This is a genomic window from Vibrio crassostreae (genome assembly GCF_041439375.1).
Classification (GTDB): Bacteria; Pseudomonadota; Gammaproteobacteria; order Enterobacterales; family Vibrionaceae; genus Vibrio; species Vibrio crassostreae_D.
Window position 1 is genome coordinate 1 of sequence record NZ_JBGONY010000046.1, and the last position, 40,916, is coordinate 40,916.

Consider the following 40,916-nt stretch of genomic DNA (forward strand, 5'->3'; position numbering starts at 1 on the left):
GAAATACGCGAAACGGGGTAGTTCTATCTTTAAATTTAATTACGCAACAAAGCCATATTCCTACATTGAGAATATATGCTTCTAACGTCATTACTGTTCCTTCTAGGCTCAACACATACAGCACCTAGATGTTTTATAGATGTGCAAAAATTGCTGATAATATTAACATAATAATGATTTATAAAACGCCCGGAATGCTTGTTTTTGCAATCAGGAATATTAATAACACTAGATATGTATTGCCCACATCGAGCCTGTCCAGCATCTTGGAAGCACCCTACCTGCCACAAGTGACCATTAGCACTTAAAGATAACGCTTTATTCTCATTTCACTTTGCTATCGGAAGCACGGCTTAGTCGTACCGCCGCCTTAATTGCACCAATTTTTTGCAACCTACCCAAGTTCGTCAATACTTAAACCAGTTCACAAGTTGGAGTGTTAGATGAGAAGAAGACGATATCCGCTGAGTATCCACATCACTAGCCTTTTCTTAATTTTGACCACTCTTGTCGGTACCGTACTGATTTCGATAAGTTATCGGCACTCTCAAGAACTGCTTTTAGGCACCGTGCGCGAAGTCAGTAATGAACATCGCGATAAGCTGGAATCGGTATTTAAACAAGCTATTGCCCCAGTCATCACAACCTTAAACGTGATGGCAGTAAGCCCGTTTGTTACTCATCAAACCTCCTCCGTCGAAAAAGAATCTTGGCTTGCTTCGGTCGATATCATCTTCAAACAAAATACCAATTTAGTCGCTCTGTTCTATGGCTCTGAAGATGGTAATTTTAGAATCTTTCGGCCTCTGAGTTCCATTAAACAGAGAGCCGACAACAACGCTCCCGCCAAAGCGACAATGATGGTCAGCAGCACCAACCTAGATGGTGAAAACTTTATTAGCTTTCTCGATGGCGCACACCAAGTGATCAGTACCCGACAAGACGAGAGTAAGTTCAACCCTACGACTCGACCTTGGTTTCGTAATGCAAAGCCTGACGGCTCAATACAACTTTCTGAGCCCTACCTGTTCTATTTCCTGCAAACCAATGGCATTACGCTTTCTAGACGTTCTTTGGATGGCAAGCATGTCGTTGGTGCCGACTTCACGTTGAAATCTCTCTCTTCCCAGATCAGTGAATTGGCCTACTCTCCGCAAACTCGACTCGCCTTGTTCGACCAACATTTTAATCTTCTCGGTCAGCATCAACTTGATCTATCAATTCCCAAGCTTACCTCCCAGCCTAATGACACAAGTGAAATTGAGAAAACGAATAACCAAGCGACGGGAAAACTCTCTGGTAGTGAGCAAGACCTAAGCTTCTTTAATGTGCCCAAACGTGAACAGATGGAAGCATTGAAAGCTTCCGTCATAGCGCCGCTTATCTCTGATGAAGAGAAGTTTAACCTCAACCTAAAAAACGTTGAATATAACTTAAACACTTGGGCATTAACGCTAACGCCGGTTCAACTCACTCAAAACGTCACCTTATACTTGGCAGAAGCGACGCCACACAATGAGCTGCTCGCTGATCTTATCTCAATGCGAGACAAGCAAGTTGCGGTCGCGATTGGGATGTTGTTCATCTGCTTCGCTATCGTATGGTTTGTTGCTAATCGACTGTCTCAGCCGCTTAATACGCTGATGCAACTCACCGACAACATCGCTCGATTTGACTTCAGGCGTACTCATTATCCCAAAAGCATGATTCAAGAAGTGGCTAACCTCGCCCATTCGATTGAGCTGATGGAACACACGCTTCATGATCTGATAACACTACTTCGAGACACTGCAGGTAATCAGGAATTTTCGATCTTAGCCAAGAATATTGCTCACCAAAGCTATTTAATTACCAAAGCAGAAACCATCGTCCTTTTCACCCAATCAAAAGAGAAAGACGTGTTTGATACTGCGGCTAACCTCGCCATTATTCCCTTTAAAGCCGACATTAATGACTTCATCAAACATACCCCTTGGTTGTTGTGCCAACTTAAATCTGGGGAAACCATCCACTTAAACCGAGAAGACAATGTTCTCAACTATTACCAAGACTCAATCTTCAATTCAGATCTGTACCTGTTTCCACTATTAAACCGTGAGAAGTTGTTGGTGGGTATCGTCGCAATTGGCTATGAAAGACCGATTACCAAGATGCAGGCAGACAAGCACGCCTTCTTACGAGAACTGCTCAGCTTTGCGGAAATAGCCAAAGATAACATTGACCAAATGCAGCAACAGAAAGACATGCTGAATGCCTTTATCGAGTTGATTGCATCAGCGATTGATACCAAATCACCTTACACGGGCGGGCACTGCCAACGAGTGCCTGAACTGACCAAATGGCTGACTCAAGCAACCATTGATGATGACCGTTATTACCCGAAATTCTCATTGGATAGTAAACAGTGGGAAGAGTTAATGCTCGCCGCTTGGCTTCATGACTGCGGCAAGGTAACCACACCTGAGTATGTCGTAGACAAAGCTACAAAACTTGAAACCATTTACGACCGAATCCACGAAGTGCGAATGCGTTTCGAACTGTTAAAACAACAGGCTGAAACCGACTATTGGAAAGCCATAGCGAACGGAGCGCTTCAAGAGGATCAGCTTAAGACCCTCGAACAAAGCTTGTCAGAATTGGATGAAGAATTTGCCTTCGTTGCTGAGTGCAACCTTGGTGGAGAGTCGATGGCGGACGAACAACTAGAACGCTTAGACCGAATAGCCAAGCGCCAATGGAAACGAACACTCGACGATCAGCTAGGGTTATCTTGGTCTGAAAAAGAGAGATTCAATGAACAACAAGACACGACAGAGGAGAGTGAAGCTGAGCCAGCAAGAAAAGACCAAATACTACCGGTGATGGAACCGCTACTTGCCGATAAGCCTGAGCATAAAATACCGTGGGACAATGGCTTTAGCCCTGCTGATGTATGGCAAGAAGCGTTTGTGCTTAAGCCAGGAGAGGTCAAATACAACCAAGGTGAACTGCACAACTTGAAAGTTCGTCGTGGCACGTTAAACGATGAAGAACGTTTCATGATCAACGATCATATTATTCAAACCTTCACCATGCTTAACAAGCTGCCTTATCCGCCTTACCTCCAGAATATTCCGGATATTGCTAGCGGACACCACGAACGTATCGATGGTAAGGGTTACCCGAGAGGCTTAAACGAAGACCAGTTACCTCTGCCGTCCAGAACGATGGCCATTGCCGATGTATTCGAAGCGCTCACCTCTAGTGATCGCCCGTATAAGAAAGGAAAACTCCTAAGCGAATCACTCAACATCATGACCGACATGGCCACCAGCGGTCATATCGATCCCAAGCTGTATTTGCTGTTCTTAGAAAACAAAATCTACGACAAATACGCTGAGCGATTCCTAGAGACTAAGCAGCGTTGTGAGATTGAACCAAACCAACACATCGACCGAGTCAAAGAGCACATACGCTCATTATTTTAATCTTAAGATCTCGCTTTTAGCTACGATTCACTCACTTGGGGTATTAATCAGCCCCCACTTGTTTGTGAAAGATGACATCAGCCATGGCATGTTGGTCGAAATTAGTGAGCCAGTGGCTAATCCCCATCAAGATTTCTATTTCGTTTGTCCAAAAAACAAGTTAAAACAAGAAAGTGTGCTAAAACTGAGAACATGGTTGAGGCATGAATTCACACGCTCAGAGACATCACTGAGCGATGTTATTCAAGAGTAAGACCAAACTATCAATCCATACAGCGAGTAACAGCTCATCAAGCTTACAAGAGGCCATTATGATTATTACCACCACTCAATCTGTTGAAGGCAAACGTATTGTCGATTACAAAGGGGTTATTGCCGGAGAAGCCATTCTAGGGGTGAATGTTTTCAAAGATATGTTTTCAGGAATTCGTGACTTTGTGGGTGGACGTTCTGGCACCTACGAGAAAGAATTAGAAAAAGCACGCAACTACGCATTCAAAGAGTTGGAGCAAAAAGCGATTGAAGCGGGTGCCAACGCGGTGGTAGGTGTCGATATAGATTATGAAGTATTAGGGACGGGTAATGGCATGTTGATGGTATCAGCGAGCGGCACGGCGGTTGTCGTCGCTTAATCGCCTAGTCGCTCAATCGCTTGGTCACTTAGTCACTTAGTCACTTAGTCACTTAAGATCTCAACACATGAGCACATAAACACTTGGGCACATAAACACTTGGGCACATAAGATGTTGAGCACTTAATCTATTATGCTATTGAGCAATCAGGCAGCCTAATGAAAACTCGTTCCAACCCTTTGATGACTAGCCACCAAAGGGTTAGAACAGTTATGAGCTGATACTTAGCTTGATGTTACTCGTGCAACCTTTTGCCCGGAGAGCATGTCATCAAACGAGGCAACTCTCGCCAAGAATGCACCTTTATTTTCAGGTAAGATAGAACTTGCTAAAGGTAAGTTCGCTTTCATCGAATCCACCGCTCTTCCACGCACCAGCACTTCAAAATGCAAATGCGGCCCGGTTACGCGACCAGTCGTGCCAGACAACGCAATTTTCTGCCCACGCTTAACCTGTTGCCCCTTCTTAACCAAGAATCGGCTCAAGTGCAGATAGCGAGTTTTGTAAACGCTGTTATGCTCAATCACTATGTATTTCCCCGCATACGGGTGGTTACGAATAGCAATAACTCGACCATCACCGGTTGAATAAACTGGCGACCCTACGGGTGTTGCGAAGTCAGTACCATTATGCGGAGATATACGTCCGGTCACTGGGTGCTTACGGTATGGGTTAAATGGCGAAGTAATTCTTCGGAATTGTTTGTCTATTGGGTAGCGATTGAACGCTTGCTCAAGGCTGTTACCCTCTCTGTCGTAGAAGCGTCCATCTGAAGCAAGAAACGCGGCCACTTCCTTACCTCGTAACCTAATCGATATGCCCTGGATCTCTGTTTTTCCTGTTAGATGGTCGCCTGTGTATTGCTCATTGACCAACACATTAAACTCATCGCCCGCTCTTAACTGCTTTGAGAAGTTAATCTTGTCTCTTAACGTTCGAGTAATATTGGCGATCTGGGCGGTTGTTAATCCCGCTTTGTATGCTGACGTTGAAAAACTGCCATGAACGGTGCCCGTATAGAGCTTTTCTTTCCATTCGCCAGGCATTTCATGGAATTGGTAATTAAAGCTTCCATCATCATTTTTAGTGAAGACAGCTTGTTCTACGAGGCTTTCATGGAAAATCAGCTCAACGAGTTGTTTAGAGTCACTATCCAACAGCAACTCTAGATGATCACCAGGCTTTATTGTGTCGAGTTTCAAAGACTCCAGATCCGCCTCCATTACCTTTTGAACCGTTCCATAAGGCAGTTTCCATGACAAAAATATATTGCTTAGCGTGTCACCAACTTTCACAAAATAATGAACTTTGACCAAAGAGTTGGGAGTCGGTTGCAAATCGACACCTCCCTCATCATTCGGTTGAGAACCTTGATAAGATGTGATTTTGATAGAGATTTCTGGTTCTGGTTCGGAGTGAAAAGAGAGCAAAGAAGCAAGGAAAAATGCACTGATAGCAATAACGATCAGGCCAATACGGAGGAACTTCATAAAATACTTAGCGGTTATAACGAGGAACTTAAAAAGTGTTATAACATAACAATTCAATCAAAAAAATAAATGGAATGTAAGAAACCATAGCGCGATAGGTGTGAAAGTATGGTGAGCGTGCAAAGCCCACCACCTTAGTTAACACGGATCTTTACCTCACATTACTCTTCACGAAGTGCTTCGAAGCGTTCTAAGCCGCGCAGCATTTCAAAGTCAGGTTCATCAGCCAATAGCTCTCTCATTGAGCCACTTGCTTCAACTGAGCGCTCTAAGTCATCGATCGCTTGACCTTCAGCACCTAACCTTGCGTAAGCACAAGCACGTTGATACAAGGCGTGAGCGTTTTGATCGTCCACTTCCAACACGCGATTACATAAGCTCATCGCCCAGTGGTATTCCTGCATGTCCATTGCGGCATCGGCTTTGTAAGTTAGTGCTTCCAAATCACCCGGGCGAACTTTTAAGATCTCATCGTAGATTTCAATTTTTTGCTCGGCAGTTTGAGCATTCTGAGCCCTCAACCATAAATTATGAATTTCATTGATGATTTCGATTTCTCGGTTGTTCTCAGAGATGATTCGAGTCTTACGCTTCAGATCCCTTTCAAGAAGGTTAAACTTCTTCTCATAATCTTGGGCAATGTCGTTGAGTCGTCGGTCAGCCATCTCTTTGGTGGTGTGTTTCAATTCTTTGAGTGATTGCCAACCCACCAATGCAATAAGAGAAGCTACACCAGCAATAATGTAGAAGAAATACGTCACGGTCACATTGGCATAGTTCAACGATTTATCCGCTACTGCCAATTCACGATCTGTCATCTGAATGGTGAGACGCCTTTCAAGATCCTGCTGTTCCATTCGTAGTTGCTTCAACTCATCCAAGATATAGCGTTCCATCAGCGGTCTATCCAAATATTCCTGTTCAGAGTATTTATCCTCTTCGCTTGCAAAACTCATCGAGCTGAACACCGAGATAACCACAATCAATAAGATTCGAAGCATTATACATTCCTTATATGTTTCATCTTTAAGCTAACTGTATCTTGTAATAGGTATACAAGCCAGGAAGTCGACAAACTTGGCTTGTCCGCATTGGAATTAACACTCTAAAACATCATTGATAATTATAAAACACCTGAAGCAACATCATTAATTTCTAAATTATAAAAATACCGCGTAATACTGTTCTATATAATTAATTCGCGATGCGAATATACCAAGAGTTGATTTATTGCATCGAGATGAATTTTATATTAATAACGATCAGAACGAGGTTAATTTGAATAATCCACGATACGATTTAGTAAGCCGTGTACTGCACTGGGTAATGGCTTCTGTAATCATCTATGCAACAATTGCAGGGTATGTGATGCACTATGTTACCAGTCATCCAGAGCTGTTTTCTTTTCTGTCGGTACTCAATATGTCATTGGCGACAGTGGCAACACCATTGTTCGTGGTTCGTTATGTCTGGAGTCACTTCCGGTCATCGCCAACCATGCCAACTTCTGTGCCTGAAGGGCAAAAATGTGTAGCGAAGCTTGCACACTCTTTGATGTACCTTACGATGTTTATGGTCTTCAGTACTGGTTACTTAATGCTAAAAGAACCGTACTCTTTATTTTGGCTAGTGAGTGTAAATAATCTAATTACTGACTCTGCAATCAATGGCTTCTTTTTTTATTTACATCGTGCCAGTTGTATTGCCCTAGCCTGTTTAATTGTGCTGCATGTCAGCGCTGCACTTAAACACCACTTTGTCTCTAAGAACTATGTTTTGAAGATGATGCTTTAGGTATTAGGGGCGAGCTTTAAGCACTAAAAGTGTTGTCCAAAGTATTCGAGGCGACCATATAACATTAAGAAACTTAATGTTGTTTGCACAAACAAAAAAGCCATAACATGTTCGCTATGGCTTTCTTATTTCAATTCGCTTACTTGGCTTGGGTATCAAGCATCACTTGCCAGTATTCACATTTTGCCAAGAACTCTTTTAAATAAAGTTCTGGGTTAGCAAGCTTCTCGCCGCCTTTAACATCGGCGCCAGTCACGCGCCAAAAGCCACGAGTTACCAAGTTTCGATGATAAATAAAATCGTTGAGTTCATTTTTCGTCAAAGGAAGCTGCTCACCAAACGTCTGTTCGTATAGGCTCAACGTAGAGGCTTGTTCACTTGGCTTCTCCCTTAAAAAGGTATCCAGATCCAAACCTAATGACTGTTGCTGCTCTTTTGATAAGGCTTTAGCTAATTTAGAGATCACAGTAAACAGCGCCAGTTCTACTTTTTGTGATGCTAATAACGACGCACCCAAAAGTGCATGTTCATTGGATACGTGTTGCTCTGTTGATGAAACGGTTGCTGTTGTCACTGTGTTAACCTCAAATAATCATAACGGGTGTTACTGAACTGGATAGAGTCTTTTCACTAAGCTGAATCTTATTCTTGTCATTAAGAAGAATCTTACAGTTAAGCTGAGTCTTGTAGCTAAGCAAAGTCTTGCAGCTAAGCAGAGTCTTTCAGCAGAACACGGTCAGCATTAATAATGGTGAAGCCCGATGCATCTTCATTCTTTTCGACTTGCACTAAACCTTTAAAACCAATCTGCGACAACTTCTTCGCAAGGTGATCCGGTGCTGTTTCAAAAACAACATTCATAAAAGGTAAAGACTCAGCATCAACAAAGCCATGCTCGTTAAACAGTTCCATTGCTTGAGATAAATGGTCTGAATCGGTTAATTCAATAATTTTTACAACTTCTTCCAACAACATTTTCGATTCCATATTCGCCAGAAAGTGACTGACACAAGCACGCCTGTTTGCTCGCATACACCCCGATGCCCGAAGACACCCCTTTAGTAGTAGAGAGATCATAACATATTAATGATCGTAAATTATGTTTTATTTTCCCTAAGCTACTGGGAATACTAGAAAAGAATAGAAATTGGTGAAACATAAGCAACACCAATTCATAGTATCGATAACGGTAAACCTGATTTGAGGTGATCAGGCAACCGTTACTTGAGAATCGCCCGTTTCTACAATCGATTCTTGTAACAAGCCAGCATAAATACCATTGTGTGCCACCAGCTGTTGATGATTACCTTGCTCAACAATTTCACCCTTTTCCAACACCAAAATCGTATCTGAGTGACGAACGGTACTCAAACGGTGTGCAATCGCAATCACAGTTTTTTCCTTGAAAAGGCGCTGCATTGCTTTTTGAATCAGGTCTTCGGTGATTGAATCTACCGAACTGGTCGCCTCGTCAAGCATCATCAATTGACCACCCTGTGCAACCGCTCTAGCGAACGAGATAAGCTGCGTTTGCCCTACAGACAAGTTGGAGCCGTTCTTTTCCAAGTGGAAGTCATAACCTTGTGGCAATTGTTCAATAAACTTATCGGCATAAACATAGCGCGCCGCCTGTTCAACCTCAGTTCTAGATAGATGCGTTTTGCCCAGCGCGATATTGAATTGAATGGTCTCTTCAAATAAGTGCACGTCTTGCATCATCATTGAGAACAAATGAGCAGAGTCTTCACTTGAGATCTGTGACAGCTCTATTCCATTCAACAAAATGCTGCCTTCATAATCTTGGTAGGTTTTAGAGATCAGACGCAGAATCGTCGACTTGCCCGAACCCGTCGAACCCACAAGGGCGATTTGATGCCCTTTCTCCAATACAAACGAGACATTCTTTAGAACGTAGGGAGAGTCGTCTTTGTAGCGGAAGCTTACGTTCTTAAACTCTAGGCTCACAAACTGTTCAAGCTGTTTCTCAACCTTGTTAGATGGCAGCAGGTTACGCCCTTCCTCTTCAGTCGGCTCAACAAACAGTTCTTCAATATGGTCAAACGCTGCAAATGAACTCTGAATCGAAGCGATCTGCGAAGTAAAGTCTCGGATCGGAACAAACACTTTCTCTAAAGTATTGATGAACGCAATCAGCACACCCAAGGTGAGCGCTCCTTCTATCACTTGCTCAGAGCCATACCAGATCATAATCGCGATAGTGATTGAAGTGATGCCGGAGATAAACGAGAACAAAATCGCATCGTATTTATTGATCTTCTTCTGCGCTCTTAAAAACTCATCAGTATAGCCTTGGTAGCGTTGCTCGACTTGCTCTTCCGCTCGGTACATCTGAACGGTTTTCATGCCAAATAAGACTTCTTGTAAAAAGCCAATACCGCGAGCCAACGAAGAACGAGTCACCTTATAGAGTGCACGAAGTCGGTTTCGTACATAAACCGTCAAATACATCACTGGTGGCATAATGATCAATACAATCATCGTTAACTGCCAATCAATAAAGAACATCATCACTAACAGAGCAATGGTATTGATGCTGTCTTTAACTAGCCCGACAACCGACTGAACAAACGTCTCGCCGATGGTTTCCAAATCACTGGTTAATCGTGAAAGCGTTACGCCAATCGGTGTGTTATCAAAATAGCTGCGTGGCAGTTTGAGCACGCGAGCAAACAACACTGAGCGCATGTCAGTTATCGTGTATTGCCCGGTTTTACGTAGGTTGTACGAATAGGTGGTATCCACCACATAGCTCGCCACCAGCACGGCAACGAGATAGAATACGTACTCGAGCAGTCCATCCATATCCCCGTGACTCAGGTGAACATCGATCACTTGAATGATCAGCCAAGGGAACAACAAGCTCGTGATGACAGAAAGAGGAAGCATAGCGATGCCCAGAATCGCAGAGCCTTTGTATTTCTTAGCAAACTTAAAAAAGTGCTTGAGGTACTTGAGATCAACACGTTTTAACATGCTGCTGCCTCCGTTTCATTCTGCTGTAGTTGCCATGTATCGTAATAGTAATCACAGGTTTTCAATAACGTGGCGTGGTCGCCCTTCGCGATCACTTTACCTTCGTTCAACACGATGACTTCATCCATATATTCAAGGGCATTAACGCGGTGTGAAACCACAAGAACCGATTGATTTTCCAAACGTTTAAACAAACCTTCCAAGATCTTACGTTCTGTTTCATAGTCGACAGCCGATAGAACGTTATCCATGATGATCAGGTCGGTGGGTTGCAATAAAGCACGCGCAATACTTAAGCGCTGCTTCTGACCACCTGACAACATGATCCCTTTCTCACCGACTAAGGTTTGATCGCCGTGTTCAAAACGTGTCACATCACTAGCCAACTGGCTGAGCTCTAGCACTTCATCAACCTGACTCTTTGCCAAATCGGTATCTAGGCTACCAAAGCGGATATTGTCTTCGACGGTTGCTGAAAACAGGTAAGGGTCTTGAGTCACGGTTTTCACGTAACGGCGTAAGTCACTGCGTGAGAAGCTAGTGACATCTCTTTCACCAAGGAAAACAGAACCTTGTGGTACATCCAAGTGGTGGTTTAAGCAGTTCACTAATGTCGTTTTACCCGCTCCGATCCCGCCTAACACACCCACTTTCTTACCTGCTGGAATATCAAAGCTGATGTCATCGAGAATCACGCGTTCTTCACCTGAATAGCTGAAGCTGAGGTTGCGAACAGAAAACGTTTTTCCCTTCAGTGATTCAACATCTAGTTCAGTCAGCTTATCTTCATCAAGCTCCGGGACTTTGGCATTAAGAATGGTTTGTGCACTTTGAATACCTACCATGCCACGCTGATAAATGGTCGCGATTCTGCCAAGTTGCATCAATGGCATAGCGAGCAAAACCGAGTAAGTCAGAAAGGCGGTAATCTCACCAAGTGTGAGTTCCTGTCTCATTAACATGTAGCCACCAAGCCCAAGAATGATGATTTTCATCAGGTCATTGGCGTAGTCGAGTACCGGCATAAAGAAGACTTGAATGCGTGTAATTTTAAGGCGGCATTCAAGCAATAACTGGTTCAGCTTTTCAGTTTCGGCTTTCACCCAAGGTGACATCTGCTGGCTCTTAATCAAGTCAATCCCAGACAGGTAACTCATTAGTTGAGCAGACAGGTTTTGTAGACGCTTCATGTGCTCTAAATGCAGCGTTTTCATACGCTTGAAGCCCACACGGAAAATCACAAAAGCGATTGAGATAGGAATGATCGAATACAGTGTGAGTTCTAGCGATATGCGCCACATGTAAAGAGGCGTCAACGACAACGCAAGTAAGGCATTGAAGAACTGCAAGAAGCCGACACCAAACAGCAGTCGAATGCCACTAAGGTCATTGTTGATAATCGAGATCAGTCGACCCGAAGCAAAGCGTTCATGGAAACTGCTTGGTAAGCGATTCAGCTTTTGTAGAAGTGTACTTTTGAGCGCTGCTTCTGTAATTCGCCCCGGATTAAGCGCATAGATACGAGACAGAATTCTCACCACCACCATGGCGACAGACATGCCGACTACAATCCAAACATAGCTTTGCAGCTGCTGATGGCCAGTTGAAGAAGCGTCATCAATCAAATCTATCGCCAATTGGATATAACGAGGGATCTCTACTTGTAACCAGTTGACGAGAAAAATGAACACAATCGCCAGTAAGTACGAGGTGCGATTCATGCGCAGATAATGGGCAATAAACTGTCTTTTATTCATAGTATTCTTTGTTTAGGGCAGGCTCACAGGGAGAACTAGCGATATGACCGGGCAGCTAGCTAGATAGGGTCATCACTGAGCTAAAGATACATTAAAGTTACTTAGTTGACAATATCAACCATATTCAATAATTGATTACCGCTATTACATTTTAGCATTGCTAGAAACAACTTTGCCGCCAAAAGTGGCGGCAAATAAATAGCTTAACAGGCTTGTACTGATAAAGGCTAAAGCATCTCTTTGGCAATTAAATGCAGCAAAAAGGTTTCACGTTCAATGCTCATACCCTTCTTAGAGCTCTCAGCCATGGTCTTTTCGTTGTGAGCGATCGCTTCATGGATATTCATCCACACCGGTTTCATCCCGTTTTTCACTTCATAATCTTCGTAAGCCGTTTCACCAAGCTCACGATCGATCTTGCATGAGTAGCAGTAAGAAATCATGTGCATCATGTCTGCATCATCTTTGTACCAAGGACGAAACTCTTCAAAAATGCCGAACGGCTTGATGCTATGGATATTCTTCGCGCCAGTCTCTTCTTCGAGTTCACGAACCATACCTGCGATCACATCTTCCCCTTCATCCAAACCACCACCAGGAATGGTGTAGTCGTGATAACGCTCTGTATACAGCATCAGAATGTCTTCACCATCTAACACAATGGCACGGGCAGCGTTGCGCTTATAGACCGTTTTATTGTCTAGATGGTCGATATCAGGATGGATGGTTGTTTTTAGGTGTCTCATGATTCTGACTGCTCTACTGAATTTGGCGGCATCATATCATAATCATCAATAGATTCGAGGTTCACAACCGTCAACCAGAACGGATCGGACGGAGATATTCCTACGGTAACTTGAATCCACTTAGCTTGATCTAACACTCAAAAAGTAGTTAAAGATGGAGAAATATCAACCTATTTCAATATCTTGACCAAATTAGGACAACCTTTTCTGAAATCTAAAATATACTCATTTCATAGAGCTTCTCATTGGGTTCTGTAGAACTTAACGCATTCGATTATAGAGTTATCACGTAGGAGATAGACATGAAGAAAATTGGTTTGATGGCTGTATGTGCCGTTGTATTAGGCGGTTGTGCAAACGACTATGCAGAATATAGCGAGGGCCAACGTGTTTCAGTCGCTAACCCAGCAGCGGTTTATTGTGTTCAACAAGACGGTGAATTAGACACGGTTACTGAAAACAATCAGCGTACAACTTACTGTGTATTCGATGACGGCGAGCGCATTGAACAGTGGGAGTACTACCGCAATAACCATGAGCAAGATTCAGAAAACCAAAGTTAATCACTGTAAAAAAACACATGAGCCTTCTGGCACAATGTTATGGGCGATGATTACGTTCGAGCGGTTAAAAACATCGCTGAAGAAGGCACTGAACTTCTAGCTTTTGGCATCACGAGAAAGAAATAAACATCTATCGCCACCAGCGATGTGTGTGATCCGATTCCGGGTCTAAATAACGATTCAATAAAGTCAGGTTAGTATCAAGTAATGCTAGGTACTCCCTGACTTTTTTTATGTTGGTACCCACTGAAGTCTGCTGGATACAGCGCTCCAATACTGGGAGTAAGCTGTCGACGATGTCAAAATGAGGTGCCCCCTCTACTAACGCCTTTACAGCTATCAGTGCCTCCAACGACAGTCTTTCAGGCTCCCTCCTAACTAACTTCAAATCTCGCTTAAATACGCCCGCACAGACACCTTCAAGATAGACTCGATAGGTCGTCAGTACATCCATCAACAGAAACAATTGCCCTTGAGCACTTTGATGTGGGTATGGCACCGCAACATGAGCCTCCAACCTGCGATCTACTTGCAGCTCCACCCCAAGTGCGGAACACTTCTCGATGAGAACTTTAAGCAAACCTTGCTCGTCCATGAGCGATTGAATCTCGAATATACGTTGTAAGTGGTAGTCATTAGAAACGAATGTCACCTGCACACTCTGCCCGCGAGTAAACAGCCCGCTTGCAACCATCTCTGAGGCCAAGTTCTGAATGTTCTCGACAGTGTTGGTCGAATGCTGCTCAAGCAAAATCGCCCCTAACGGGAACGGATGTGCACGCTGATTTTCAAGCTTTCTAAAATACTGGTGCATCGCATCGGCTTCTGAGAGGGTTTGCCCTTTTGTGATCCCACCACAGAATGCAACGGCAGTTTGCTGATTCGACTCTTCGACCAAAGGCTCCACCAGATACTTAACTAAAGCATCAACTCGACTGATTCCTTCATCAGTCAATTTATTCTCATTAAGTCGCTTACCCAGCACAATAAGGAGGTGATTAATGCTCATTTTATGTTCAAGTCTCGTTTTGGGGATTAGATGAAGTGAATTATGTATACAATACTTGTTAACAAAAGTATTTTGAAATTCTTATATGTTGCTCGCAATAACGCTCACTATTGATAGCAACACTTTAGGTCATACAAGAATAGACGTGTCGCTTTAAAGCAAACATAGCACGCTCTTGTATTTCATCGCTCTATGCTTGTTAGCATGAGTCGATAAAAGAGCCGTTTCAATCAATGATTAGGCTCAATCACGAATAGGTTCACTCAAAGAAGTGGAACTAACTAAATATAAATTTTACACAGAGTTCGTTCATCGAACCGTCTTCACAGGAAGTTACTATGCTGTCTATTTTTGATATCTACAAAATTGGAGTTGGGCCGTCCAGCTCCCACACAAATGGACCAATGATCGCTGGGTTTAATTTTACCAAAAAAATTGATGCTCAACTTAAGCAAGTGAAGCGTATTCAAATCGACTTATACGGCTCGTTATCATTGACGGGGATTGGTCACCACACAGACAGAGCGACCTTATTAGGTTTGCTAGGTAACCGCCCTGACACCATTAAAATTACCAGTGCTAACCAAGCAATGCGTAAAGCGATTGAAGACAAATCTCTATTGGTTAGCGGTAACCATGAAATTCATTTCGATGTAGAAAGCGACCTACTCTTCCACAAAACCAACCTTCCATTGCATGAAAATGGCATGACTATCTCTGCCTTTGACGCAAGCGGCAGCCTTCTGGATATGGAAACGTACTACTCAATTGGTGGTGGCTTTATCGCAACCGCTGATGAGCTACAAAACGGCAAGCAAGAAGCAGAAACACAAGTTGAGTTCCCTTTCTCTTCAGCTGATCAGTTACTTGAACTATCAGAGCAACAAGGACTTAGCCTTGGTGGCTTAATCCTGCGCAATGAAGTTTCATTCCAAGATATGGATATGATTGACCAGAAAGCCGACCAAATTTGGAAGGTGATGTCTCTGTGTATGCAGCGTGGCTTTGACACCGAAGGCATTCTTGATGGCGGCCTAGAAGTAACGCGTCGAGCACCTGCTCTTTTGAAAAAGCTTGAAGCGAATGCCTCGATTGAAAACGATCCAATGGAGATCATGGATTGGATTAACCTATTTGCCTTTGCCGTGAGTGAAGAGAATGCAGCAGGTGGTCAGGTTGTTACATCACCAACTAACGGTGCTGCTGGCGTTATTCCTGCAGTATTAATGTACTACCATCGTTTCATCAAAGAGCTAGACACTAAGCAGCTTAAAGACTTCTTGGCAGTCTCTGGTGCTATCGGCATCTTATACAAAACCAATGCTTCGATTTCTGGCGCAGAGGTAGGTTGTCAGGGTGAAGTCGGCGTATCTTCATCAATGGCCGCTGCAGGCCTAACTGCCCTGCGTGGCGGTAGCAACGAGCAAATTTGTATTGCAGCTGAGATCGCGATGGAACACTCACTGGGCATGACATGTGACCCTATCGGCGGTCTTGTACAAGTACCATGCATCGAACGTAACGCAATGGGTGCAATGAAAGCGATCAATGCATCACGCATGGCACTGAAACGTACCAGCAAGTGTCTTATCTCGTTAGACAAGGTTATCGAAACCATGTATCAAACAGGTAAAGACATGAACAAGAAGTACCGTGAAACTTCTCTAGGAGGCCTAGCCGTGATTCACATGGCACCACCGTGTGAGTAACAGACAGGAACACGAGTAGAGAAAGCCTCTATAGAGGCGGCATTCGTGTAAACTTAGTTTTCAATATCTCAACAAAGCCAGCCACCAAGCTGGCTTTTTTATTGGCTAAATCCCAGCAGCCAATTGAAAGTGATACTCACTCAAAACCTTTACAGAATGACAACTTCTAATTTTCCCTTTATTAGTTCATTACTTAGCCGCAAGTGATGATGGCTTCATTTCACACCGCTATGCATCCACTAGCAAAATCTAACATTACAAATTTCATTCATAAGAAATATGAATGCACTCATAAGAAAAGATATATCGAGCAAAGTCCTGTTTGAGACAGATGTTTCAGTTTATGTATTACTAGTAATGGTATTATAATCGGGTAATTACACTACATATTAATACAAATGTGAGAATAAAATAATGTGGAATAGATTAAACAAATCAATGATGTTCTGCCAGATGATGTTTGGACTTTCGTTCTATGGCGTCATGGTGATCTTGACTCGTTTCTTCCTTGAAGATCTGAACTACAATGAAGCCGACACCATGATGGTTGTTGGTGCTTTCTCTGCAATCGGACCGCTATTTGCTATCGCAGGTGGCTTTATCGCCGACAAGTTTTTAGGCGCTTACCGATCTTTAACCATTGCCTTCCTAGGGTTCGCAAGTGGTTACGTTCTACTGGTACTTGGTGCAGCAGCAACCAATGTTCCGATGGCATTATGTGGTATTGCGTTAGCAAGTTATGCACGTGGTTTGATGTCTCCTTCTTACCCAAGTCTTTACAAACGCACGTTCAAAACTCAAGAAGATTTTGAGAACTGCTACCCAATCAACTACTCAGTAAACAACATTGGCGCTCTACTAGGTCAATACCTGTTCCCAATGCTAGTGCTTGTTGTTGGTTTCCACGGTGGTTTCCTTCTTTCTGCTGTTCTAGCAGGCGCTGCGCTTCTAATGATGATCTTTGTTCGCAAGGGCCTTGTTGAAGCAAGTGCTGAAATCGATCAACAACCAGTAAGCACTAAAAACTGGGCAGCCTTCCTTGGCCTTTCTGCAGCAATGATTGGCTTGGTATTCTTCATGTTCTCTAACATGGATATTGGCCAAAACATCGTATACGCAATTGGCGGTGCAGCGATCATCTACTTTGTCTCTTTGATGATGAAATCGAAGAAGTCAGACATGCTGAAAATGGGCACTATCTTAATCATCACATTCCTGACGACCTGTTTCTTCGTGTACTACGGCCAGATGATGACGTCGATGACTATGGTAGCAATCAACACCATGCGTGGTGACCTATTTGGCTTCATTCCTGTTGCACCAGAAGCGTCAATGGCGATGAACCCACTATGGTGTATGGTCGCGGGCCCTATCATCGCGGGTATCTTCTCTAACCTAGAAAAGAAAAACATTAACTTCTCTACGGCAACGAAAGTCGGTTTCTCATTCATTCTAACGGCTATCGCTTTCGGTATCCTAACAATGGCAGTGACCACAGTTGGTGATGACGTTCTGATTCGCCCTGAAGTATTCCTAGCGATTCACTTCTTCCTAGCATTTGGTGAAGTAATTGTTGGCTCTATGGTTGTAGCCTTCATCCTGTCAGTTGCACCTAAGCACATCGAGAACTTCTCAGTAAGCTTGTTCTCTGTTGCTATCGCACTATCGGGCATTGTTGGTGCCGTATTCTCAACGTCTATTGCACTAGAGAAAGGCCAAGAGATCACTCAAGAGATCGTGCAAACGGTTTACGGTGATTACTTCCAAATGCTGACTGTTCTTGCAGTCGTGATGGTAGGTATCGCAATGGCAGCATCGTTCATTATTCGTAAGATGCTAGAAGCTGCGAAAGCCGCTGATGAAACAATTGAACTAGAGCAAGCTAACAGCTGATTACTCTCACGTTCAACCGCTCTAACACATCAAGCCCTTTAGTTTTCTAAAGGGCTTTTTTGTCGATGAGTTTGACACACACAGATCGAGGAGTTCTGGTTAGATTGCACTTATGTAAATTATAGTAAATGATAATTATTAGTATTGAGAGTTTTCTGGTTCAGGATTATGATGTCGAAATCAAAATCCCAGAGAGCCTTATATGAGCAAGCCTAGCCCTATCACATTAACCGTTACTCAAACCTTAACCATTACTCCAAACATGCAGCGTATAACGCTTAGCGGTGAGGGATTAAGTAAATACCCGACAGAATGTGCCGGCGGCTACATCAAGCTTTTATTCTCGCCACTCGGCACCACAGATTTGAGCCAATTGAATGAAGGTGAGCGTCCTACCATGCGCACTTACACTATTCGTCAGTACAACCCAGTAGAGCAATTTATCGAAGTCGATTTCGTTCGCCACATCACTAAAGATTTGCAATGTGGTTTTGCTGCAAGATGGGCAATGAACGCACAAGTGGGTGATACTATTTCCGTGGCTGGTCCGGGTTTAATCCAAGGGCTAAATATTGAGTCGGATTGGTTCTTCTTAGTCGCAGACATGACTTCACTCCCTGCGCTTTCCGCAAAAGTAAAATCACTTCCAGAGCACGCGAAAGGTCACGCTGTGGTTCAAATCAACTCCGCAGCAGACAAGCAAACTCTTGAAGCGCCTAAAGGCATCAAAATCACTTGGTTGATTGAAGATGAAACTGAAGAAACACTATCACAAACCGTTCGCAGCATTGAATGGTTAGACGGTCAGGTTTCAGTATGGACAGCGTGTGAATTTGAAAGCATGCGCGAGCTAAGACAGTACTTCCGTAACGAAAAAGAAGTCGCAAAAGAGAACATCTACATCAGCAGTTACTGGAAACGTGGCGTCACCGAAGATGGCCATAAAGTGCTGAAACAACAAGATGCTCAAGCTTTAGCGTACTAAAGATCATTGCTACAAAAGCACTTAAGCTAAAAGCACGAAAACAAATTGAAAACGCCCTTAACACATCATATCGTTAAGGGCGTTTTAGTTTGAATCCGATAAAGAGCAAAACCGGACTAAAAATTAAATACTCTCGCCTACTTCAATCTCATAGCCAAGATCCAACTTCGAAATCCACTCTTTATTACCTTTTAAACGCGCCACTACTTGTTCTGCCGCGACTTTACCGATCTGCTCCCTCGGTGTTACTACAGTCGCTAAACGAGGTGTCATCGCCACTGTGATGTCGTGTCCGTGGAAACCGGCAATCGCCATCTGCTCTGGTACTTGAATACCGCGTCTCACACATTCGTAGAAAGCACCAATCGCTAAGTCATCGTTAGTACAGAAAATGCCATTCACTTCAGGGTGCTTCTCTAGTAACTCGCCAATCAGTTTTGCACCAAGAGTAAACGAGGAAGCGTCTTCCGTTTGCAGTGTCACGGGCGACTTGTCGGCTTCTTGCATCGCATGTTCGTAGCCCGCCATTTTTAAGCGAGTTCGCTCGTCCATACGTGCTGCTAAATAAGCAATATTGGTACGCCCTCGTTCGAGCATGGTTTTAGTCATAGCCCTAGCCGCTTCGAAGTTATCAAAGCCAACAGCTTGTTCAATTCTTGGCGATACCGAGTCCATAATCTCAATCACAGGAATCGACGCGGTCTGTAGCATCTTACGCGCTCTATCGGTATGCACATTTTCAGACAGAATAATCGCATCCACATTGTATGAGAGCAGCGAAGCAATACTCTGTTCTTCCAGTTCTGCGCTATAGCCGTAGTGGGCAATCATGGTTTGATAGCCTGCTGGTGCGGTGACTTGCTCGATACCACGAATAACTTCAGAAAAAACTTGGTTAGTTAGCGAGGGAACCAACACACCTATTGCATTACTCTTTGCATTGGAAAGAATGTCTGGTGCACGGTTAGGGATATAGCCCAGTTCATCGACTGCGGCGTTGATCTTGTCTCGTAGCACTTCTGAGACTTGAGAAGAATCTCTCAGACAGCGACTCACGGTCATCTTGGTGACACCAACTAAGTTGGCAACATCTTGTAATGTTGGACGTTTTTTCTTATTCGACATAATTAATAATTGTTATTTTTGAGTTATGTTACTGGTAACAGTGTATCCAACTGACTTGGAATTTGAAGCCTAATTTACTAAAAGGTTGATATAGCATCACAATTACAAACGCCCTCATAGCGAGGGCGTTATACATTGTTTAAGCGTTAACTTCCGTTCTTGGAGACTGACTCCAAGTCACGTGAAACTTTTCAGCCTCATCTCTATCGACTCGCGAATAAGTGTGGGAACCAAAGTAATCCCGTTGCGCTTGCAGTAAGTTCGCTGGCAATACTTCACAGCGCAACGAATCAAAGTAACTTAATGCTGAACTGATCCCCGGCATCGGCACACCATATAAGGCCGAATTAGCCACAGCAATACGCCAAGCCAACTCACGCTCTTCCACTTGTTTGATGAAAGTCTCATCAAACAACAAGTTCGCCAACTCACTATTTTGTTGGTAAGCCGACGTGATACTTTGCAAGAAAGCAGCACGGATAATACAACCCGCTCGCCAGATCTTAGCTATTTGAGTGAAGTCTAGGTTCCAGCCTTCTTTGTCTGACGCTGTTTTCAACAAGTCAAAGCCTTGAGCATAAACAGATAGCTTGGCGCAGTAGAGAGCGTCATGAAGCTCAGAGACTACCTCCGCTTTGTCCAACTGGCTGGCATCCGCAATATTGCCTTTTAGAAGCTGACTCCCTTGAATACGTTGTGATTTTTGACCGCTCATTGCACGAGCATAGACCGCCTGTGCAATGGTTGGCGTTGGACAACCCTCTTGTAGACTATTCACCGCAGTCCACAATCCAGTGCCTTTCTGCCCAGCCTTATCCAGCACAACATCAACAAAAGGCTTCCCAGTAACAATATCGTCTTGCTGAAGAATATCGGCGCTGATTTCCATCAGGTAACTGTTTAGAACACCGTTATTCCACTGTTCGAAAACTTGGCCAATCTCTTGAGCTGGCATGTCCAGAACATCACGCATGAAATGATACACTTCGCAGATGAGCTGCATATCGGCGTATTCAATGCCGTTGTGCACCATCTTAACGTAATGACCGGTACCAGAAGGGCCAACATACGCCGCGCACGCCTCACCCGCTTCAAATTGAGCAACAGGTAAACCGTTTACATCCACTTTAGCAGCAATCGCTTCCCACATTGGTTTTACATATTGCCAAGCAGACTGGTCACCACTCGCCATTAGCGCAGGGCCAACACGAGCCCCCTCTTCACCACCAGAAACCGCGGTACTGAAGAAACGTAGCTTGCCCTTATAGTTCAACTCACGAGTCTCGGTATCTGTCCATAAACTGTTACCTGTGTCGATAACAATGTCGTCACTCTCCAAACCTGCATCAAGCAGATTATTTACGACGATATCGACAGGTTTTCCTGCAGGAACCGATAACGCAATAACACGCGGTTTTGCTAAGCCCTGGAGCATATGTTCAAGGCTAGTGCCTTTAGTGAACTGACCTTTGCCGTCAGAGGATTCATTAAGCTGCTTCGCTTCTGAATTTGCACGTTCAATGTTGTCAGCGTTTAAATCGAAACCCGAAACATTGAATCCATTGTCGAGTAGGTTCAGCGCTAAGCTTTTGCCCATCACACCTAAACCAATCATCGCGATGTCATTTTTTATCTGAGTCATGGTTAACCTATCTGCTTAATTTGTTTAAGTGCACTTTCTACGACTTGCTCAACATCTTGCGAGATATCGACAAATAACGCTTCATCTAGCTCCGGTTCAACCAAGGTTTCAAACTGGCTTTTCAACATCTCTTGACCATTAAAATAATGATTTTCACGCGCTTTGTGACGATTCCAAATCGTATCGAAACTGCCCTGTAGATAAACAATCACCAAATTTTCATTGTTGTTGCGCAGAATATCGCGGTATTGCGGCTTTAGTGCCGAGCAAGCGATCACAGCGCTTGGTTGTTCGATATATTGTTTATTCAGTGTTTCCAGCCATCCTTGACGATCTTCGTCTGTCAGCGGAATACCTTGACGCATCTTTTCTACATTGCTTTGCGGATGGAAGTCATCTCCATCAAAAAACTGGAGCGTTAATGCTTCTGCGATACGGCTACCAATCAGGCTTTTTCCGCATCCAGATACGCCCATCACGAGTATTTTTTTGCTTTTCATAAGGCAAGCCTTCCCTAAGCCCCAACCAAAACTGGGGCTGACAATCGAATCTAATAGTTAAACTTGTGTTGTTGCGGTTCGGTTCCTGACGCTAAGTCTGGTCAGGAACCTTTGCTGTTATTGCCACCAAAGCGCGAGTTGTGGGAAGACGATAACCAAGCCTAAAACCAACACTTGAAGTGCAATGAACGGCAGTAGTGACGTGAATATCTCACCCAAGCTGATGTCTTTTGGCGCTACCGATTTCAGATAGAACGCCGCAGGGCCAAATGGTGGTGATAAGAAGGACACCTGCATGTTTAGACAGAACACAACACCAAACCAAACTGGGTCGAAGCCAAGGCCAGTAATGATTGGAACGAAGATTGGCATTGTCAAAAGTGCTACACCGACCCAGTCAAGGAACATACCGAGTACCAGCAAGATAGCCATCATGATTAACAACGTTACTGTCGCGTTGCCGCCACTTAGCGCAAGGATGGTTTCTTCAACAAAATCAATACCGCCCATCAGGTTGTAGATACCAACCAGAGCACTTGCACCGATACCAATCCACATGATCATGCCGCAAGTACGCATTGTTGCCATGGCACTCTCTTTCAGCATGTTGTAGTTCAGCTCACCACGGATTAGTGCACTGATCATAATACCAACCACACCCAAAGCAGAAGCTTCGGTTACTGAAGCGATACCTGTGTAGATACTACCTAGAACGGTTGCTACTGAAAGCAGCGGGAAGAACAGAGCCTTGAAGTAGCTAGGTTGATTAGCGATGTCTTCTTCTGTCTCATCATCACTTGGAATCGGTGCAAGAGAAGGGTTTAGCTTACAACGAATCAATACGTAGCCGATGTAACAACCCGCTAGGATAAAGGCTGGTAAGAAAGACGCTTTGAACAAATCACCGATTGATACGCTGGCTGTCATGCCATAGATGATCAGTACGATACTTGGCGGAAGCATGGTGCCTAGCGCGCCACCCGCACAGGTTGTACCGATAGCAAGCTTACGGTCATAACCCAAGCGAAGCATTTGAGGCAGAGCAAGAATACCAAGTAGTACGGTTTCACCACCGATAACACCTGACATTGACGCCAATAACACGGCTACCAATAAAGTTTGTACCGCAACACCGCCGCGAACCTTACGGCCAACCGATTTCATGGCATCGAACAGGTCTCGTGCGATACCAGAACGGTCTAAGAGCGCTGCCATCAATACGAACATTGGGACGGCGAGGAATACATAACCAGAAGCAAAGCTGTAGGTGCGGCTCGCAATCAAAGGCAAGGCATCAGGGCCAAACCAACACAGGGTGAAGAAAATCGCGACAAAGCCTGTTACGAAGGCCAGCTGCATACCAGTGAGTAGCAAACCAATCATCATAACCAGCATGAGTAAACTGCCCCATGCGATACCAATAGAAGATAAATCAAACATCGTCATTCTTCCTTAGACCCATCAACTCTTGGATTAGGTGCAATACAAACTGGACAACAAGAACACACAAAACGACAAAGATCAGACCTTTAAGCAGCGCAGGATAAGGCGCGTTTAACACTGAGCCTGATGTCTCAAGACGAAATTCACCCCAAGGTGCAAACCACGCTTCTTCTGCAGTGAAGTAAGCCGCGTAAGCAAGCATGCCCGCAAAGGCTAAACCAACAATGTGGTGAACAAGATTAAGATACTTACGTGTTTGGTTAGACACTGAATCGTAGATAAGAACAACACGTACATGTTTATCAGCCGCGAAAGCGTAGATGCCGCCGATAATGAATAATGAACCACCGATAAATGAAGCCGTCTCGTGAACCCAAGTGGTTGGGGCGTCAAATGCATAGCGCATCACAACTTCGTAAAATGAAATCAATACAGTGAAGATAAACAACCAGCTAACTAAGTTGCTGAATTTTATGATAAGACGATCAAGCCCGTTTCTTGGCTTTTCATCGTTTTCAGCTGGTGCGTGAGGGATTTTGTCTGTCATGGCCAAATTTCCTGGGAGAAAACGGGAGAGCAATGCCCTCCCCCATCAGTAAGCTAAGTTTGAATTACAGTAAGCCGTTTTCTTCTAGGAACACGGTAACTGAGGTGTAAACTTTCTGTGCGTTATCAGAGCGCTCTGCAAATACTTTCCATTGACCTTTTGCGATCTCACGGAACTTCTTACGCTCTTCTTGAGACCAGTCATGAATAGTGATTTCTGGGTTCGCTTGCGCTTCTTTAACTGCTGCTTGGTCAGCCATTTTTAGCTGAGTCGTCATGTCGTAAGAAAAGTCACGCACAGATGTTTGTAAGATTGTTTGTAGGTCAGCAGGCATCTTGTCCCATTTCTTCTGAGAAACAGAGATATCGATAAGTGGCAACGAGTGGAAACCCGGTTGAACTGGGTGTGTCGCAATATCGTTCATGCCCGCTTTTTGGTTTGTCGAGAATACTGTGTAGTCCGCAGCATCAATTACGCCCTTGCTTAGACCGGTAAATACTTCAGAGCCCGGAAGGTTTACTGGAGTCGCACCCGCTGCTGCGAACACTTGTTGTACTAGACCTTCAGGTGCACGTAATTTAAGACCTTTAAGATCCGCGACACCGTCAATTGGCTTTTTAGAAATGAAAGACTCAACACCTGTTGTTGAAGCACCAACGAACTGAACACCGTAAGGCTTGTAAAGCTCAGTCATTAGCTCGTTACCGCCACCGTAGTTCATGTACTGAAGCAGTTGTGTTGTGTCTGACCATGCACCAACCATGTTACCGATAAGACCAAATGCTGGATCTTTACCAGAGAAGTAACCTGTTGCTGTGATATGACCATCAAGGATGCCCATCTTGATCGCGCCTAGCGTTTCAGTGTGTTTAACCACAGCACCTACAGGCAGAAGGTCGATGTCGATACGTCCGTTAGACATCGTCTCTACACGCTCAGCCCACTTCTGCTGAACCTTGAAGTTCAAATCACCAGATGGATCTGAAGATTGAATCTTAAGTTTAAAGTCTGCAGCCATTGCTGAAGTAGCAAATAGGCCAGTGAGGGAAGCAGCAATCAGCGTTTTAGTCAGAGCTTTCATTTGGGTATCCTTATGAGTTTCACAGAGTCCGGTTTGTTGTTATATGTTACCGGTAACGTTGGGGTAGATGTTACCGGTAACTTTACTACCTTGTCTATGAGAAGGATCACATCTTTAACATTAGTAAAACGTTTGCTATCAATAAGGATAATGTGCCTAAAAAGTCACATTATAGGTTGGAGGTGTAAATTAATTTCTTTTTAAGTCAGTGAGATAACTAAACCAGCAATAATAAAAACGACGCCTACACCGCGAGTCATGTGCCACTTTTCCTTTAAAAAGTAGATCCCCATCACTACGCCGAAGATGATACTGACTTGCCTAAGTGCCACAACCAGGCTGACGTTCTCTGTCATGGTCATCGCAAATAACACTAAACCATAAGTCGATGCCATCATAATGCCTGCAACCGTGGCTTTCTTACGTAGTATCCATGCGTTGGTAAATTCGATTCTTTGATTGGACACCAACAACCAAATACTCAGCGGAATCACGATCGCCCAAAATTGAATGCCTAGGTAGAAAATCGCCGTGTGTTTATTAGTAATGGTAGGCGTGCTTAACGGCTCCAATAACAGGAGCGCTTCTTTATCTATAATGGAGTAGCCCGTGGTACCAATGGCGGCGATTAATGCCCACAGCACACCGAGGTTCAGGTAGGCCTTGAACCTCAGCTCAGAGAATTGTTTCAGTGGAACGAACAAACAGCCTAATGTGATCAGTGCAAAACCCATCCACTGATTCGCCGACAATTCATAGCCGATCAACACCGTGCCTAACCCCACCATCAACACCGGAAGTGCTCGTGCCATCGGATAGATCACACCAATATCAGCTTGTTTATAGGCAGCGCCTAACCCAATCAAATAGACGATTTGACAGATCCCACTCAAGAAAACCAACTGCCAGAATGGAAGTGATATATTTGACAGGCCAACACTGTAGGCATACCAAACCAGATAGGGAGTCAATATCGCTGCGGCGGCAAAGCCAGAGGCTAGGAAGAAAGACGAACCCGATCCTTGATTAGATTTACCTAGAACGTTCCAACCCGCATGCAGCAGAGCCGAGATAATCACGATGATGATGGCAGAGAATTCCATTTAATTCCTAACTTATTGACTGATAAGAGCAACCGCTTAAAACAGGGGATAAAAAAGGCCTCCAGATAAGAGACCTTTGATCGTTTCAATTGAGCAAGCTCAGAGAATTTAAGGTGTGCCAGCGTTCTAACGTATGACTAGCGTTCTAACTGTGCGATCGACTCTATACTGATCGCGTCATGACGCCAATACTCAATATCACAGTCAATCAAATCGCCATTTTGATTGTAGTTAACACGCTCTACCACCATTGCAGGAGAGCCAGAAGTCGCACGCAATGCTTGCGCGGTTTCACCCAGCAAAGACGTTGTACTCACACGGTAACGAATCTTCTGATACACCACGCCAAAGTGCTCACGGTAGATATCGGTCAGTGATTTAGACAGGTCATAATCGAGTAAGTTAGGAAACAACTCTGGTCGAATGTAGTTCGTCACATACACAACCGGTCTGTCTTCAAGGTAGCGAACTCTATCGACTCGATAAACATCGGAGAACGGTTGTAACTCAAGAAGCTTAGTCGCCTCCTTGGTTGCCAACATCCCTTTTGCTGCCACTAACTCAGTTTTCGGTTGACGATTTTGCGCCAGAGCCATATTAGTGAAGTTCAGTGTTTGGGTTGGATCGTAACGAAGCGGCTCGGGAGAGATAAACCAACCGCGGCGATCTTCTCGGTAAATACGCCCTTCAGCTTCAAGCGAAGACAAAGCTTCACGTAAGGTAACTCGTGTTGTATCAAACGATTCAGCCAGCTTACGTTCTGCAGGCAACTTCTGTCGTGGCGTTAACATCCCCGACTCTATCTGCTCTACAATGACATCTTTGATTTTTACGTACTGCACTTAATTTCCTTTCATTCTTGTTCTTGTCGTCAGCCACTCCTTGGCCAACTGCAATATAAAATGGTTCGCTAGCGTTTGCGCCAAGCTTGGGTGCGCTTCTCGAAAAACTTGTTGATTAGCATATGAATCAACTTCGCACTCGCTGCAGATATCATGATCATTACCGCCATGGCTGCTGCTGCACCGGTTTGCCCCGCATCGTCCATATTCAACACTGAAACTGACGCAGGTATCGTATCGGTAGAATACAAGAATACTACCGCAGATGTCGTGGTAAGTGCATTAATAAACAGGTATGTCGCAATATCTAAAATCGCAGGCAAACAAACGGGCACCGTCACCTTAAAAAACAGCTTGTATTGCGGTAGGTTAACCGAGGCCGCCGTGGCTTCAATTTCCGAAGGTAGCTGTTTCAATGCCGTTAACGCCGTCATGTGCCCTACTGTGTAGTAGTGAACCACCGTATTAATCACCAAGAACGCCATCGTGCCATACAGGAAGTTAAGTGGGTTACTCAAGTCATTGAAGTAGAAGATATACCCCAAACCCAGAACCATACCCGGAACGGCCATCGGCACAACACTGAGCATCTGCATCGCCTGACGAACGGGACCAAATGCTCTGCCCTTCTCAATACAATACGCACCTAAGAAAATCAATACGGTACCGATAATGGCAGTCCATGCACCAAGCGTCAGAGAGTTGAAGAACGGTGTCCAACCATAGGTACTCATCTCAGCAAAGTTGTAGTTATTCAGGGTGAGCGCTTTGTTCCAAGGCCAGAAGGTGACCATAGAACCGTATATCGCCATGCCCAACACGATAACGACAGCAGCCGAAATGACCGTGCAGTAAAGGAAACACAATCCATCACGCATGGTATTTGGCTCTGGTTGGTACGCGACAGAACGAGTATCAAACAAGCTCTTCTGTTTCTTTTGAACCCAGCGGTCAACGGTAAACGCAAGCAACGCAGGCAATAGCAGCAAGATACTGGTTACCGCACCCATAGAGAAGTTCTGTTGACCAACCACCTGCTTAAAGATGTCAGTCGATAGCACGTTGTAGCTACCACCTATCACCTTTGGCACACCAAAGTCACAAACCACCAGCGTAAACACAACGATCAGAGTGCTGATCAAGCCGTATTTTGCCGCAGGTAACGTCACCATAAAGAAAGTTTTTAACGATGAAGTATTGAGTGCTCGTGCTGCCTCATAAAGGCGAGCGTCAGAGGTTCTTAATGAGGTGGTCAGAATCATCAAAGCGTGTGGAAACGTCCAGAATATCAAACCCAGTGAGATACCAATCAAGCCATAAACCGAGTTGCCACCCAAGACTTCTTTAGCGATACCTTGGTTACCAAATAAGAAGATAAGACTGATTGCTGGAAGCAGCGACGGAGCAAGAATAGGCGCAGAACCCAGTACTTGAAAAAGCCCCTTAAAAGGCATGCATGAACGAGTTAGCGCATAGGCATAACCAAACGCCAAGACACCCACGACAACGGTCACTAACAACCCGAGCGTGAAGGTATTGCCCACCGACTGCCACAGGCTTTGAGACGCAAAATACGTAGCGAAATTCTGTAAGCCTACAAATTCACCATCTGCGTTCTGAACACTCTTTTTCAACATTGCCCACAGTGGCATCAGGATAAACAACGTCATGACCACAGACAAAAAGGCCAACAGCCCAAACAGAATTACGTTGTCTTTGCTTAACCGAGCCAGAAAAGGTTGTACTCGTCGTTGAATTAGCAGCTTAGATTGCATCATTTGAGTCGATTCCATGATTGTTTACGCCGCCTCGTCTTTCATCACTTGCAAGCTTTTCGATGGGTAAGCTCTCAGGCCTTCTTGATCGAATGCAACGTAACGAATATCACTGCGACGCAGCTTCAATCGGTTGAACTCTTTGACGGGTACATCCACGATGATCTCTTTCGCCGTTGAGTCATGTTGCAACTCGCACTCCACGCGATAAAACGCCCCTAAGAATTCGCTTGATACGATTCTCACTGGCAAGGATTCACTAAAACGATCAACAAACTGGATTTGCTCAGGACGAACCGCGATATCAAACATATCACCCTGCTTTGGTGTCAGGTTGTCTAACCCAGGCAATGGCAACATAGACTCAGCAATACGCATCTTGCCTTGAGCTGCTACAGAAGCTTGAATAAAGTTCATACTGCCGACAAACTCAGCCACGAAACGACTGACGGGTTTTTGGTAGATCTCTTGTGGAGCGCCCACTTGCTCGATAATACCGTGATTCATTACCACAATGCGGTCAGCCATGCTCAAAGCTTCATCTTGATCGTGCGTCACCATAATCGTGGTGATGCCCAATTTACGCTGCAATTGACAGATCTCGTCGCGCAGGTGTGTTCTTACTTTTGCATCCAATGCAGAAAGCGGTTCATCAAGGAGTAGCAAACCTGGAGACAAAGCCAAAGCACGAGCCAAAGCCACACGCTGCTGCTGCCCACCAGACAATTGATTTGGGAATTTCTGACCAGACGTCGGTAAGCCGATGGTCTCTAACCAAGACTCAACCGTCTCAAGAGCTTCTTTGGTCGACATGCCTTGGTTTTTAAGGCCAATCGCAATGTTTTCTTCCACAGTAAGGTTCGGGAACAAAGCGTAAGACTGGAACACAATGCCAAAGTCGCGCTTTTCTGGTGGTAAGAAGGTCGTATCCTTACCGTTCTGCTCAATAGAACCTGAAGTAGGTAAATCTAAACCTGCAATCGCACGTAATAAGGTGGTTTTTCCACAGCCAGATGGGCCAAGGAAGCAGACGAACTCGCCTTTATCTATCGATAGGGAAATGTCTTTTAACGCTGTGAATTGGCCAAATTGCTTTACAACGTTTTCAATATTCAAATAAGTTTGGTTGCTCATACTACAGCACTCTCTATATGGTATATACCAAATTTAAACTGAGAACATTGCAGTTAAGTGACAAATTTATAGAAGCTAAATGACAGTTATATTGCAGATATAATAAGCATTAAAGATCATTATTTGTTCAGCATTGAAACTTAATTCAACGTTGAAAGCCCTCAATGACTTGCCCAAAGATCACTGAGAGCCCAAATGTAAACTTCTAATTTAAACGCTAGATTAATCTATGATTTAACCTTGTCGGCTTTGCCCGCCGCACCAGCCAGCTTTGCCAATTGCTTATCCAGCCACAATGGCGTTTTACCAGAATCTTCCGCGTTCTCTTTTCTTCGTACCGCGTCACGCACCATCATCGCACCTACCCAACGAAATGGCTCTGGCGGGAAATGCCCAAGCGGTCCGTTGGTTAATCCGCAACAGGTCCAAGCGTTATCAGCTCCAAGTACCATAGATGAGAGAATCTTTCCGCCCATACGAGTTTGAGCAACACCATTACCTGAGTAACCGAGCCCATAATAGATGTTGTTTTGGCGTTTTAGATTACCGAAAAATGGCAATCCGGTGACCGAACGGTCTGAGCCGCCAGACCAATTGTAATCGAATTCACTTTGTTGCAATTTAGGGAACAGTTTTTGAAAGGATTGATTGAGAATCGGCAGGTAGTTGGTCGTTTGGTTAAACATGCTTTCAACTTGATTGGCAAACGAGAACTTATTACCACCTTTGCCCAACATGAGTCGTCCGTCCTGGGTATCTCGGTAGTAGTGAACAAAGATACGCGAATCCACCACCGCCGCCCCTTTCTCTGGGCCAAATTGCTTGAGCTTTTCAGGAATAGGCTTGGTCACTACCATATCTGAAGAAACAACCACTATACTGCGTTTGAACTCTTTAAAGTGATCGAGCATCCATGCATTGAGTGCCAAAATCACTTTGTCGGCAAAAACAGAGCCACCTTTGGTTTGGATTCGAGCCGGGGCTCCATAATCAAGTGATGTCATCTCTGTGTTTTCGTGAATTTCGACACCCAGTTCGAGAGCGACTCGGCGTAAGCCTCTCGCCAATAACGCTGGCTGCACACTGCCCGCGGCTTCTGAGTAATAACCTTCAATATGACGCTCCGATCCCGCTTTCTCAGCCAAAGAGTTATCACACTTCTTCCAACTATTTATGCCTTGCTTGACCAACTCATTCACAACAGGTTCCATTCCCCCCTTTTGCGCTTCATTGGTCGCCGTGTAGTAAGTACCGCTTCGATAAAGATGCGCGTCAATCTTGTGTTCGTTACAGAAGGCTTCGATCTCGTATATAACCTTTTCCGATTCCTTAACCAGCCATTTGGCTTGCTCTTTTCCATAGAGCTTTTTCAAGGTTGGATATTTGGTTGACCAAGTCAGCATACACCCGCCGTTAGCACCAGAAGCACCGCTGCCACACAAGCCTTTTTCAATCACGACAACATGTTTTTCGGGCTGTTGTTGTTTGATTAAAATCGCCGTCCATAAACCAGTGTAACCACCGCCGACAATGGCGATGTCGCAGTTAACGTCTTTTTGAAGCGGTGTAGCGGATTTTAGCCCCGCATTGATGCTACCAAATTCCTGTTCCAATGCTTGCTTGAACCAATATGAGTAGTGCTTTGTCATTTGTTGTACCTTACTTAAAACCTAAAGGCGTAAAACTAAAAAAGGAAGACCGAAGCCTTCCTTTGCTGATTTCTTACTTCTAGTGGGCTGCGTATTTAATGGAGCAAATGCCTAATGAACCAAGTAGCCAATAAACTAACTAGCTCAGCAGGTTAAGATTTTGGCTCTGATTTAGCGTCAAACTTCTCAGACCATGTTTTCAGAACATCTGCACGTTCGCTGCCCATACGAGCGAAGTCCATTTTTGCCATGTTCTTCTCTACGTTCGGGAAGTTTTCTGCTTTACCTGTGACATCTTGGTGGCCAACAACTGGATACATTTCGATGTAAAGTTCATTCGCTGCTTTAGAGATAGACCAATCGATAACACGTTGTGCTGCACCTGAAGGCTTAACAAGACCTACCGCTTCAGATTCCCAACCGATACCTTCCGGTGTAATCACAGAAAGTGGCGCGCCTTGAGTCTTCAGCTTCGCGCCGCGGCTCGCCATAGAAATACCGATAGCCACTTCACCCATGCCCGCTTGAACACATGGCTTAGAACCAGAGTGCGTGTAATGAGCAATGTTTTGATCTAGCTTCTGCATGTAGTTCCAACCTTGGTCTTCACCCATGTTTTGTAACCAAGCCGAAACCTGCATGTAGCCCGTACCAGAAGACGCTGGGTTTGGCATTGCAATGTGGCCTTTGTAGATAGGCTTCGTTAGGTCATCCCAAGATTTAGGTGCAGGTAGGTTCAATTGCTTAGCAACTACTTCGTTGAAACAAACCGCATTGAAGAAGGCGTCATTGCCATACCAAGCTTGAGTAGATTGCGGATCGTTGAGGTTTGAACGCAGCGCTTCTACACCTTGAGGAGTGTAAGGCTTAAGAATGCCCTCCTCTTTAAGTAGAGCCATTGAAGAACCCGCAAGGCCCCATACCACTTCTGCACGAGGATTGTTTTTCTCAGCTAATAATTTTGCCGTCATGATTCCAGTTGAATCACGTACCCATTTGATGTTGATGTCTGGGTTTTCACTTTCAAATGCGTTTTTGTATTTCGCTAAAATGTCAGTTTCAAAAGCGGTGTAAACCGTCACTTCCTGTGCTGCATAAGCATTACCAGCTAATAGAGTAACTAATGCTGCAAGTGATCCTTTCATAAAACGGTTTTTCATCATTTTCTCCAGTCAGGCCAACTCTAAAGTGAGAAGTTGCCAAAATTAAAAATTGCCAAAGTTAAAGTTGTTAAAGCTAGAAGCTCCATCTAGAGGCTTCTATATCCATAAATTCATTTAGGTTGTTAGAACACACCTTTATATTGGTATGTACCAGATTTCGAGTATTAAGCTAACTGGCTTTTATGACGATTAAATGAACAAAAAATGGCAATTTCAAGATCGGAAAATTTCTCAACACAAGTGACCAATCTTAATATGAAGCTTTTGTGAAAATAACGTTTGGACTATTTACGACCGTTTAAATTGGTTGTTAAAGTAACCGCAAGCGCTGGTATAGTCCAAAATTAAAATCACGAGAATTGAACATGAGAAACGAATATTTACTACTGACACCGGGTCCTCTATCTACTTCTGAAACCGTTCGCCAAGCGATGCTAAAAGATTGGTGTACTTGGGACGATGAATACAACAAAGACATTGTTGAAGTGATTCGTAGCAAGCTTGTGACTTTGGCAACTAAGCAGGCGGGATATACCAGCGTATTAATGCAAGGCAGCGGCACTGCTTCAGTTGAAGCAACAATCGGTAGCGTTATCTCTAACAGCGGTAAGCTTCTTGTGGTCGATAACGGAGCATATGGTGCTCGTATTGCTCAAATCGCAGAATATTTAAACATTCCATGCCATGTCGTTTCCCCAGGTGAAACATCACAGCCTGACTTGAACGAAATGGAAACGGCATTGGCCATGGATTCAGACATTACTCATGTTGCAATTGTGCATTGTGAAACCACCACTGGTATGTTGAATCCGATTAAAGACATCGCCAAATTGGCGAAGCAGCACAACAAAACCGTCATTCTTGATGCGATGTCGAGCTTTGGTGGTATCCCTATGGATATTGCTGACTTAGGTATCGATTACATGATCAGCTCAGCCAACAAATGCATTCAAGGTGTACCGGGCTTCGGCTTTGTTATTGCTAAGCAGTCAGAGTTAGAGAAGTGCAAAGGCCAAGCTCGCTCATTAAGCCTTGACCTGTTTGACCAATGGCACTGCATGGAAAGCAACCATGGTAAATGGCGTTTCACCTCTCCGACTCATACAGTGCGCGCTTTCTACCAAGCTCTACTTGAATTGGAACAAGAAGGCGGCATTGAAGCTCGTTATAACCGCTACCAAACCAACCAAACCACATTGGTTGCAGGTATGCGCTCTCTTGGCTTTGAACCGCTGCTTAATGATGACCTTCATTCACCAATCATTACCTCTTTCTATTCTCCAGCTCATAGCGATTACCAATTCAAGGAATTCTATGACCGTTTGAAAGAACAAGGGTTTGTGATTTACCCGGGCAAGGTTTCAAATGCAGACTGCTTCCGAATCGGTAACATCGGTGAAGTGTACCCATCAGACATTGAAGCTCTCATTGGCGCAGTTAAGAATGCTATGTACTGGGATATCAAGTAATGACGATAACTAACCAAGAGCCAGTGGTGAACGCGGCGCACTTTCGAAGTGAAGGTGATGTGAACACCACACCAGCACGCGAAAAATGGAACGAATCACTAAACGATGACGCGACTCAATCGATGTTAAAACGTGATTCTGACGTATTTCTTCATCAAGCCATGTCAACGCCTTGTCTAGATACACTTGAAGCCGCAGAAGGCATCTACATACAAGATACGTCAGGCAAGAAGTACATGGACTTTCACGGCAATAATGTCCATCAACTAGGTTATGGTCACCCCCACATCATTAATAAAGTGACTCAGCAAATGGCGTCATTGCCATTTTCACCTCGTCGTTTTACCAATGAAACAGCCGTTCAGTGTGCTGAAAAGCTGACACAGATCTGCGGTGGTGATTTGAATCGCGTGTTGTTTGCTCCAGGTGGCACATCAGTGATCGGCATGGCGCTCAAACTGGCTCGACATATCACCAACAACTTTAAAGTAGTGTCACTGTGGGACTCATTCCATGGCGCGTCACTCGATGCAATTTCAGTAGGTGGCGAAGCGTGTTTCCGCGAAGGTATGGGCCCGTTAATGTCTGGCGTAGAACGTATTCCACCAGCGGTTTCCTATCGTGGTGCTTTTCCGCTCAATGACTCTTTTTCGCTTCGCGGGCAAAATTCCAGTGATGCGAACGAGACCGCATGTGATGTTCACTACGCCGATTACCTTGAGTATGTGATTGAAAAAGAAGGTGGCATTGGTGCCTTCATTGCGGAAGCAGTGCGTAACACAGACGTTCAAGTGCCAAGTAAGGCTTATTGGAAACGCATCCGTGAGATCTGTGACAAACACAACGTCATGTTGATCATTGATGATATCCCAAATGGCATGGGTCGTAGCGGCGAATGGTTTACTCACCAAGCGTTTGATATCGAACCTGACATCCTATGTATCGGTAAAGGTTTTGGCGGCGGCTTAGTACCAATCGCAGCCATGATCACAAAAGACAAATACAACACGGCAGCGCAAGTATCTCTTGGTCACTACACCCATGAGAAAAGCCCTATTGGTTGCGCGGCAGCACTCGCGACCATGGAAGTGATTGAACAAGAAAACCTACTTGAAAAAGTACAAGCGGACAGCGCATTCGTGCGTGAACAGCTGCTTCAAATGAAAGAGAAGTACCCAGTCATTGGTGACGTTCGCGGCATCGGCCTGCTCTGGGGGGTGGAATTGGTCACTGGCCACATCACCAAAACCCGAGCTTTCGATGAAGCGGAAGCAGTACTTTACCAATGTCTAAACGATGGCCTGAGTTTCAAGGTGTCACAAGGTAATGTGATTCAGTTGAGCCCACCATTGATCATCAGCCGCAGTGAACTAGAAGTCGCTCTGTCTGTATTCGAAAAAGCGATAGCGAAAGTCTGCAAAGACTTTGAATACCTTTAAACCATCATCTAACCAATAACTTAAAACAATCATTCATCTCCCAGAACAACTTGAGCTGGGAGAGAACAGAAATAGGACACGACTATGAACACAACATCACCTATCCAAGCGGTTATCTTTGACTGGGCTGGCACTATCGTTGATTTTGGATCATTTGCTCCAACCAGTATTTTCGTTGAAGCATTCAGACAAGGTTTCGACTTTGATATCGACTTAGCAGAAGCGCGTGAACCTATGGGGATCGGCAAATGGGACCACATCCAAGCAGTAGGTCGAATTCCGGCTGTTGACGCTCGTTGGAAGGCTCAGTTCGGACGCTCGATGACAAGTGAAGACGTTGATGCGATCTACGCGGCATTCATGCCTCTTCAGAAAGCAAAAGTAGCAGACCACGCAGCACCAATTTTAAACGCAATTGAAGTTGTAAATAACCTAAAAGAAAAGAATGTAAAAATTGGCTCTTGTTCTGGTTACCCACGTGAAGTGATGGATGTGCTAATCCCTGCTGCGGCAGATTACGGTTACCGACCAGACAACGTAGTTGCAACGGATGACTTACCTCAAGGTGGCCGCCCAGCTCCATTTATGGCTCTTAAAAACGTGATAGATCTAGGTGTAACAAACGTCGCTGCATGTGTGAAAGTAGATGACGCTGCGCCGGGTATCGATGAAGGCCACAACGCAGGCATGTGGACAGTAGGCCTTGTACTATCAGGCAACGAAGCTGGCTTCACCTACCAAGAATACTTAGACGCAGATGAAGCAACACTCGCCGATGCACGTGAAAAAGCCAGCGTGAAGCTAAACAAATCAAACCCACACTACCTGATCGATACTATTGCAGATCTGCCAGGTATCATTGCTGATATCGAGAAGCGCTTACTAGCAGGTGAGCGTCCATAACTCCTGCCACTTCTGCAAATCAGGGTCTGTAGCCCAATAATCCGCACACATGCAAAATGAAACCTCGTATCACGTAAAAATGATGCGAGGTTTCTTCGTTTCCAACATTTGAGACAACAATTTTTCGACAAAAAAGCTATAAATAGGCACCTTGAAAAATATAAATCCCAGCAATCACATTGACTCTCATAAGCAATCAGACTAACAATGTGTTAACAGTTCCTGAAAAGGCCCTGACTGAATTAAAGCCTTGATTTACTTACCGTTGCAGTGTCCCACACGGTAAGCTTTCGATTTAATGGCCAGTTTAGATAACAATAAAAATTAATCCAAGGATAAGATTATGAAAAAACTTTCAAAAATCATGTGTGCTGTGATTGCAGCTTCAGGTTTCGCTGCTGCTCCATCAATTGCCGCAACGACATACGTAGGCGCAAAAGTTGGCATGGGTTGGCTAGATAGCGCTTGTGTAAGCGGTGAAAAGTGTGAAGATGATTCTGTTGCGGGTGGTATTTACGGTGGTTACAACTTTACCGATAACATTACTCTTGAATTGAATGCAGATTACTTAGGTGATTATGATACCAGCTTTAACAACAACGGAACGCCTAAAACATATAGCGATTCTATCGTAGCCATTTCTTTGAGCCCGATGTATCGACTAGCGATTAAACAAGAGTTTGATATCTTCTTCAAAGCAGGTCCTGCTTACATCATGCATGACGACGAAGACGACGTTGTATTAGCCTTAGGTATCGGCGCTGAGAAACAGTTTTCAGACGATTGGGCGCTGAGAGTTGAATACCAATACTTCGATGATTTTGATGATAAGATCATTCAAAACCTTAACTCCAACCTTGTGACTGTTGGCCTTAGCTACAACTTCGGTACAGGTAACACAACCGCATCAGCAGCGGCTGCAGCTTCTGCGGCGGCAGTGACTCAAGTACCTTCTGAGCCAATCACCGAGCCAGAAACTGTGGTTATTGAAGAAGAAGCAGCGGTAGTTGTTACTAAAGCGCAAACCGAGAGCTTCTCTCAAGGTACATTTGCGACTAACAGCACAGAGCTTTCAGAAGAAGGTAAAACAGCTGTACAGCCAATTGTTGAAGTCTTACAAGCGCACCCTCAATCGACCGTTAACATTGTTGGCCACACTGACTCAACTGGTGCGGCAGAATACAACATGATGATTTCTAAGAAACGTGCTGCCGCTGTAGCTGCATACATCGAAGAGCAAGGAATTGAAGCTGAGCGTATTACGGCTTCTGGTGAAGGGGAAGAAAACCCAATCGCATCAAACGCTACCGCTGAAGGCCGTGCGCAAAACCGTCGTGTTGACGCAACGATCCCAAGCTTTGAATACCAAGAAGAAGCTCAAATTGAAGAAGTTATTGTAGAAACGACTGAATAATAGCACTCTACTCTAGCTAGAATAATTAAGGGCGGAACACTTTAAAGTGCTCCGCCCTTTTCTTTATCTAGCTATGCCCGTAAGTCGTAAAAATTAGCCTACCGCCAAGCAGTACAATCAGAGACTAGATAATTTCCCAGCTGTGCGTCATTTCAACGCCAGCACCCAGCATTAAGCACACTGAGCAGTACTTTTCTAAAGAGTCAGCACACACTTTAGCGACCAACTCAGGATCTAGGTTGTCACCAGACACTTCAAAATGAATGTTAATCACGGTAAAGATTTTTGGTGCGGTTTCACGACGTGTGGTTTCAAGTTTTGCATTGCAGCCTGTGATATTTTGGCCAGCAGATTTCAAACCATCAACCACATCAACAGAGCTACAACCACCGGCAGCCATTAACACCATTTCCATTGGTGAGAAATAAGTGCTGTCACCACTTGCCATTGTAATTTCTTGATTTTTATCAGTTTTACCAACAAATTTTAAATCTTCAATCCACTTAACTTCTGCTTTCATAACTCATACTTCCTATCTAATCGTGAAGAAGCCACTCAAACGAGTGACTTCTCTGTATCGATGCTACTTTCGTTAATGGTTCTTAGTTTACCACTGAAAACCAATAGCACCTCATTCAAAGAGTTGTTCGTTTCTCTGGCATGATTACTTTACCGTATACACAAGCTCACCATCCTTCTCAGAGAAAGATAGCAGTCCCTTTGAAGCAGCTCTTACACAGACGTTTTTGGCTCTCCAATTTCCCCACAGTAAACTTCGCTGAACTTTTACCACTTTAAAAGACTTGTCCAATTTATTCTCTTTGAGTAGAGCAGCAAACAGTTTATCGTCATTAGCCTTAACCGTTTCAATTGACTTCTGCACCAATTGATTGTTTACCGCATAACTATAACCACCAGAAGAAGGATGGTTAAGAAAACAAACTTCAATACCCTCTGGTATTACTGGTAGTTTTTCAGACAACTCCTTACCAAGAACTATGATGATTTGCGGATCAAGCCTTTCAATTAATTCTTTAAATGCTATCTCTGATTTCTTCCACATTTCACATGTAGGTCTAATTCTTGCACTTTCACCAACGATAGCTTGTACATAATTGTAGAAACTAACGTTTTCCCACAACGCATATCGCTCATGTTCATTGAGATAGTCTGAGCTATCATAGTTCAGCAATGTTTTAGCGATTTTTGTAAAAAAGGCTAATCGGTTTTCCTGTCCCCACATTTTTACAACATCAATGGTGTAATCTTCATACTCATCTTCTGGCGAACCGTAGTGAGATTCACCAAGAACTAAGATTCTTACTCCAAATTTGTTTGTTGTGTAATTACTGCCAACCCAAGGTTTAAAAACGATATTTCCCATTGTATTTTCCTACTGCTTTTTGAATGCACCCTAAAGGGCTTGGGAAACGGGACTGGGGCGAGAAAAAATTTAGAGATAGTTCACACTATTGATACTATTCCCAAGGAATATTCCCGTGTTTATCTCTGAAAGTGAGAGCAATTGCGTGATAGATGACAGGATCTTTTTGCTCCCAATGGCGGTATGCAGCGGCAACACCAGATGCTAACCCTCTATTATTGCCATAAGCAGCACCTTTATCATCTAAAATGGCATTCAGTGCAGTGAGACTAATCGTAATTTTCTTTGAGTAAAGAGCAATTGCCAGCTCACCGATAAAATCGTAAATCTCTGTTTTTGTCATATTCATTCCCCTTTTAGCGGAATCTCACGAGGTAAAGCGATACCCTCTTGATGTTCCTTTTTCATTTCTGAGTCTAAGTTGATTGACAATGATAGGTACATGATCGAGTTTCTTACTAACTTTATTAATGTAAATAATCGAGCTTCAAGCTCCTCAACCGTGATATGCAGTGTATGAGATGATAGCTTTTGTTTCTCATATCGTTGAGCGTCTAAGCCTGCAAGTTCTCTTTCAAGCTCACCTTGCCTCCCTCTGTACTTTTGTTCCAAAACCTTGTCTTTCGCCTTTCGAGCCTTTGATATTTTCAGGGTGATTTCGCCTAACCCACTTTCCAATTCTGAATAATCACTATTGAAGCGTTCTGTTGATAGCTTATTTACGATATCGAAGTTAGTAATCAAGTGATAAGACTCAGTATCAACAACAACTAAAGAGCGATGCTCCATAGCGTTTCTAATTTCGCTGAATTTTTCAGCATTCGGATCAATCCACTTTGAGACTGACTCAAACCCTTTTACATCTCTCAAATCTTGTAAGATAAAGAACAGTGCATTGATGAAATAGTTTTTACCATCTTCCAACTTCTCGTTTGGTTTCCAGCCTTTACCGTTGAGTTTTTGAAACAACTTATCGATATAGATTTTGTTGTCTTTTGAGATGTCATTTAGATCAAAAAAGCGATGAATGAAATAGGCAATTTTATCGAACAAGGAGTACAGGATTTTGAATGCTGATTTTAAATGGCTTACTTTCAAATTATCAATCGCACCACAACGAGAATCTACGTGCTGAAAGGTCTTATTAAAGTAATGCGTTTCATCATTCTCAATAGACGTTGCTTGATACATTAAGTATCTCGCATAACAGCCCCCTCTGGCAGGATAGTTGTCACTGTTAAAATTTAACCAGTTTGGGCGATA

At 44.1% G+C, this 40,916-nt stretch carries 35 protein-coding genes and 1 pseudogene; 12 read left to right on the top strand and 24 right to left on the bottom strand.

What is annotated here, in order from left to right; genetic code table 11:
* The first annotated feature begins 443 nt into the window (after positions 1-443).
* The 3 genes and pseudogenes from ACED45_RS17315 (at position 444) to ACED45_RS17325 (ending at position 4,099) form a co-directional block, all read left to right on the top strand.
* Complete coding sequence (locus ACED45_RS17315; protein ID WP_371714577.1) at positions 444-3,467, top strand: HD domain-containing phosphohydrolase; 3,024 nt, start codon at positions 444-446, stop codon at positions 3,465-3,467.
* 19 nt (positions 3,468-3,486) lie between these two features.
* Positions 3,487-3,720, top strand: a pseudogene (locus ACED45_RS17320) (LysR family transcriptional regulator); the annotation flags it as partial.
* Between the two features lie 58 nt (positions 3,721-3,778).
* Positions 3,779-4,099: a heavy metal-binding domain-containing protein gene (locus ACED45_RS17325; protein WP_004730185.1), complete on the top strand. Its 321-nt coding sequence runs from the start codon at positions 3,779-3,781 to the stop codon at positions 4,097-4,099.
* A 225-nt stretch (positions 4,100-4,324) separates the two neighbouring features.
* Here ACED45_RS17325 and ACED45_RS17330 read toward each other — a convergent pair whose 3' ends face one another.
* Both ACED45_RS17330 and ACED45_RS17335 read right to left on the bottom strand, forming a co-directional pair.
* Positions 4,325-5,590 (bottom strand): peptidoglycan DD-metalloendopeptidase family protein, encoded by a 1,266-nt coding sequence (locus ACED45_RS17330; RefSeq protein WP_371714578.1) that lies wholly within the window; start codon positions 5,588-5,590, stop codon positions 4,325-4,327.
* A 161-nt stretch (positions 5,591-5,751) separates the two neighbouring features.
* A complete protein-coding gene (locus tag ACED45_RS17335; RefSeq protein WP_285953460.1) occupies positions 5,752-6,591 on the bottom strand; it encodes a tetratricopeptide repeat protein in 840 nt (279 codons plus the stop codon).
* 277 nt (positions 6,592-6,868) lie between these two features.
* On the opposite strand from ACED45_RS17335, the gene ACED45_RS17340 reads away from it, so the two are divergent.
* The gene (locus ACED45_RS17340; RefSeq protein WP_146490095.1) at positions 6,869-7,384 is read left to right on the top strand and encodes a cytochrome b; all 516 of its coding nucleotides are present in this window, start codon (positions 6,869-6,871) and stop codon (positions 7,382-7,384) included.
* 139 nt (positions 7,385-7,523) lie between these two features.
* Here ACED45_RS17340 and ACED45_RS17345 read toward each other — a convergent pair whose 3' ends face one another.
* The 5 genes from ACED45_RS17345 to ACED45_RS17365 form a co-directional block, all read right to left on the bottom strand.
* Complete coding sequence (locus ACED45_RS17345; RefSeq protein WP_061017460.1) at positions 7,524-7,958, bottom strand: hypothetical protein; 435 nt, start codon at positions 7,956-7,958, stop codon at positions 7,524-7,526.
* A gap of 134 nt (positions 7,959-8,092) precedes the next feature.
* Positions 8,093-8,359, bottom strand: coding sequence for a hypothetical protein (locus ACED45_RS17350; RefSeq protein ID WP_371714579.1), 267 nt, complete (start codon positions 8,357-8,359; stop codon positions 8,093-8,095).
* A gap of 234 nt (positions 8,360-8,593) precedes the next feature.
* Positions 8,594-10,378 carry an ABC transporter ATP-binding protein gene (locus tag ACED45_RS17355; protein WP_017064807.1) on the bottom strand — a complete coding sequence of 595 codons (1,785 nt, stop codon included), beginning with the start codon at positions 10,376-10,378 and terminating at the stop codon, positions 8,594-8,596.
* The gene (locus tag ACED45_RS17360) at positions 10,372-12,135 is read right to left on the bottom strand and encodes an ABC transporter ATP-binding protein (RefSeq protein ID WP_371714580.1); all 1,764 of its coding nucleotides are present in this window, start codon (positions 12,133-12,135) and stop codon (positions 10,372-10,374) included. The genes ACED45_RS17355 and ACED45_RS17360 overlap by 7 nt, the downstream gene beginning before the upstream one ends.
* Before the next feature lie 227 nt (positions 12,136-12,362).
* Positions 12,363-12,881: an NUDIX hydrolase gene (locus ACED45_RS17365; protein ID WP_065607757.1), complete on the bottom strand. Its 519-nt coding sequence runs from the start codon at positions 12,879-12,881 to the stop codon at positions 12,363-12,365.
* Between the two features lie 302 nt (positions 12,882-13,183).
* Here ACED45_RS17365 and ACED45_RS17370 point away from each other — a divergent pair, with 302 nt between their 5' ends.
* The gene (locus ACED45_RS17370; RefSeq protein ID WP_017059521.1) at positions 13,184-13,444 is read left to right on the top strand and encodes a putative hemolysin; all 261 of its coding nucleotides are present in this window, start codon (positions 13,184-13,186) and stop codon (positions 13,442-13,444) included.
* Positions 13,445-13,574: 130 nt separating this feature from the next.
* Here the strand turns inward: ACED45_RS17370 and ACED45_RS17375 are convergent, their stop codons facing one another.
* The gene (locus ACED45_RS17375) at positions 13,575-14,453 is read right to left on the bottom strand and encodes a YdcF family protein (RefSeq protein ID WP_371714581.1); all 879 of its coding nucleotides are present in this window, start codon (positions 14,451-14,453) and stop codon (positions 13,575-13,577) included.
* Between the two features lie 338 nt (positions 14,454-14,791).
* Here ACED45_RS17375 and ACED45_RS17380 point away from each other — a divergent pair, with 338 nt between their 5' ends.
* From ACED45_RS17380 to ACED45_RS17390, 3 genes are all read left to right on the top strand, one after another.
* Positions 14,792-16,162, top strand: a complete 1,371-nt coding sequence (locus ACED45_RS17380; protein WP_285953467.1) for an L-serine ammonia-lyase — start codon at positions 14,792-14,794, stop codon at positions 16,160-16,162.
* Positions 16,163-16,576: 414 nt separating this feature from the next.
* Positions 16,577-18,055: a peptide MFS transporter gene (locus ACED45_RS17385; RefSeq protein WP_048669525.1), complete on the top strand. Its 1,479-nt coding sequence runs from the start codon at positions 16,577-16,579 to the stop codon at positions 18,053-18,055.
* 202 nt (positions 18,056-18,257) lie between these two features.
* Positions 18,258-19,040, top strand: a complete 783-nt coding sequence (locus ACED45_RS17390) for a siderophore-interacting protein (RefSeq protein WP_371714582.1) — start codon at positions 18,258-18,260, stop codon at positions 19,038-19,040.
* Positions 19,041-19,163: 123 nt separating this feature from the next.
* Here the strand turns inward: ACED45_RS17390 and gntR are convergent, their stop codons facing one another.
* From gntR to ACED45_RS17450, 12 genes are all read right to left on the bottom strand, one after another.
* On the bottom strand, positions 19,164-20,165 hold the full coding sequence (gene gntR, locus ACED45_RS17395) for a gluconate operon transcriptional repressor GntR (protein WP_371714583.1): 1,002 nt from the start codon (positions 20,163-20,165) through the stop codon (positions 19,164-19,166).
* 139 nt (positions 20,166-20,304) lie between these two features.
* Complete coding sequence (gene gndA / locus ACED45_RS17400) at positions 20,305-21,807, bottom strand: NADP-dependent phosphogluconate dehydrogenase (RefSeq protein ID WP_371714584.1); 1,503 nt, start codon at positions 21,805-21,807, stop codon at positions 20,305-20,307.
* Between the two features lie 2 nt (positions 21,808-21,809).
* A complete protein-coding gene (locus tag ACED45_RS17405) occupies positions 21,810-22,307 on the bottom strand; it encodes a gluconokinase (protein ID WP_123301534.1) in 498 nt (165 codons plus the stop codon).
* A 117-nt stretch (positions 22,308-22,424) separates the two neighbouring features.
* A complete protein-coding gene (locus ACED45_RS17410; RefSeq protein WP_048659109.1) occupies positions 22,425-23,747 on the bottom strand; it encodes a TRAP transporter large permease in 1,323 nt (440 codons plus the stop codon).
* Positions 23,740-24,297: a TRAP transporter small permease subunit gene (locus tag ACED45_RS17415; RefSeq protein ID WP_017058622.1), complete on the bottom strand. Its 558-nt coding sequence runs from the start codon at positions 24,295-24,297 to the stop codon at positions 23,740-23,742. The genes ACED45_RS17410 and ACED45_RS17415 overlap by 8 nt, the downstream gene beginning before the upstream one ends.
* A gap of 64 nt (positions 24,298-24,361) precedes the next feature.
* Positions 24,362-25,378, bottom strand: a complete 1,017-nt coding sequence (locus ACED45_RS17420; protein WP_019820432.1) for a TRAP transporter substrate-binding protein — start codon at positions 25,376-25,378, stop codon at positions 24,362-24,364.
* Between the two features lie 200 nt (positions 25,379-25,578).
* Complete coding sequence (locus tag ACED45_RS17425; RefSeq protein ID WP_061017475.1) at positions 25,579-26,481, bottom strand: multidrug transporter; 903 nt, start codon at positions 26,479-26,481, stop codon at positions 25,579-25,581.
* A 137-nt stretch (positions 26,482-26,618) separates the two neighbouring features.
* Positions 26,619-27,323, bottom strand: a complete 705-nt coding sequence (gene phnR / locus ACED45_RS17430) for a phosphonate utilization transcriptional regulator PhnR (RefSeq protein WP_371714585.1) — start codon at positions 27,321-27,323, stop codon at positions 26,619-26,621.
* Positions 27,324-27,391: 68 nt separating this feature from the next.
* Positions 27,392-29,101 carry a putative 2-aminoethylphosphonate ABC transporter permease subunit gene (locus ACED45_RS17435; protein WP_371714586.1) on the bottom strand — a complete coding sequence of 570 codons (1,710 nt, stop codon included), beginning with the start codon at positions 29,099-29,101 and terminating at the stop codon, positions 27,392-27,394.
* 21 nt (positions 29,102-29,122) lie between these two features.
* Complete coding sequence (locus ACED45_RS17440) at positions 29,123-30,232, bottom strand: putative 2-aminoethylphosphonate ABC transporter ATP-binding protein (RefSeq protein ID WP_371714587.1); 1,110 nt, start codon at positions 30,230-30,232, stop codon at positions 29,123-29,125.
* Between the two features lie 227 nt (positions 30,233-30,459).
* Entirely contained in the window at positions 30,460-31,881 is a 1,422-nt protein-coding gene (locus ACED45_RS17445) for an FAD-dependent oxidoreductase (RefSeq protein ID WP_048659105.1), read from the bottom strand.
* Between the two features lie 152 nt (positions 31,882-32,033).
* Positions 32,034-33,044, bottom strand: a complete 1,011-nt coding sequence (locus tag ACED45_RS17450) for a putative 2-aminoethylphosphonate ABC transporter substrate-binding protein (protein WP_050711828.1) — start codon at positions 33,042-33,044, stop codon at positions 32,034-32,036.
* Between the two features lie 365 nt (positions 33,045-33,409).
* Here ACED45_RS17450 and phnW point away from each other — a divergent pair, with 365 nt between their 5' ends.
* The 4 genes from phnW to ACED45_RS17470 all read left to right on the top strand — a co-directional run bounded on the left by phnW (position 33,410) and on the right by ACED45_RS17470 (position 38,269).
* Positions 33,410-34,513 (top strand): 2-aminoethylphosphonate--pyruvate transaminase, encoded by a 1,104-nt coding sequence (phnW, locus tag ACED45_RS17455; protein WP_371714588.1) that lies wholly within the window; start codon positions 33,410-33,412, stop codon positions 34,511-34,513.
* Positions 34,513-35,952 carry an aspartate aminotransferase family protein gene (locus ACED45_RS17460; protein ID WP_371714589.1) on the top strand — a complete coding sequence of 480 codons (1,440 nt, stop codon included), beginning with the start codon at positions 34,513-34,515 and terminating at the stop codon, positions 35,950-35,952. Before phnW ends, ACED45_RS17460 begins: the two co-directional genes overlap by 1 nt.
* 84 nt (positions 35,953-36,036) lie before the next feature.
* Positions 36,037-36,855 carry a phosphonoacetaldehyde hydrolase gene (phnX, locus tag ACED45_RS17465; RefSeq protein ID WP_371714590.1) on the top strand — a complete coding sequence of 273 codons (819 nt, stop codon included), beginning with the start codon at positions 36,037-36,039 and terminating at the stop codon, positions 36,853-36,855.
* A gap of 343 nt (positions 36,856-37,198) precedes the next feature.
* Positions 37,199-38,269 carry an OmpA family protein gene (locus tag ACED45_RS17470; protein WP_371714591.1) on the top strand — a complete coding sequence of 357 codons (1,071 nt, stop codon included), beginning with the start codon at positions 37,199-37,201 and terminating at the stop codon, positions 38,267-38,269.
* Between the two features lie 124 nt (positions 38,270-38,393).
* On the opposite strand, the gene ACED45_RS17475 is transcribed toward ACED45_RS17470, so the two are convergent.
* The 4 genes from ACED45_RS17475 to ACED45_RS17490 form a co-directional block, all read right to left on the bottom strand.
* On the bottom strand, positions 38,394-38,789 hold the full coding sequence (locus tag ACED45_RS17475; protein WP_371714592.1) for an OsmC family protein: 396 nt from the start codon (positions 38,787-38,789) through the stop codon (positions 38,394-38,396).
* 144 nt (positions 38,790-38,933) lie between these two features.
* A complete protein-coding gene (locus tag ACED45_RS17480; RefSeq protein ID WP_371714593.1) occupies positions 38,934-39,653 on the bottom strand; it encodes a hypothetical protein in 720 nt (239 codons plus the stop codon).
* 94 nt (positions 39,654-39,747) lie between these two features.
* Positions 39,748-39,996: a hypothetical protein gene (locus ACED45_RS17485; RefSeq protein ID WP_371714594.1), complete on the bottom strand. Its 249-nt coding sequence runs from the start codon at positions 39,994-39,996 to the stop codon at positions 39,748-39,750.
* A gap of 2 nt (positions 39,997-39,998) precedes the next feature.
* Positions 39,999-40,916 (bottom strand): LA2681 family HEPN domain-containing protein (locus ACED45_RS17490; RefSeq protein WP_371714595.1); only part of this gene is annotated, 918 nt, incomplete at its 5' end.

Excerpts from the sequence above, each read along its gene's own strand:
- ACED45_RS17415 (WP_017058622.1), bottom strand. The coding sequence starts at position 24,297 with ATGACAGACAAAATCCCTCACGCACCAGCTGAAAACGATGAAAAGCCA.
- ACED45_RS17380 (WP_285953467.1), top strand. The coding sequence starts at position 14,792 with ATGCTGTCTATTTTTGATATCTACAAAATTGGAGTTGGGCCGTCCAGC.
- ACED45_RS17365 (WP_065607757.1), bottom strand. The coding sequence starts at position 12,881 with ATGAGACACCTAAAAACAACCATCCATCCTGATATCGACCATCTAGAC.
- ACED45_RS17405 (WP_123301534.1), bottom strand. The coding sequence starts at position 22,307 with ATGAAAAGCAAAAAAATACTCGTGATGGGCGTATCTGGATGCGGAAAA.
- ACED45_RS17375 (WP_371714581.1), bottom strand. The coding sequence starts at position 14,453 with ATGAGCATTAATCACCTCCTTATTGTGCTGGGTAAGCGACTTAATGAG.
- ACED45_RS17330 (WP_371714578.1), bottom strand. The coding sequence starts at position 5,590 with ATGAAGTTCCTCCGTATTGGCCTGATCGTTATTGCTATCAGTGCATTT.
- ACED45_RS17390 (WP_371714582.1), top strand. The coding sequence starts at position 18,258 with ATGAGCAAGCCTAGCCCTATCACATTAACCGTTACTCAAACCTTAACC.
- ACED45_RS17370 (WP_017059521.1), top strand. The coding sequence starts at position 13,184 with ATGAAGAAAATTGGTTTGATGGCTGTATGTGCCGTTGTATTAGGCGGT.
- ACED45_RS17335 (WP_285953460.1), bottom strand. The coding sequence starts at position 6,591 with ATGCTTCGAATCTTATTGATTGTGGTTATCTCGGTGTTCAGCTCGATG.
- ACED45_RS17450 (WP_050711828.1), bottom strand. The coding sequence starts at position 33,044 with ATGATGAAAAACCGTTTTATGAAAGGATCACTTGCAGCATTAGTTACT.
- ACED45_RS17355 (WP_017064807.1), bottom strand. The coding sequence starts at position 10,378 with ATGTTAAAACGTGTTGATCTCAAGTACCTCAAGCACTTTTTTAAGTTT.
- ACED45_RS17315 (WP_371714577.1), top strand. The coding sequence starts at position 444 with ATGAGAAGAAGACGATATCCGCTGAGTATCCACATCACTAGCCTTTTC.
- ACED45_RS17420 (WP_019820432.1), bottom strand. The coding sequence starts at position 25,378 with ATGAAAGCTCTGACTAAAACGCTGATTGCTGCTTCCCTCACTGGCCTA.
- ACED45_RS17350 (WP_371714579.1), bottom strand. The coding sequence starts at position 8,359 with ATGTTGTTGGAAGAAGTTGTAAAAATTATTGAATTAACCGATTCAGAC.
- ACED45_RS17470 (WP_371714591.1), top strand. The coding sequence starts at position 37,199 with ATGAAAAAACTTTCAAAAATCATGTGTGCTGTGATTGCAGCTTCAGGT.
- ACED45_RS17480 (WP_371714593.1), bottom strand. The coding sequence starts at position 39,653 with ATGGGAAATATCGTTTTTAAACCTTGGGTTGGCAGTAATTACACAACA.
- ACED45_RS17385 (WP_048669525.1), top strand. The coding sequence starts at position 16,577 with ATGTGGAATAGATTAAACAAATCAATGATGTTCTGCCAGATGATGTTT.
- ACED45_RS17475 (WP_371714592.1), bottom strand. The coding sequence starts at position 38,789 with ATGAAAGCAGAAGTTAAGTGGATTGAAGATTTAAAATTTGTTGGTAAA.
- ACED45_RS17440 (WP_371714587.1), bottom strand. The coding sequence starts at position 30,232 with ATGAGCAACCAAACTTATTTGAATATTGAAAACGTTGTAAAGCAATTT.
- ACED45_RS17425 (WP_061017475.1), bottom strand. The coding sequence starts at position 26,481 with ATGGAATTCTCTGCCATCATCATCGTGATTATCTCGGCTCTGCTGCAT.
- ACED45_RS17445 (WP_048659105.1), bottom strand. The coding sequence starts at position 31,881 with ATGACAAAGCACTACTCATATTGGTTCAAGCAAGCATTGGAACAGGAA.
- ACED45_RS17485 (WP_371714594.1), bottom strand. The coding sequence starts at position 39,996 with ATGACAAAAACAGAGATTTACGATTTTATCGGTGAGCTGGCAATTGCT.
- ACED45_RS17435 (WP_371714586.1), bottom strand. The coding sequence starts at position 29,101 with ATGATGCAATCTAAGCTGCTAATTCAACGACGAGTACAACCTTTTCTG.
- ACED45_RS17360 (WP_371714580.1), bottom strand. The coding sequence starts at position 12,135 with ATGAATAAAAGACAGTTTATTGCCCATTATCTGCGCATGAATCGCACC.
- gntR (WP_371714583.1), bottom strand. The coding sequence starts at position 20,165 with ATGTCGAATAAGAAAAAACGTCCAACATTACAAGATGTTGCCAACTTA.
- ACED45_RS17325 (WP_004730185.1), top strand. The coding sequence starts at position 3,779 with ATGATTATTACCACCACTCAATCTGTTGAAGGCAAACGTATTGTCGAT.
- phnX (WP_371714590.1), top strand. The coding sequence starts at position 36,037 with ATGAACACAACATCACCTATCCAAGCGGTTATCTTTGACTGGGCTGGC.
- phnW (WP_371714588.1), top strand. The coding sequence starts at position 33,410 with ATGAGAAACGAATATTTACTACTGACACCGGGTCCTCTATCTACTTCT.
- ACED45_RS17460 (WP_371714589.1), top strand. The coding sequence starts at position 34,513 with ATGACGATAACTAACCAAGAGCCAGTGGTGAACGCGGCGCACTTTCGA.
- gndA (WP_371714584.1), bottom strand. The coding sequence starts at position 21,807 with ATGACTCAGATAAAAAATGACATCGCGATGATTGGTTTAGGTGTGATG.
- ACED45_RS17410 (WP_048659109.1), bottom strand. The coding sequence starts at position 23,747 with ATGTTTGATTTATCTTCTATTGGTATCGCATGGGGCAGTTTACTCATG.